This window comes from Levilactobacillus hammesii DSM 16381 (genome assembly GCF_001434395.1).
Taxonomy (GTDB): Bacteria; Bacillota; Bacilli; order Lactobacillales; family Lactobacillaceae; genus Levilactobacillus; species Levilactobacillus hammesii.
Genome location: NZ_AZFS01000061.1, coordinates 162,803 through 220,473 on the forward strand (window position 1 = coordinate 162,803; position 57,671 = coordinate 220,473).

The following is a 57,671-nucleotide window of genomic DNA, read 5'->3' on the forward strand; positions in this document are numbered from 1 at the left end:
TACCTAGGCTTTCTTCTCTTGATGCCGCAATTCCAATTCGATTTCTTCCAGTGACTTGCCCCGCGTTTCGGGAACCAGGTAGTGGACAAAGAACATGGAGAGCACGGCAAATACCGCGAACACGGCGAATGGTCCACCAACATTATTGTTGAAGTACGTCAGCATGACCAAGAAGAATTGGGAAACCAGGAAGTTCCCAATCCAGTTTGCCGCTGACCCAATAGAAGACCCAATCCCCCGCACACTCAGTGGGAAGATTTCACCAATCGTGACCCAGGCAATTGGCCCCCAGGAAATGGCGAACCCGAAGATGTAGATGGCAATTAAGATCATCGTTGGAATGGCCGTGGTATGAATATCCATGGTAAAGTTCATGACCGCTAGGATTCCCAGCGAAACCGCCATGACGACCGACCCAAACATCAAGAAGGTCTTCCGGTTGAATTTATCCATAATGAAGGTTGCCAGAACCGTGACCAAGAAGTTCACGACCCCAATCCCCACGGAGATCCAGATGGCACTGCCTTCTGCGAAACCAAAGCCCTTAATAAAGACTTGAGGTAAGAAGTAAATCACGGAGTTAATCCCGACCAATTGCTGCAGCAACATGATTCCCACCGCAACAATCACCGCGGGCCGCGCAACCGTAAAGAGTTCCTTCAGGCCACCCTTAGGCTGTTGTGCGATGACCTTGATATCGGCTAATTCCTTTTCCGGACTATCATTCGTATTCTTCCGCAACATTTTCAAAACACTCAGTGCTTGGTCATTATGACCCTGTTCGGCCAAAAACCGTGGTGATTCTGGGAGTAACAGGCCCCCGATTAGCAGTAAGGCCGCTGGAATCAAGGCTGACCCCAGCATCCACCGCCAGTCACGAATACCCAACAGGTTGTGATGCAAGAAGCCCAGGTTAGAGACGTAGGCCAACAGAATCCCCAAGGTAATCATCAGTTGGAACAAGGTCCCCAACGACCCCCGCCGTTCCGCGGGTGCCAGTTCGGCCAAGTAGGCTGGCGTCAACGCTGACGCCGACCCAACGGCCAAGCCCAAGATGATCCGAGCAACCACCATGGACCAGAAACCGACCGCCACCATGGATAGTGAGGACCCGAGTAGGAATAGGATGGCCGCCAAGATCAGCAGGCGTTTCCGCCCATACTTGTCAGCCAATGGCCCCACACCCAAGGCCCCGACCGATGAACCGATCAAGACGGATGAGGTGATGAACCCTGTCTGGGCGATATCCAGACTAAAGTTACTTTCAATCAGAGGCGATGCCCCAGAAATAATACCCGTATCGAATCCAAATAGTAGTCCCCCAAGTGCACCAAACGTAAAAATAAAGAAAGTGCTTAAGTGTCGATTCATTTTGTCTTCACCCTCCGACGTAAATATAAGAACGTCTATATAAATAATTTTGTAACCGCTTCCTTAATCAGTGTACGCGTCCGTTTGCTGATACGCAATTGTCTAGACCAAAAAAGTTGCAAAAAATAGTATTTTTCGCGTTTCCATAATTAAAAGGCAGCGACAAATCCCGTTGTTGTTGGGTTTGTCGCTGCTTCGGTGTATTCATTTGATTTGAAAATTTTCAAATTAAAATTTTTCCACTCTATGAGCCTGTAAAAAAGTTAATCAACGCCACATCAATACGATCTAAGCCACCGTCATCTTGCCATCCATAATGGCATAGGTACGGTCCGCATAATCCCGCAGTCGCAAGTCATGGGTCACGACCACGATGGCCTTGTTGTGGGCCTTGGCCAGGTCATGGAGCAACTGTCCCACGACCTTGACTCGTTCACTGTCTAACGCCGCCGTCGGTTCATCGGCTAGAATGATATCGGGATTCTGATAAAGCGCCCGCGCGATGGCGACCCGCTGCGATTGCCCACCGGACAATTCCGCTGGATATTGGTTGACCAGCTGACGGATGCCCAGCTGCGCTAACAGGTGATCCAACGCGGCTGTATCGAGATTTCCCTGTGGCTTCACGCGATCGACCAGTTTAAATTGATCCTCGACCGTGAGATAGGGCACCAGGTTGTAGGCCTGCAGGATAAAGCCAATATGATTGAGGCGCAATGCATCCCGCGCCTTACCGGATAGCTGATTGAGTCCGTTTCCCTGAACGATCACATCGCCCGCACTCGGCGTCTGAATTCCCCCCGCAATCGTCAGAAAGGTACTCTTGCCAGACCCGGACGGCCCAATCACCAGGCTAACCTCTCCTGCCGCAGCGGTGAAATTAACATCCGTCAGGACCGTCACTTCATTACTAGCGTGCCCAAACGTCTTGGTCACGTGTTTCACTTCAAGAACTGCCATACGCTAACCTCCTATGACGCTGACCGGATCAACGTTCAAAATGACTTTGACTGGAATCAAGGCCCCCACGAGACCCGTTAACAAAATACCGCCGGTCACGCCGGCCAGTAATGGGATGTTGAAGCCCATGGGTACCCCTGCCGGTAAGGCTAAGACGGTTGCTAACGTCAAGGCGGCCCCCAGAACCAAACCGCCCACGACCAATAGCATCGCCTGGCTGAGCGTGGTCGTGACCAGTACCTTAGCCGGGATCCCTTGCGCCCGTAACACCGCATAATTCGGTAACTTTTGCAGCGTTAAAATGTACAGGAAGACGGCAATCACGACCATAGCAATAATCATTAGGAAGCCAATCATAAAGGTAAAGGTTGTGTTCTGAGCCGAATAACCGGGTAACTTATTAATGAATTGTCCCATCGTCAGGGTGCTCAGCCCCGCGACCTTGGGCTGGAAGCTAGCCCGTTCGGTCACGATCCCGTTGGCCTGAAAGTCACTGGTCACGTGGCTTAGCGTGCGCCAGGTTCCCAACGTCCCGTAAATGACAGGAGCCACACTAAGCTTGGCGTTATGCGTAAAACCAACGATTTTATACGTCGTGTCCGTCGAATTTAACGTGACCCGATCCCCTAGGTGGTAGCCATTAGTCTTGAAGCTGTCATCGACCATAATCTGCCGATTGGTGACCGGTTTGTGGCCACTGGTGACCTTGACCCGCCGGTAAATAAATTGTTGCTGGCTGATACCCAGAAACTGCGCGGATAATTTGGCTTGGCCCTTCGCTTTGGCGACGACCCCCGCTTGGCCGAGATAAGCCTCGTGCTGGGTTAGCTTGGCCTTGTCTGTGGTCTTTTTCGTCAACAACGACTGAGAAAGGCTGTCGTTGGCATCCGAATTCAACACGATCTTGCTGGCCTGCCAGGATGAAATGGCCTGGGTATTTTGCTGGGCGAGCCCGTATGCCAGACCGCTGAGGACAAATACCAGGTAGCTGACCAGGACGATCATCCCCACAATCAAACCGTAACGCAGCTTCTCGTGACGGATCTCCTTTAGCGCTAGAAACATGGTCACGCCTCCTTCGGTTGTAACAGGGTCAGTGCCGTCCATAACCGCTCACGGGCCACAGCTTCACTGGCGGGCTGCAATAAAATTTCCTTGATAGCCGCGTGGCTCAACACCATCGCCGCCCAAGCAATGGCGGGTAACTGCGCAGACACCGGTGTCACTGGCAGCAGGCTTTCATTCTCGGCGTAGTGCCGGCGGATAAAGGCGTAGTATTGGCTATCATTGACCTGGTCGACAAAGTCCACGACGCCTCGGTAAATCCGTTTGGCGTCAAACACCTGCCGCTCATCCCCACCGGCATCCCGGTGAATCTGACTCAACGCCACCTGATAAAGGTACTGATAGGCATCCGTCAAATCCGCAAAGTACTTGTAAAAGGCGCCCCGGGCAATCCCGGCACTGGTCACGATCCGGGCCACTTGAGCCTCGGCCAGGCCGTGATCGGAGAATTCTGTCAATAAGGCCGCCGTGATGCGGTCTTTTTTAGCTGTTGGTAAATGATCAAACGTCGTTGAAGGCAAGGGAAAAACTCCTCTCTCTAATCGAAAGTGACATCGTGTCACTTTCGGTACTATAGCACGATGGTGACACCGTGTCAACTTCATTGGTACCTCCCTCACCTTCATTCGACCAACCCTACCTAACCGCAGTCTAATCAAAAGGCACCCTACCCGATTCTTTCAGGTAAGGTGCCTAGACCTTCATCTTTCGTGTTGCCAGGGGTTAGTCTTCAACCGCCAGCTTTTCCGGCTCGCCAATCACCCAATGTCCCAGCAAGGCGACGACCAGGAAGGCCGCGGCGACACCGCAGACACCGAGCCAACCGGCGTGGGTCCACGCCCAGGTGGCGGCCAACGTGCCGATCGATCCCCCTAAGAAGTAGCTGAACATAAAGACCGAGTTGTTGCGGCTACTTAATTGGCGATTCAAGGATTGGACAATTGCCTGATTGGAAACCTGACTGAACTGCGTCCCCAAGTCCAGCAGAATGATCCCCAGAATCAGACCGATCATCCAGTGCCCCACGACCCAGAAAATCACGAAGGCGATCCCGGAAAGGGCCATCGATAGCGTAATCGTAAGCCGGGGCGAACGCCGGTCAACCAAGTTACCAATCATGGGTGCGGCCAGTACCCCCGCGATTCCCAAGAGCCCCAGCAAGCCGGCTACGTTACTGCCTAAATGGTAGGTCGCGGCCAAATAAAAGGCCAGGGTCGACCAAAGCACGTTAGACATGCCGAAGAGGCAGAAACCGTTGATGGCTGCCCCGCGCAGTGCCCGTTGACTCGTAAACAATTTGGGCAGCATGCCAATCACCGACCAATAGCGCAGGTTCTGGTGTCCCCGCGCATCCCGGGGCAACTGGACGTGCACGATGGCTAAGAAGATCAGGTCGATCCCCGCCGCCAGCAGATAAATGTACTGCCACGGCATGATGCTCCCCAGCAGGCCACTAAACGACCGGGAGAGTAGGATCCCCGTTAACAAACCACTGAGCACAATTCCCAGTACCCGACCACGTTGCAACGCCGGCGCCAGATATCCCGCATAGGGAATAATGATCTGTGGCGCGACCGACGTGATTCCAACGAGCGCCGTGGCGACCGCAAAGACACCGGCATTGGGTGCCCAAAAGGCCAACAATAAGGAAAAAATCGATAGGGTCATCATGAATTGAATCAAATGATAGCGATCAAAAATATCGCCCAACGGCACGATGAGGAGCAGGCCAAACGCGTATCCCAACTGCGTGACCATGGCCAGTGTCCCCACTGCTGCCTTGGAAATGTCAAAATCGGTCGCAATCAAGTTCTCAATGGGCTGAATAAAGTTCAGGTTGGCCACGATCACCCCGGTGACCACCGCCATGAGTAGGATTGTCCGTCTCGACAGTGTTACTTCTTGTGTCTTCACTTTAAAAACCTCCTCACAGTAGTTTAAGCTACTTTCATGAAAAAGGAAAATAAACCTGACAAATTGCGAAAGCACCACACAATTTTCATGAATTTGAGTAACCCCACTCCCCCACTCTTTATTAATTTCACATATAAAAACAACCTTCCAGGCCAAAAAAATAGCGTCAATCCACTCCCGTTTTCAGGATGAACTGACGCTTGTAAACTATTTCTTGGTTACATATTTATTTAGGATCCAGGCCGTGTGGCCACTAGCATCTTTAATTTGATAGTACGTGTAGGTCTTATGTTTGATTTTAACCTTTTCGGACTTGACCAAGCGCCACTTCTTCGCGGTCTTAGGCGTCTTTCCCTTGGCATGCTTGAGCTTGGCATCCTTGAACCATGGTTTGTGTGCTTTCACCCGGTAAACCCGCTTGGTATGCAACTTCTTGGTTTTGAGAATCTTGACCTGTTTGGCCTTCTTCTTGGGCTTGGTTACCTGGTCGCCGTCCCCGTTTGTCACCACTTCCGGCTTAGTCTCGGGTTGTGGCTTAGGTGTTTCTGGTTGACTGGGGAGGGTCGGCGTGGGGTTCGGTTGGGCGGGCTCGCTGGGTGCTGGGTAGGGCGTTTGTTTCCCATCCGTTGAGACTAAGTACTTGGCCCGTAGCTTGGCTTGGACCGTGGGCGAGATCGCCAGTGCCGTATCGATGTAGTTCTGGAGTGAGCCATAGTTCTTTTCAATGTCCCGGTAGTATTGGCTGATCCACTCGATCTTAACGGTTCTGCCCGTGTATTGCGACAGCATGAAGTCATTGACAATGGTCTGCTTGTCCATACCCAGAATTGCCATGATCAGAACCGTCGCGATCCCCGTGCGATCCTTACCGGAGGAACAGTGGTACAGGGTGGAGCCGCCGTTATTTACGGCCAGCATGTTTAAAAACTGCCGGTAACCCGTAATCGCAGGGTAGCCGAAGGTCAACCGCTGATTGTAGAAATCACCGTCACCCCCACCATCCGTGTAAGCGTGCGGCCCTAGAATTGAAATATAGGTTTCCTTGGCGCCCGGAATCGCAACGTCCGGTGCGGACTTCACCTGCCCTGGTGTTCGTAAGTCGACGACTGATTTCACGCGGTACTTATCCGTGAATGTCTTAACGTCATCTGAGTCCAGCTTGTTTAAATTATCCGACCGTAGGAGTTGATAGTGACGAATCTGCCACTTACCATCGGCAGTCTGGTACCCACCGAGATCACGTGTATTCTTGGTGTTGTGCAAAACGACCAGCGTTTTAGCTAGGTCCTCTTTTTTGGACCCATCTACCAGAAGTGTCGTGGCTTTCCCCGTATCAGCCGACTTCACCTGCCCGGCGACTGGTGGCTGTGCTGTCGTAGCGGCTATTCCAGGCGTAACTCCCACACCCGCCAAGGCTATCGCGGCGCCGAATAAGCTCAATGATTTAATCATTAGATGCTTCAATTCATAACCCTCCTACTCTCTCAAGTGCCAACATCATTTACAGGGATTAGGATAGCAGCGCCACGTTTATTTTATGCAAATATTCTGTATAAAATTTGTAAATAGAAATTTATATCAAAAACTAATTACGATTTTCTCAGTTTCGGAATCCTTAAAAGCCATCGTGCCTCTGCCTTTCAGACGCATCACAGGATCAGCGCATCCGGACTAGATCCACGTAGATCGCCGCGAGGCCAGCAGATACAAATATTCCTTTACTAAAAAGCTGATTGCGAAAAATCATCAGATTTCCCGCAATCAGCTTTCATTTTACAGAGCTACTCTTAGTCTGTTTTCAGTATTTATTTTTACTTTTCATTTCTCAAACACCATAATTACGATAGCACCAACTAATGTCCCACCTAGAATCCAAGCAATAGTCATTAAATTAAAACTAAATACTGACGGCCACATAATCGGTAATAGGAAGAATCCGATAAGAAAAACCAAGTAAAAAACAAAATACCGTTTTAATCTACTCTTTATTATTGCCACCCCCACTTCGTCATGCCGTGAACACTGAAGTTGTAAGCTACCCAAATTTCACCTTTATCACGCTACCGGCTAATACGCCAACAGCAACCGTAACTGCTAAGACAGTTCCGATAGTCCCCTTCTAATTATGTTACCAGTAAATAAGACTATGTTATATCAATAATTAAAAATATTTTTCCTGCCAGATTTCCTTAAAACATTTCTCGACTTAGTTTATCAAGATCTGACAGTGAATTCTCTGTCCTTATTTCTTTCATTGCGGTCGTAATTCAATGGAATTTTCAACTATTTTCAAAATAATCCTTACGAAATGAAAATAAACATGGTATGCTAACAGCTCGTGGGAAATACAAACGAGGAGTTACACCATGCCTAGAAACTTTAAAGAAGAACTTTTATTCACCGCCGTCATGGCCGGACTGATGGTCCTGGTCATGGCCGGCTACAACATCGCCTTAGCTGACGGCTTCTCCCATCACTTCATCCGTGAAGTCTTGACGGGCTATCCGTTAGCCCTTCTGGTCGCCGCCATCTGCGACCTGGGGATCATTGGCCCCAGCGTCAAAGGCATCTTTTTCAAATTCATTTTGAATGACTACATGAAGAAAAAACAAATCCGGATCGCCCTGACCATCTCTTGCATGATGGTTGTGGGCATGGTTACCCTGATGTCCCTGTTCGGGATGATCGTGACCCAGAACTTTGGCGGGAACTTCTTCCTGACCTACCTGCACACCTGGATCTTCAACCTATTCATGGCCTTACCATTGCAACTCATCGTGGTCGGCCCCATCGCTCGGGCTATCCTGGGTGCCGTCCAAAAGAAGACGACCCCTGCTACCGAGAACTTGGAACCAGAATCACTTAACGATTAACCTAACTAAACGTCGCCGCTACCATTCAGTAGTCGCGGCGTTTTTTATTTTTCCATAGTCCCACGCCTGTGGAAAACCAATCGGCCTGTCCCGGAATCATTCTCGGGACAGGCCGATTTTGGCGTTGCCTACTTATTTTCTCGCGCCTGCTGGATCATCTGCCGCACCCAGCGCTGCGAGTAGTCATATTTCCGGGTGAGGGCCGGCATATTATGCCCGTTGTATTCCGTCACAATCCGCGCGGCCACCTTGTGCCGATTGTAGAGCCGCATGGGAAACGAGATCTGTTGTCCCCGATACAATTCAAAAATCTTCAACATCAGCTCCTCACCAACCACCTCATACAACTGCGCGTATGAATCCTGCAGCAAATCTGCCTGTACCTTCATCAAAAACCGTCTCCTTTTTGCTAACGTTTCCCCTTTATTAGGGTAGCAAACGTGCCTTACCGGGGAAAATGGGCTTGGCCGGTAACTTCCCCGGCAATCTGCTGGGCACTATGCAGAGAATTTTGCCAAAATCCGGCGAATGGTGCGGCTAGAATAGTTGTGTTGTCGGGCCAATTGACTCACGCTAGTACCGGCTACCCATTCCCGTTGGATGGTTAGCGCCTCGCGCTGCGGGTCCCACAGACGTTTGGGAAAGTTCACCTGCGAACCGCCATAGTACGCGCACAAAGTCTTCGTGACTTCAGGCCCCACCACCTGTGCGAGCTCACGGTATAGTCCCTGCCAATTCTCAATTTCATCCAAGTTCATCGCCTCACTTGCTTACGAATTGACCCCAGTCTACAATGACAAGTAGACAGAATTCGTCTACTTACTAAAAAGGAGTCCTTCCCGTGAATGCCGCCTATCGCCAACTCACCATCTTTCAAGCCCTCATGACGGGGCACCTGGTCAAAAAAACCGAGCTCGCCAACCAATTCCACGTCAGTCCCCGCGTGATTCAGCGCGACTTCAGTCAGATTCGTCAATTCATCACGGAACAACATCTCCTCTATCAACTGAGCTATCGCCGGCAACTTGGTGGCTATCAACTCATCACCACCCAGGATTCCGTCTCCAAACAAACGATCCTGATTCTCATCAAGATTGCCCTAGCCAGCCGCGCACTGACGCGACCGGAAATGACGCAAACCATCAACGGTCTACTGGCGCTCATCTCACCTGAGGATCAGGCCGAAATTCAACCCATCATCAAAAATGAACGGTTCTACTATCAACCCGTTCATCACGGACGGTCCTTACGCCAGATGGTCTGGCAACTTAGCCGTTATATCACGCAAAAACAAAGCATCACGATTACCTACACGCGTCAGCGCGGGGAATTTGTGACCCGCACGATTCTCCCGGAAGCCATTATCTTTTCCGAATACTACTTCTACGTGATTGCCTACAATCCCCGCTACCACCAGAATCTCTTCTACCGTGTCGACCGTATTCGCGACCTCAAGACAACGCAGCAGGTCATCACGCGTACGCGGGCCGAACGCGTTGAAGAGGGTGCCATGCGTCAGTTCCTACAGTACATGCAGCCGGGAAAGAAGATTACCCTGCAATTCAAATTTTGGGGAATTCCCGAGGCGGCCCTTGATCGGTTCCCAACGGCTAAAATCACCACCCGCTATCCCGATGAGCAGGCCGTGCTGATAACCACATCCACCTTCGATACCGGCGCCAAGATGTGGCTGCTGAGCCAGGGCGCCAACGTTCAGGTCGTGGCGCCCCATGACTTTGCCACTGAGATTCAACAGGAACTTACCCGGATGTTGGCGCGCTATCAATCGTGACGGTTCCTTGTCAGTCAATCCACACCCCCAAACGACCGCTAACCCCACCACCACGCGAAAAAAGCTTGTCCCGAAACATCTCGGAACAAGCTTTTTGATACCCTGACACACAGCGTCCGCATCCTCTAAAAGGACCCAATGACCACGTTAAAATCCAATGGCTGACGCCTACGCCATTCATCATCAACCCAATGACGCGAAGGTGCGGGTCGCTACTTCTCGGTAATTTGCAACCGAGGCCACTTCAGCTGCCACTGCTTTTCGGCCATGCGTTGCCGGAACAGATCCAGGTGCGCGTCGTCCTGCTGGTAAAATGGCACCGGCCGACAGCGAAAGTTCACCAAATCATCAACGCCATGTGGCGCGATCAGTTTTAGCTCATTCGCCTCCAGATAGGCCCCCACACAGGTTGGCACCTCGATGAACCGACCGATCGCATCGCTAACGGAAGTAAGCGCGGGGTCATCCTTAAAGTTATAGTGGGCCATGTAAACCTCATTTTTAACCTGCCATTGATACTGCGGCGCAATGGCGGTGAGCCGTGCATAGATTTCCAAATCATCACTGGCCGGTCGAGGGGGATCGAAGAAAACAACGTCAACGTCGCTACCCAAACGAACAGGCTGCCCGCTCAGAACTTGCCAAACCGTGTTACGAATGCTCCCAGCGGCCAATGCCCCTTGCGGCAAATGTTGGTCACGGATCAGTTTTAGGATCGTCATGAGTTCCGGTGTGTCACGAATAATCTGAAGGACCTGAGATTCCGCAGTCATCATGGGTGAAACCTCCTCAATTGTTGCTTGACTTCACACCATTATACCCGAAAAACCGACACCGGTTAGGCCTAATCGTTATCTGCTGATTTTCCCGTTTTCTCGGCTTCCTCACGGTGTTTTTGAATAATCTGCCGAATCCACCGTTGTGAGTAATCATACTCCTTGGTTAACTGTGCCAAGTTATGGCCGTCATATTCATTAACGATCTGTTCAGCCACCTTATCGCGGTTATAGAGGCGCATCGGAAATGAGATCTGCCTTCCGCGATACATCTCATAAACTTTTTCCGTTAAGTCCTCTCCCAATAACTCATAGAGTTGGGCATACGACTCTTGCAATAAATCTACACGCATTGTCATGGCTAGTTCCTCCTCATTTAATGGTTTTTGCCATTAATAGCGTAGCAAACGTGTAAGGCGAGTAAAAATGTGAACTACCTTCAAAGTATAAGGCGGATTACGTTGTATTATGCGTTTAATTTTGATCTAGATTGGGGCGCTTTTTAAAATAATTTTAGACCAGTCTACCCTAATTCACGCTTTAAGCGTATGATTAAACAGGTTAACAAATGGTTGGAAGATATGGGCTCAGGCGCGTCGTTCTACTTAGTCAGTAAGTGATTTTCTTACTGGCTTAGTAGAAAACCAAGCTTGTAGACTCGCGACTTTCGAGGCTTCAAGTTGTGTTCGCACCGTTCCAGTCCCATATCTGCCGGCCGGTAAGGCGAAGGGACCACCAGGTTGCCTAGTAGTCCCACTGCTGTTGCTAGAATAGACATGGCCGGTACTTTGGCATTTTCAACCTTTAGTACGTTAACTAGAATACATAAGGAGTCGATCAGGAATGAAACACAACTGGAAATTGGGATTTGTTGCCGGTATCATGCTACTGTTACCACTAGCACTGGCCACCACAACGTTCACCACGGTCAATGCCGCTAGCAAGACCACAACGTCTAAGACGGCCAAGAAGGCTAAGGCCAAGCCAAAAGCTAAGAAGCACTATTTAATTGTGATGGGTCACGGGGCCGGCGATCCTGGCGCCCGGGGCAATGGTACGACGGAAGCGACCTTCTTGCGGAAACACATGCTGCCTCAGCTGCGGAAATACGCCAAGGAAGTCAAGGGCAGTACCATTACCTTCTACAACCCTAAGAAGAACTTGGTCAGTGATACCCTTTACCATCACAAGGGCTCTTACAAGCTCAACAAAAAGACGACGGTGATCATGTTCCATCTTGATGCCCCTGCTGGTCACGGTGGTCACGTCATTATTCACAAGAAGCACCCCACGAAACGTGACCGGCGTCTCGCTAAGGTTATCAAAAAATATGTTGGTTTAAACAAGGCCTACAACGGTTACAGTTACCGGACCAATCTGCGGAACTGCAACGTCCTTCGCCGTCGTGGAATCGACTACAGCCTGGTCGAATCCGGCTTCATCACTAACAAGAACGACGTCAAGCACCTGAAGAAGAACATGGCCAAGATTGCCAAGGCCGACATCGAAGCCATCACTAACGAAAACATTAAGTAACATCATATCCGACAATCAATAACACCTAAATTAGATTTAACCCCAATAAGACCCGCGCGCAAATGCGTTCGGGTCTTATTTGTCGTCCGCTTAATTTGGTTATTCAACAAATGTTCACCCTCGCAGGATCTTTCTTTGCCGATCTCTCCCTAAGCTGGTATGGTAACTTTAGGCGGGTGGATTGTCTCGACAGTCAGCCCGTCACTATCGACGACCGGAGGCAAAATTTATGACAAAAACTGTAATTGTCCTGGGAGCCGGTTCCGGCTTTGGTCTCGCCATCGCGCGGGCCTTTAGCCAGGCCGGCGCCCACCCCGTTTTAGTTGCGCGCAATCCGCAACGCTTGCAGACCCTAACGGAACAACTTCACATGGAAGGCTTAGCGGCCGACTGGATTGCCGCGGACGCGACCGATCCGGAACAGACGGCTAGTATGTTTCAGCAAGTCACCCGCCAATTTGGACGTCCCCAAACACTCATCTACAATGTCGCCAACACCACGCTAGACGGCCCCCTCACGACACCGACACCTCAGATTCAGCAACGCCTGAATACGAACGTAATTGGTGCCATCACCACCAGTCGTCAATTTCTCGATTTAGCACCCACTGACCTTCCCCGCAACATTCTCTTTACCGGAGGCGGGGCCGCCCATCACCCCGACAAAACAACCACTACACTGTCACTGACCAAGGCCGCCCTCCGCAGCTATACACTATCCCTGGCCGATGCCTTTCACGGAACCAACACGTACGTCGGTCTCATCACAATTCAAGGAATCGCCGGCACCAGTGAGGCCATGCGCCCGGCCAATGTTGCGCAGGTCTATGTGAAGGCGGTCAATACGCGCAGCACCGCAGAAATCTTCTATCCTGGCACAACCGCAAACTCCCCCTCAGAATTCGATCAGCTGCGTAAACTCTCGGCTAATCCGGATCAGCTCCATGATTTTCTCGCCAGTCATCCCAGCGCTGCCACCTTTATTCAGAATCATCCTGAGTTTTTAGACGCCAGCGACCCCTCCCATTAACCCGCCAGTTAAGAAAGTTTGTTGCAAATCTTTAGAAAATCGCGCAGCGTTAGTCGCCCTTGGCGTCTCGCGATTTTGATAGGGTGATAAATGGTGATTTTCTTGTGAATTGGTTTGCAATCTGACAAAAAACGGACTATAACAATGTTGAGTAATCAAATAACTACGCGTGTTTAGTTTTGATTATGTTTTGCTCACTCTGTAACAATCTGTGACGTTTTTTCGTTTACTACCCAGATATGTTCGATGTTATCGTAGTGGTTCATGAAGATAATTGGGAAAGGAAGTATTTCGCATTATGACACAGAACTCCGTCGCATTAAAACATTATCAAATGTACATTAACGGTGAATTTAGGGACTCTACCTCAGGCAACCTGATCACCGTCATCAACCCAGCTACCGGTGAACCCATCTCCACCGTTCCAAGTGCAACCCTCGATGAAACCCGGGAAGCCATTGATGCCGCCTATGAAGCTCAGAAATCCTGGAAGAAAGTTCCAGCCGCAACTCGGGGCCAATATCTCCACGATGTTGCCACTGAAATTCGCAAGGATTCTGCGCATTTGATTTCAATGTTGCAAGAAGAACAAGGTAAGATTAAATCATTGGCAACAACCGAAATTCTCTTCTCTGCGGACTATTTCGACTACATGGCCAGTGCTTCACGGACTTACGAAGGTGAAATTTTACAATCCGACAACGCTAACGAAAGCATTATGATCGACAAACAACCCATTGGTGTCGCTGCCGGAATCTTACCTTGGAACTTCCCATTCTTCCTGATTGCACGGAAGATGGGGCCAGCTTTGGTTACCGGGAACACGATCGTTATGAAGCCAAGTACCGATACCCCTAACTTAGGCTTGGAATTCGCCAATATTTGTGAAAAAGTAGGCATTCCTAAGGGTGTTGTTAACATTATTACCGGTCCTGGTGCCGTCATTGGGGACGAACTTTCCAAGAACAAGAAGATCGGCATTATCAGTTTGACCGGTTCCGTCAACTCCGGGAAGCGGGTCATGGCAGCGGCTGCAACCCACATGGCCAAGGTTTCTCTGGAACTTGGTGGGAAAGCACCAGCCATTGTCTGCAAGGATGCCGACATTGATTTGGCCGTTCAATCCATCATTGACTCTCGTGTCGACAACAACGGGCAACTTTGCAACAACTGTGAACGGGTTTACGTCCAAGAAGACATTGCCGATGAATTCACGAAGAAATTGGCCACGAAGATGGGCGAAGTTACCGTTGGCGATCCTATGAAGCACGAAGACATTGGCATGGGGCCACTGATTAACCAAGCTGCTTTGGACAAGGTATCTGGCATGGTTGACCGTGCTGTCAAGGCCGGCGGCAAGCTGGAAACTGGTGGCCACGTGGTTAAGATTGCCAAGGGCTTCTTCTTCGAACCAACCGTTATCAGCAACGTCAAGCAAGACTCCGAAATTGTCCAAGATGAAATCTTTGGCCCAGTTCTCCCTGTCTTAACCTTTAAGACGTTGGATGACGCCATTGATATGGCCAACGACAGTGACTTTGGATTGACCTCATCCATCTTTACTGAAAACCTTGATAATGCTATGCGGGCTTCTAAGGAACTCGAAGATGGTGAAACCTACATCAACCGGTTCAACTTTGAAGCCATGAATGGCTCTCACTCCGGCTGGAAGGAATCCGGTATCGGTGGTGATGATGGGAAGCACGGGATTGAAGAATTCCTGAACACCCACGTTATCTACCTGCAAGGCCATCCTGAAAAGGCAAATGGCTAAGTCATAGTCGCGAAAAAAGATAATTCATTTAAGAATTATCTTTTTTCCTGTGAATGTGAATTTAAAAACGGAAAATTCTATCGTGAATAAATCTAATTCTGGATTCTTGAAAGCTGGTCACGACAGGGGTTCCGTTGACATAGGTGGCTGATAATCTTTCTGTAAGCGTTTACATTGGCCGCTATGTGTGTGATAATTAACATGTGTAATGACATAAAATTTAAAACCGAGGTGCCAATTATTATGAAGATTAAAGCTGCAGTTGTTGATAAGCAAAGTGCTGATTTTGAAATTCGTGATGACGTTGAACTGGCCGAAATGGGTCCCGACGATCTTCAGGTCCACATGGTAGCGAGTGGGATCTGTCACTCTGACGAAGCGCTCCGTACCGGGGTTGCCGTCATTGACTACCCTATCGTGTTAGGTCACGAAGGCTCTGGGATTGTCGAAAAAGTTGGGCCAGAAGTTACCCAATTCAAGCCCGGTGATCACGTCGTTCTGAGTTTCTACGGCTGTGGGAACTGCAAGAGCTGTTTAAAGGGGATTCCAACCCAATGTGAAAACTACGCAGCTAACAACCTGTCCGGGGTTCGTCCTGACGGGACGGCGCACTTCACCGAAAATGGCCACAAGGTTGCCGACATGTTTGACCAAAGCTCCTTCACTTCCACCACGGTGGTTCGTGAACGGAACGCCGTTAAAGTCGACAAGGACTTGGATTTGCGGGGCTTAGGTCCTCTGGGCTGTGGCTACGTCACGGGTTCTGGGACTGTGCTCAACACCTTGAAGCCAAAACCTGGTGACACCATCGCCGTCTTTGGGACCGGTGCCGTTGGGTTGGCTGCCATGATGGCCGGCCGGATTTCCGGATGCACTAAGGTTATTGCGATCGACATCGTCGACTCTCGTTTGAAGTTGGCTAAGGAACTCGGTGCCACGGATACCATTAACAGTAAGAACGTTGACGACGTGGTCAAGGCTGTCCAAGACTTAACTGGCGGCTATGGGGTTAACTACGCGGTTGATACGACCGGGGTTGCCAGCGTTATCTCCAGTTCCATCAATGCCTTGGCACAAGGTGGGACTTCAGCTGCTATCGCCGTCACCAACCACCACATCGACTTGGATACCTGGAATGACCTCTGTGTCAACGACAAGAGTGTTATCGGGGTCAACATGGGTGATTCCATTCCTCAAGTTGATATTCCACGGTTGATTGAATTTAGTAAATTAGGGATGTTCGACTATCAAAAGACTGAAAAGTTCTACAAGTTCAGTCAAATCAACGAAGCCAATGCTGATTCCGTTTCTGGGAAGACCATCAAGCCAGTCTTGGTCATTGATGAAGACTACGTTCCTGGGAAATAAAGCGTGACTCGTGTCTAACTAAAACCGGAAGATCTGTGCTGAGACGCAGGTCTTCCGGTTTTTGCGTTGTCTCTTGTGTATGTTACTTAAAAATGACCGCGCTCCGGATTTCAGGGATTCCGCCTGCCTTTCACCCGGTATGCCTAATGTTCACACCGGTCGCTAGCACAACCCCATTCATCGGCTCAGCTGTATGTCCCCACATTGAAATCCACCCTCATCCATCGTAAACTAGACCTATATCTAAAGGAGGATCTTCGCCATGGTCACGCGACAAACTATTTTTGATTATATTGAAGATAATTACGGCGTCAAACCCGAATATACCTTCAAGAGTTACCCTAAGTACGCCGCCCTCAAGAACTTACAGGGCAAGTGGTTCGGACTCGTCATGAATGTTCCTCGTGAAAAGCTCGGGCTATCCGGTACCGCCGAAGTCGATGTGCTCGACGTTAAAATCGACCCCGAACTGGGCAGTATTTTACGCGAGCAACCCGCCTACCTTGCGGGCTATCACATGAACAAGGACCACTGGCTGACGATTCTGCTCGACCAAGTCGATGACCAAACCGCTTTGCAGCTATTAGATGGCAGTTACCAATTAGTTACTAAAAAAGGCAGTCGTCTAAGCTAATTATTAATAATTAATTCAAGGCTGCGATTCTATCACTGCCAATTAAGCTTCACGAAACTGGCAAAAAAATTTTAAGCACTGGGTTGACACTCACTCTTTCGCGGGGTACACTAGCCTCAATTCAATAAATCGTCCGAAACAAACCATTGAAGTGGAGATCAAGATTATCGTGCACGTCAAGAGAGCCGTCGTTGCTGAGAGTACGGCCGAACGCAGATAGTTAAATGGACCACCGAGGGCTTCCCCGAAACATTTGGATTACGGGAAGACGTGCGACATACGTCAGTTGTCAGGGAAATGTTAGTTTCCTGTGGAGAGGGATGGGGTCCGTCTATTTGACGACGACCCATCTAATTAAGGTGGCACCGCGGTTAAAACCGTCCTTAACACATTGGCTGTTGAGGACGGTTTTTTGCATACATTTAAGTTAACCGAGGAGGAACACCACATGATCAAACGATGGCAAAGCTCACTGTTATTTCTAACCCAGACACTTACAAAATTTGGAGGAATACATCATGAGTTTATTAGATCACAAGAAAGCTTTACTATTATGCGCCGGAATCGTTGTTATCGGCGGCGGCATCTTCGCCGTTACCGCCCACTCGAAATCCACTAAGACCGCTGCGGCCCAACACCTGAACCTGTACCAGACCGCCACCATTTCCAGCCTGGACGTTTCCAAGATCACCGACAACATCTCCGGTAACGCCCTAAGCCAAGTTGGTGAAGGCCTCTACCGCCTGGACGCCAACAGTCAGGCGAAGAACGCCCTGGCCACCAAGACGACCGTTTCTGATGGCGGTCATCAATACACCATCAACCTGCGTCACGATGGCAAATGGAGCAATGGTGAGCCGGTAACTGCTCAGGACTTCGTTTACTCCTGGGAACGGACGCTGAACCCGAAGTCCAAGTCCGAGTTCACCTACAAGTTCGCCAACATTAAGAATGCCACTGCCATTGCCGCCGGTAAGAAGTCACCATCGACTCTCGGCGTCAAGGCCGTTGGCAAGTACCAGCTCAAGGTGACGTTAAGCCAACCCGCTTCTTACTTCAAGAAGATGATGGCCGACACCACTTACTACCCCCTGAATGAAAAAGCCGTGAACAAATACGGTAGCAAATACGGGTCATCTGCCAAGACGACCGTCTACAACGGGCCATTTACCCTGACCAACTGGAGTGGAACCAGCGATAACTGGACGTTAAAGAAGAACGCCAACTACGCTGAAAAGAAGAACGTCAAGCTCCAATCCATCAGCTACAAGGTTATCAAGGACAGCACGACGGCTTACAACCTGTATCAATCTAAGAAGCTCGACCAGGTTACCCTGAGCGGCGAACAAACCACCCAGAACAAGAACAACCCCGACCTCAAATCATTGGCCGCCGGTCGAATCGGCTTCATCCAATACAACGAACACAACAAGGTCGCTGCCAACCAAGACCTGCGTACGGCCATTTCACTGGCCATCAACCGCCAGCAGTTAGCAAGTAAGGTTCTGAAGAACGGGTCACTCCCCGCCAAGACCTTCGGCGTCAAAGACATGATGAAGAACCCTAAGACGGGGGCCGACTTCACCGCCGATGCCTACACCAAGGGCACCGTGGATACTGATCCCGCCCAAGCTAAGACGCTGTATCAACGTACCTTGAAGCAACTCGGCCAAAAGTCCGTCACGTTAACCATCACCTGTGGCAATGACGATGCCAGCCAAAATATCGCTGAATTTGTTCAAAGCGCCATCACCAGCAAGCTTGGCGCTAAAGTTGAGGTCCGTGCAATGCCTTTCCCATCCATGCTCAGCAACGTTTCCAAGGGGAACTTCCAGCTGAACCTGACGAGCTGGGGCATGGACTTCGCCGACCCAATTCAATCCCTACAAATCCTGCAATCTACCAGCAACTCTAACATGGGTCACTACAACAGCAAGACTTACGATGCCGCTTTAAAGGCTGCTGAGGGAACGGACGCCTTAAACAAGACGGCCCGTTACCAAGATCTGGTTAAGGCCGCACAAACGGCCCTCAAGGATCAAGCCGTTACGCCATTGTATGAAGGCCGCACGAGCACCCTGGTTAATCCCAAGGTCAAAGGGGTTGTCTACAACAAGTTTAACGGGAGTGCGGATTACCAGAATGCCTATGTTGCCAACTAACTTCTAAATTCACGAGGGTGGGCCGTTGCAGTGACGTTTAAAAACGGTATAATTAAATTAGCAACTTAATTACGCGTTTTCATAACTCGGGTTGACCGCTGAAAGCTTTGATGACGGTACCGCCTTAGGGTTAAAACGTCATAGAAAGGTCTCAGAAGTTATGGACAGTCAATCAGACAAAACACCATTACGGCATGACCATTACCCGACCACTGCGGCTGAGTACGAGGCAGAACTGACCGAAACGGAAGCCGAATTTGAAGAACAACTGGAAGAAGTCGAAGATAAGGTTCACGGTCAGGTTCAGCGTTACCTGTTATTCGGGGCGCTAACCGTCGTTGTTAACATCGCCCTCTTCTATTTCCTAGCACACACGTTGGGCATTGAATATCAACTGGCCAACTTCATTGATTGGTTGCTGGTCGTTCAAGGGTCCTTCTGGTTAGACCGGACGTTTGTGTTCAAGCACAAGTCCAAGACGCCTTTCCGGGAAATGGGAACCTTCTACAGCACACGGGTAGCAACCTACCTGATTGAATTCGTCATGTTGTGGCTTGGAATTTCTGTTATGGGCGCCAACGGGACTATCACCAAGATTATTGGTCACGCGGTCGCCGTCACGGTTAACTACTTCCTGTCGATGAAGGTTGTTTTCAAACACAAACCAGCTAAGGAAGAAACGAAGTAAGTTAAAAATTAAGCGGTCATCTCGTTGAGACGGCCGCTTTTTCATTTCAAATGAAGGTTGGAACTGCTCATGTCACTCTCACTGCTTCTCACCAGCATCGGTATCTTCTTCGTCACGGACACCGATGACCTGGTGGTGCTCCTCCTCTTGTGGTTGGCGGCACACGGCCAGCGGCAACGACGCACGATTATCCTCGGCCAATACTTGGGAATCATCACCTTAATCCTCGCCTCCTGGCTGATCAGCCGGGGCATGTTGCACTTCAACGTGGCTCACTGGACGCACTGGCTGGGATTGGTGCCCTTTATTCTGGGGATCACCGGCCTCATCAATTGGTGGCCGGCCCGACATAGTCAAACCCCACCGCCACGGCTGGCCCAAACCGTCAGTCTGCCGCTCGTCTGGTCGCTGACCATTGGCAACGGTGGCGATAATCTCAGTATTTATATTCCCTTTTTCACCCGGCTGACGGTTTCCGAATTCGGTGGCGTCTTCCTGGTCTTTCTGGTCATGGTGGGCCTGTGGCTCGGTATCAGTCACCGCCTAGCTCGTTCCACTACTGCCACCAAGTTTTTCGCGCGATTCGGCGCCTGGTTATCGCCCGTCCTCTTCATCCTGGTCGGACTGCTGATTCTCTTTTAAATGTTTCACATGAAACAAAACGGTTCGTCACATCCCCAGTAAGTGGGTGTGACGAACCGTTATTTTTATCAGCTAAAGATTGAAAGATGACATCCCCACCATGTCCCGGTATTGGTAGGCATTTGTGTCATTAAATTCGACTAAATTTGACGCACTCCGGCTCTGATTGTGTTTTACCACGAAAATAGCTGTAAGTGACGACTGCCTGACCTTTCGAGGTTCAACTAATCACGACCGTTACAGTCATTAACCACAGTCAACTGAGAATACCGCGTAAGCCGTGAGGTCGGCAGATATGGGCTCAGGCGCACCGTCCCAGACCATATCTGCCGACCGGTAAGGCGAAGGGACCACTAGGTTGCCCAATTTTAGGTCGACTGTTTTTACCAGAATAATTGTCCGGCCTGCCAAAGGAGATATCCCCCGTAGACCATGACCACGATTCCGGAAAGAATGTTGACCCACAGCATCAGCTTTTGTGGCAGGCGTTCCTTCAATAGGCCCAGGATCAGTGTGATCCCGGCGAACCAGATGGCCGTGGCGGTAATGACCCCCGTAATGAAGGGGAAAACTTCCCCATCGGCCAACGTGCTCCGCAACGCCCCAAACATCAGGCTGGTATCAATGATCGCCTGTGGGTTAGCCCAGGTCACGACCCAGGCATTGACCAGTGATTTTCCCATGGGCATGGTCTGACTGGAACTCGCCAGCCGAAAGCTACTGGCCGACCGCAGAATACCAAATCCAATCCACAGAACCAAGATTCCCCCCAGCAACATGATCACGAGCTTGACCGTCTCGTGGGCGCCAATCAGCGCCCCCATTCCGAAGAAGGCCGCCAACGTCAGCGCCGTATCGGCAAACCAGACCATCACCGCCACGATACCAGCCCGTGGCAGGCGTTGATTAATCGCATTGTTAAAAACAAATAAATTTTGCATCCCGATTGACGAGACCAGCGCGATGCTTAGTAACAGCCCGCGGAAAAACATCGACATAAGACTCTATCCTCTCATTTTGCACTATTTAACGATGATACACCACCTGAATAAAAAAAGCAGCCCCGGATGAGCTGCCGCTGCCACTAATTTTCGAAAATTGCGGGTTTAAAACCTTAAAATTGCGCGGTTCAAAGGAAGTCATGACCCACGAATCCCGTCTTATCCGCCGCTGTAATTGGCCGGATAACTTGGCAAGGATTTCCCGCGGCAATCACATTGGCGGGAATGCTGTGGGTCACTACACTATTGGCGCCAATGATGGTTCCGTCCCCAATCGTGACGCCGGGCATCACGGCCACATTAGCCGCTAACCAGCAGCGGTTGCCAATCGTAATGGGTTTGGCAATACAGCCACCCGTCTGCCGTTCGATCGGATCAAACAGGTGATTACTGGTATACAGCCCCACTCGCGGCCCAAATAGTACGCCATCACCGATCGTAATCCGACCGCCATCAAGCATCACCACGTCATAATTCGCGTAGAAGTCACGGCCAACGTGGATATTGGCCCCAAACTCACAACGGAAATTGGGATTAACCACGGGATTTGCGCCAGTACTGCCCACGAGAGCCGTAAACAGCCGCGCCCGTTCGGCTGGGTCATCGCTTGCATTCAATGCATTGGTCTTAGCGGTCGCGCGGTCCCGTGCCGCAATCAACAGCGGATCGAGGTCATCGTACGGTTGTTGCGTGGCCATATAAGCAAATTTTTCGGATAAGTTCATGAGTCACCCTCCTTTAAAGATCATCATACAAGTTCTGAAAAGCAGTATCAACTCGTCGCAGCACCGGGTATAATGGAGCCAAGACAAACTATGGGAGGCACCACATGAGTCGTAACCATATCATCTATCAAGCTAACATCACTGACAAGGGCGAACCGCAGATTACCTTTACCCCGGATACGCCAAACTACGCAGACGTTGACACCTTCCGCGACCTCTTGATGTTGACATTACAGGCAACACAAGACGTCTTGCATCTGTCGGATGCCGATTTTGAAGCCATGGTAAACGATGCATTGGCAGAAGCCCAGGCGCGACGCCAAGAACATCTGCTTAAACCAACGGACACCGTCAAACTGATCACGAAGGACCTCGACTCTAATCAACGTGAAGAGTTTCTCGTGGCGGTACGTGATCTTCAAGACATCACCAATGACGATGATGTTCTGACGATTACAACCCGTGATTTTTCATTTTCCTTCATTGATAATGACACCTACAAACAAATCAAGAAAAACATTCCCGCCGATGCCGTCGATCAGATTCCAACGGCATTAGGTATCGATCACATTCTCTACGCCTATCGCGCCAATCAAGAAGGCGTTGGCCAACTGATTCAGTACGCTCAGGCCAATGACTGCTACACCGATATTACGAGCGAAGACGACGAGGACGTTCCCGACACGCCAGAAGAATTTGAAAAATTTATGGAACAGGAATTTGGCGATCTCCGAGCAACCGATGACGGTTCAGACAATATTATTCCTTTCCCTAAACGCTAATTGCACTGCCAGTGGCCTTAATGGTCGCTGGCAGTTTTTTTGGCCAAATATCGTCATTCCGCCAATGTCCCTCGCAGGACCGCCAAGACCTGTTTCTGCGCTGGCGTCAAGACGTGGGAGGCGCGGTAAGCGATGCTGGAAATGAATTCGGGTTGTTCGTCATCCAACAGTTCCAGTCGAACCACGTCGCGACGCTGCTGATCGACCAATCCCGTAAGATAGGTCACGCCCACGTTTTCCGCCACCAAGTTCATGATGATGTGGGTATCGCGGGCTCTGAACACCACGTCCGGTCGAAAGTGATTTCGCCGGGCCAGCTGGTTAAACGCCGCATCGTGGATAAAACTATTGTTGAAGAGCACGAATCTTTCCCGCCGTAATTCACTGAAGTAAATCCGTTTGCGCGCTGCGAGGGGGTGCTGCCGTGACACAAAAATATTGAAGGGCTTGCGGTCAAATTCCTCGGCCACGATGGATTTGTACGACAGGGGTTCGGTCGACCCCAGTAAGGCCAGATCCACCTGGCCGTCCCGCAAGGCGTTGCGCAGCCAGACCGATCCCCCCTCTAACGTCTCGATGTTTTCCAGCATCCCCCGTTCCTGCAAATGCGCCGCCACCCGGGGGAAATAGTGATTCTCAATGATGGGCGGCAATCCCAGTACGGTCCGCTGCTGAGTTAGCCGCGTGATTTCTTGGTGAGCGAGATCAAGCCTCTTTAAAATGGCCGTCGCATGAATCGCCAGTTGTTGGCCACTGGCCGTCACGGCGAGGTCCCGATGCACCCGGTCACGTAAAAATAGCTTCGTCCCAAACTCGGTCTCCAGGCGTTTAATAGCGGTGGTGATGGTTGGCTGGGTGACGCCAAACTCGGCGGCCACCTGCGAAAAGTTTTTCAATTTAATTAAGCGATCAAAATAAGCCAAATCTTTGGTGTTCATTTCGGAATCCCCTTTTAACAGACTTAATAGGCCTATTATAAATTATTTTTATAATGACTGCCAGATTTGACTATAGTTTTCCTGACCGACTATAGTATGGCTTGTAAAGTTGATAACGAATTGGAGGAACTTAATTTATGAAATCTACAGCTTCCATCTTAAATAACCCATTTTTAAACAAAGGCACCGCGTTCACTCAGGCTGAACGCCAAGCACTCGGCCTAGTCGGCACGCTACCTAGCCACGTCCAAACGTTGGACGAACAGGCCACCCAGGCTTACGCCCAATTCCAAAGCAAGCCCAACAACCTGGAAAAGCGGCTCTTCTTGATGACCTTATTCAATGAAAACCGGACGCTTTTCTTCCGTTTAATGGACGATCACGTGGTGGAATTCATGCCAATCGTCTACGACCCCACGGTTGCCGACTCTATTGAAGAATACAGTCACCTCTTCACGGATCCTCAAAATGCCGCCTTCATCTCCGTTGATGACCCCGACAACATCGAGGCTTCCCTGAAGAACGCCGCTGACGGCCGCGATATTCGGCTGGTGGTTGTCACCGACGCCGAAGGTATTCTCGGCATGGGCGACTGGGGCGTTAACGGTGTGGACATCGCCGTGGGTAAGCTGATGGTTTACACCGCCGCAGCCGGAATCGATCCCGCCCAAGTCCTTCCCGTCAGCATCGATGCCGGGACTAACAACGAAAAATTATTGGCCGATCCCCTATACCTTGGGAATCACCACAAGCGGGTCTACGGTGACCAGTACTATGACGTCATCGACCGCTTCGTTACCGCAGAACAGAAGCTATTTCCAGAATCACTCCTGCACTGGGAAGACTTCGGGCGCTCCAACGCTCAGGTCATCCTCGACAAGTACAAGGACAAAATTGCCACATTTAACGATGATATTCAGGGGACTGGGATGGTCGTTCTGGCCGGGATTCTCGGCGCCCTGAACATCTCCAAGGAAGACATCAAGGACCAAAAGTTCGTGACGTTCGGTGCTGGAACTGCCGGCATGGGAATCGCCAACCAGATTCTCGACGAATTGAAGCGCGCCGGCCTCTCCGAAGACGAAGCACGCAAGCACTTCTACGCGGTCGATAAGCAAGGTCTGTTATTCAATGACACCCCTGATTTGACCGCCGCACAGAAGCCCTTTACGCGTGACCGGGCCGAATTTGACAACGCCGACGACTTAACGAGCCTGGCAGCGGTTGTTAAGACCGTTCACCCAACCGTTCTGATCGGAACCTCTACGCAACCGGGAACCTTCACCGAAGCCATCGTCAAGGACATGGCTGCCCACACGGAACGGCCAATCATCTTCCCTCTGTCCAACCCAACCAAGCTGGCCGAAGCAACTGCGGCTGACCTGATCAAATGGACGGACGGTAAGGCACTGATTGCCACCGGGATTCCTGCCAGCGACGTGGCTTACAAGGGCACGACCTACCACATTGGCCAAGGCAACAACGCCTTGATGTACCCTGGTTTAGGCTTCGGTCTGATCGCCGCTAAGGCCAAGGTCCTGAACGGCGAAACGCTCTCCGCCGCTTGCCATGCCCTGGGTGGTATCGTGGACACCACGCAACCCGGCGCTGCCGTCTTGCCACCCGTTTCTCAATTGACCGAGTTCTCACAAAAATTGGCTGAAATCGTGGCCCAAAGCGTGCTCGATCAGAAGCTCAACAAGGAACCCGTTGCCGACGCTAAGCAAGCCGTAGCCGACATGAAGTGGGTTCCCGAATACCAAAACATCGACTAGTTTTCGAAAAAATTTACAGTGATTATTGCGCCAGCAGGAGTTGGCTCAGCTTACCTCCTGCTGGCGCAATGCGTTAATAAGCCTTGTGCATGATTAAATTGTGTCACCACCATTAATGTGAAAACCAATAAATACCTTACAGCACTAAGCATAAGTAGCTGATTGAAAATTATTTGAAAGAAGGTCGTCACTCGTGGCTGTTTTATGGAATTCAATTCAAAGTGTCCTCGTCGTCGTTTTAATCATGATCCTCGGTTTTGTCCTCCGGCGACAAGGCTGGTTCGACGATAAATTCGGCGGAACCATTTCCAAATTCATTAAGAACATTGCCCTGCCAGCCTCCATCTTCGTCTCCGTGTTGAGTCGTTTAACCCGTGGCCAGCTGGTCTCCTTCTCGGGGTATCTGGTCTACGCCTTTCTCGCGGTCATCATTGGCTACGTGATTGCGTTTGGCCTGGTTCGACTGATGCACGTGCGTCCTGGTCGTAAGGGGATCTTCATCAACGCCGTCGTCAACGCCAACACCATCTTCATTGGGCTTCCCTTGAACATTGCCCTGTTTGGCGATAAGAGCATGACCTACTTTCTGGTCTACTATATCGTCAACACCGTTTCCACGTGGGCCTTTGGGGTCTTCCTGATCTCAAATGATGATCCCACTAAGCCGAAGGAAAAGCATCACAACCACATCGACTGGAAAAAGGTCATCCCCATGCCACTCGTGGGGTTCCTGGTGGCACTGGTCTTCCTGCTGCTCAACATCCCCGTCCTCAAGATCAGCTTCGTTAATTCCACGCTGACTTACGTGGGGAACCTGGTCACGCCGCTGTCCCTGATCTACATTGGGATCGTGCTGGCGGACGCCGGCTTAAAGAGTATTCACTTCGACCGTGATACGGTTGTCGCCCTGCTGGGTCGGTTCGTCCTGTCCCCCATTTTGATGGTGGGCGTGCTCTTAGCTGCCGGTCACCTCGGCGCCAGCTTCCCAACTCTGGCTTCGCAAACGTTGATTGTGCAATCCGCAACGCCAATGTTAGCGGTCCTGCCGATCCTGGCCAATGAGGCCCACGGTGACGTGGAATACGCCACCAACGTGGTCACGACCAGTACGGTCCTGTTCATTATCGTGGTGCCAGTGCTGATGTCGTTGATTCAATTTATCTAGTATCACGCAAGATTTCCCCTTTCCTTTTTCTCTAATATCCGGTATACTAGCGTCAATTAAACTTCCGAAAGCGGGAATTCCCCGTCATGTTACTAGTTAGAACACTTCTACTAGGCTGGAATAGCCTAAGGAGTGTTCTATTTTTATGCAAAAAAACATCAAGATTACCCTAATTCTCATCACCGCCATGAACCTGCGACTAGCAGTCACGGCTGTTACCCCACTATTTTCGGCCATTCAGCGTACCTTACGCGTTGACAGTACACTGACCGCGTTACTGGTCACACTTCCCCTGCTGTGCTTCGCCGGTGGTGCCATCGTGGCTCCACGTCTGATTAACCGATTCGGCATCCGTCCTCTAATCTTCTTCACCAACGGCGTCCTTCTATTAGCCAACCTCCTTCGTCCCCTCACCACCGGTACCTTGCTGATGGGAACCTTACTGATTGGGCTCGCCGTTGCCCTGCTAAACGTTCTGGTACCGACCATGGTAGCCCAAGTCACAACAACGGGGGCCGCTGCCCGCCTGACCAGCTACTACGCGGTAACGATGAATGTCGTGGCGGCTATCGGTACGGCGGGGGCCATTCCTCTGGCGCATCTGTGGGGCTGGCAGGCCGTCTTGATGGGATTTGCTCTGCCAGCCGCCGCGACACTGATTGTGGCAATCCGATTACCACGGCATAGTTTCCAGCAAGCAGTGACCACTTCTGCAACTCAGCTTAGTCTAGGGGAAACACTGCGCCATGATCCACACGCCTGGAAACTAACCCTCTTCATGGGTCTCCAGTCCCTGATCTTCTATAGCTTAACCACTTGGCTGCCCACGATCTTTCAAACTCTTGGTGCTTCGGCAGCCCTGGCTGGCACGCTACTCGCCGTCTTTCAAGTGGTGGGAATTCCAGCCGCGCTGGTCCTAAACGCTATCACCAACCTGCGTCGCCTATTAGTTCTGCTAGTCATAGGCTATCTAGGGGGTATGGCCGCGCTCCTGTGGTCCGGTATCGGCTGGTGGCTGGCGGCCGGCTTGCTAGGCTTCACCTGCTCCCTGATTTTTTCCTTGGCACTGACCCTTATCGCGACCAGTAGCCAGCACGTCGGCGTCATTGCCAATCGTTCGGCCATCGCCCAGTCGCTGGGCTATCTGCTGGCAGCCATTGGGCCGGTAGTCTTTGGCCGAATCCACGACAGCCTTGGGAGCTGGCACCCTGTTTTGCTGATCCTTCTAGGACTCATGCTAGCCACCATTATCAGTGGATTATGGGTGGCACAGCTCCCAGAAAAATAAGGTTAAAAATAGCGGCCACCCATCAAGGTGCGCCGCCATTTTTTGGCCTAATATTGTTTCACATGAAACATTTTAAACGATGCTTTCATCATGCTCACTTCCGATTGATTCCCAGACTATCACGTGACCCCAAAGTCTCATCGTGCGCCAGCCGCATCACCAGATCGGCGATACTCTTCCGCGAAACATCATGACCGCCAAAGGGCTCGCCCTTCTTGGTCACCTGATAGTCCGTGTCATTGCCATTATCGAACCAACCGGGCCGGATGACCGTATAGTTTAAATCAGAGGCTTCCACGATATCGGCAGCGTCTCGGTAGCCTTGCAGCATCGGATTACCGGCCAAGTTGCCGCCCGCACCCACGCTAGCTGGAATTTCATTGTAGATTCCCATTGAGGCAATGAATAAGAGACGCTTGACGCCGGCCACGTCCATGGCCGTTACCAGGCTCTGGGCCATGCCCGCCAATTGACCGCTCAAGGCCGCAAAGACCACGTTCTGTCCCTGCAAAGCCGTCGCCAATGCAGCAGCATCGGTGACACTACCGGCAACGGCACGCTCCCGCTGAGAGAGTTGGCCCAATCGGCCCGTGTTTCGGGCCATTAAAAGGAGAAATAAGAAAAAAGTTCTCGGCGGAAGTAGTTTCCTGTTGGCTCACGTTTCAACGAGATCGGTTCGGCGTCAAAAAAGGCCTGGGCTGTTGTCCCAGGCCCTTGTGCAATATCACCTAGCCAAACGTAAACCCGCTACCATGGCCGCCATAATTTGTAAATTTACCGTTATGTTCATTAATGCCCCAAACGATGTATACCCGATTACCGACCCGCTTCAGCTTCTCCTTCATAAAGGAGATATCATCTTTCCCATTGATATAGTAAGCGTAATGAATATTCGCCGGATCCTTATGATGTTTCAACTTCTGCAGCTTAGCCGTGTATTTCTTATTAAGCTTATTAATTTTAGTGGTCAGCGTCTTGGCCTGTCGCGTCGTATAAACCCGACCTTTTTCACGCGCCACCGTCTTCTTCAACTGCTTGAGTACCTTAATCTTGTGTTGAAGAACCGCTTTCCAGGCCTTTGACAACCCCTTGGCATTCAAGGTAACAGACTTCAAAGTCTGCTTGTCTTTCTTGACCGCCGTGGCTCTTTCCGTTTGCGTCAGCTGTTTGTCGATCGACTTAGCCAAAGCCGGTGTTGCGGATAATCCCAAACCCAAAGCCATCATAAAAGTGACTAAACATAATCCAATAACACGGTGCCAGTTTCCGGACTCTACGCGTTGCATAAAAACTCCTCCTTGCGCTGATCGCCAACGTTAACCTTGCGTCAATTCATCTAAAATATTATCCATCTTTTATCAGAATTATAATAACCAGTCAAACACTTTGATCCTGCTTAAATCTTGTTGTAACGCTGTTTTAATCGATACCATCTTATTGACTATCAAAACTATACCATCCCCCGGAACCCGTGACAAGCATCCAAACCGCGCCCAGACTGTTACGACGCATTTTCCTTCATTGGTCTAATTTCCCCTAGGTTTATCAATCAAGCGTGCCCCTTGCCTAAATTCAATTGGTTCGAATTTACCTATGATTATCTTTGTGGTCACGTTCACCCGCGTACGCGTATTAACCCCAAAATAGGGTGACCAACGCCTGACGTTAGCCACCCCACCTTGAGTCTCATCTTAAACTAAAAAAGCCGAGCGATTCTGAAGATAACTCATTTCGTCAAAAATACTGCTGCCAATAGAGCTGTTCCATCAAAAAGAACGGCTGGGGAATCCGCGGACAGTGCTGACTCAGCACATGACCACCAATCACCGCCAGCAATAACATTAACACTAAGAATACCGATTTCATGTCGTCTACCACCCATTCCAGCAAAAACTGAGTTAGAAATTTTCGACGAATTTCTAACTCAGTCACTGATGATTTCTGTTGCTGATTATAGCATCTCAAACTGGTTTTCTCGCGACAGTTGCTTTCCTAGTCACACCCGTTAATTTTGGACACTCGCCGCAATCTCAAAATGAAAGTCGTGGTCCACGTCCCCCGCAATGTGATACTGCGGTTCAACGTCTGCACCCCAACTGTCGATACCACCGACACCCCGCACGGCGCCATAGATCGTGAGCACCGTGCGCCGCGGCGTTGGCAATTCTTCTTGGTGCGTGGCATTTTCCAATTCACTGGGCGTGTACGGCAGGCAACTGAAGGCCAGCGGTGCATCCTGCCGTTTGACCGTTAACTGGAAAGGCTCATGATCGGGGTCGGCGTTGTTTAACGTCCGTTCCCGCGTCACGGTCACCCAGTCCGTCGCCATGTGCATCCCGCACTCCTGCGGAACCAGGTATGGTGTCACGGGCAACCCAGCGACGTGATACGTTCCCGGTTGACCACCCGCCATGCGGTCCGGATAGGTCTCCCCCGAGAGCCCCTGATAGTCGAAGCCACTGGCCGGCGTGGGCATGATGAAGCGTAATCCCAGTGCCGGGAGCTCCGGCAAACCAGCTACCCCGTGGTAATGGACGGCCACGGTTAGTCCGCCATCCGCGTTCACATCATAGGTGACATCAACCGTTGTCGCGGGAACGGTCGGCGTCGTGTAGGTAAAGGTGATCCCCACCGTCGTTGCCGTCTCATGATCGGTATACCGGTTGTTTTCCGGGGCGATTGGCAGCGGAATCGACTGACCATCCACCCGCACAGCAACCGCCGTGCAGTGTGTAAACAGGTCGGCACCCAACCACATGGCAGACTGCCGGGAGAACCCATTTCCCCGGTCATTATCCGTGGTGGCCCGCCAGAAGGCTGGCACCGGCGTCCGGTAGAGCCACTCCTTACCATAGCGCACCAGGGATTCTAGGCCACCCCGGTCGTAGGCAAAAATATAGCGGAAGTGAGGGCCACTCACCCCCAACGTCACATCACCAAAGATTAGATTTAATTTAGTTGTGTTGGCCATAGTAATAGCGCACCTCCTGTAAAGCTGGCTTAGGTGTCCGGTCTGCAAAGAGCAGCCCATCTCCAGAAAATTCATAATCGGCGTGGCGGTCATCAAAGTCCCCACCGTAATGCAGGACGGACTTTCCGGTAACTGGATCCTTAACCCAGAGTGCCTGGTCAATGAAGTCCCAGATAAAGCCACCCTGATACATCGGGTAACGGTCAATCAACTGTGCGTAGCTGGCCATGCCACCCAGGGAATTCCCCATATCATGCATATACTCACAGTCCAAGAACGGTTTGGCCGGACGCTCCTGTAAATATTTTTCGATCTCACGGGGCGGATTGTACATCCGGCTTTCCACATCAGAAATCCGATCGGCGTAGGCCCGGTTCTGAAAGACCCCTTCATAGTGGGTTAACCGGGTTGGGTCAGCTTGGTGGTAGTAGGCATCCATAGCGGCCAGGTCTTCACCCGCGTAAGATTCATTTCCCAACGACCAGAATAAAATGGCCGGGTGATTTTTAAACATCTCATAGTTACTCTTGGCGCGATCGAGCACCGCCAGCTGCCACTGCGGTAAGCTCCCGGGAACGTTATAGGACGGCTCCACGACCCCCATCTTCTGCCAGGTGCCGTGGGTTTCCAGGTTATTCTCCGCCATCATGTAGATGCCGTTGCGGTCACACAGGTCATACCAGACCGGCTGATCCGGGTAGTGACAGGTCCGCACGGCGTTGATGTTATTCTCGCGAAAAGTCTGTAGGTCACTGGTCATGTCGGCCATCGTGACCGCCCGACCGCGATGCGCATCCCACTCATGACGGTTAACGCCATTTATAATCAGGCGTTCGCCATTGAGGGTCATCACTTTATCCTTGAGTTCAAAGCGACGGAAGCCCACCGGATAAGGCACGACTTCGACCACAGCACCGGTTGCATCGGTCAACGTCACCAACAGCCGGTAGAGATAAGGATCGTGATGGTTCCAGAGGTGAACATGTGGTAGAGTCGTATCCAACTTCACCGTCTCAGCTAACGCGTGTTCCGCGGTCCACACGGGTTGACCCGTCGCATCCTGTAAGGTCAGCTGAACCGCACCAACTAGCTGTTCGGCCGCTGACAACTGTAGCGCCAAGGTCAGTTGGCCCGTCGTCAATGCCGGATCTACCCCGGCCCGAATCGTCAGATCCTCCAAGTGAAGCGCTGGCTTAGCGACCAACCGGACACTCCGGAAGATCCCCGAGAAACGAAACATGTCCTGGTCCTCGAGAAAGGCCGCCGTACTGTGTTTAAAGACTTCCACCGCCAGCAGATTCTCCCCAGGTTGCAGGTAACGGGTCAGATCGAACTCAGAGCGACTAAAGCTGTCCTCGGCATAACCGACGAACTGGCCGTTCAGCCACAGGAACATGGCCTGCTCAACGCCATCAAATTCGATGCTAACCCGCCGATGTTGCAAACCCGGTTGCAGGGTGAAGCGTTTGACGTAAGCGCCCACGGTGTTCTCGGGATCGGTACTGAACATCCCGCGTTCCGGCTGATCGGCACCTTGACTGTAAGCGGGGCGGCGATAGTGCTTCCCCTCCCAGGGATAGGCCGTGTTGATATACTGAATCTGACCATATCCGGCCAGCTCGATGTGCCCTGGCACAGTCAATTGGTCAAAGTCCGAGCGATCATAATCTGGTTGATAGAAGCCCACTGGCCGGTGCTGGGGATCGCGGGCAAATTGAAAGCCCCAGGGACCATCCAAGCTCTGAACGAACTGACTTTGCTGCTGGTCAGCCTCGGCTTCAGTCGCATAAGCCCGATGGTCACTGTGTGCGGGCGCCTGATTGATGCGAAATGTTTGCGGATCATCAAGCCACGTCAAATCTGCTTTCATCTGATTACATCCTTTCTAAAACGGTTACAATACGTTCATTATACAACGTTAATCGCCTAGAATGACGAATCGATGAGGCCTTTATTTGGAAAATGCCAGTCCGTCTACGACGCGTACGCTCCAAAATTTCCCGGGTTATTTTTCTGAACTTAAAAAACGATAACGTCCCAGATGCTTTTACAATGCACGCTTCCCCCAAATAACGCTTTGCTGAATTTCAAAAAAGGCCAGCATCTATACTGACCTTTCAGACTATCCCTGTGTTCGTAAGCCATCGCCAAAACCAATCAAGACATCCGCCATCTGTGGCAACAGCAACAAGGCCAAAATCACGATTGCCAAACCAATCACCACTCGTGTCAACGGCGCGCTCCGCTGCCGTTGCTGGCGATAAATGAGTCCCATCAGTACCAGAACGCCCACGAGAACCGGCGTCTGCACCCAATCCGTCATAGTCGCCACCGACACGCCCAGGCTCAACATCCCAATAGCTAGTGGAATGGCGATCCCCAGTCCACAAACAGCGATAAGACCCAGTGGCGCGGTTACCGGCCGCTTCAAAGTTTTCACTAACCGGTCATCTCCCCGGATCAACTCATCAATCGTGACGTTGAAAGTATCACTAAGCAACAGCACATTGGCGAAACTTGGGAGCGTGGTTCCCTGTTCCCAAGTCGAAATGGACTGACGGGAAATCTTTAGTCGCTCCGCTAGCACCTGTTGCGACCATCCCCGTGACTCACGTTGGATTTTAATCTGTTCACCAATTGTCAACACAATCCCCTCCTCTGAAACTAAATTCAGTCTACACAACTTGGCCGATAAATACCCGCATGGTTTGCTTGCTCTGGAAAATTCCGAAATATATAACCCGGGTTAACCGCCGAAATTCGCGGCACAAAAGAACATTTGTTCGTTTATTTTTCTGAAAGTTTCCGGTATACTGAACGTATCTCAATTTTCGTAGGAGGCTAGGTCACCGCATGCACAAGTTCTTTAAATTCAGTGTCGGGCTGTTAGCCTTTTTGGCAGCATTAGTTGTCGGCACCCGGCCAATCAGTGCCCAAACCGAAAAGCCCAGTGCACTGGTTAAGGTCGGTAACTTTACGGCCAGCACTGACTTTCTCAATCTCAGTCAATACTTTGAATTAACCCGGACCATTAAGGTGAAGGTCAATTTCGTGCCAACACACAAGGTTGGTCACGCCATCAGCCGCGACCTCACCCTGCCAGTCGGCACGGTGGTGGCCGGTAATCTCACGAGCACCAAATCGGGCGACTTTCTGGTCCCCACCCTGCAACTCTATTTGGCCCGCCTAAGCTATCCGCTGATTCAACAGAGTGCACCGGTCGGTTACACCATCGACCCGGGTGCCGGTGCCTACGATCCACAGGCGACGTTGAAGGCCACGGATAAGCTTACCGCCTTCAAGCGCATCTCGGCCCCAAAATTCATGCCAGCCTACAGCCACGGCGATTTGTATCTAGGTGGGGCCAAGGCCGCCCTGAGTGCCGAGGAGACGACCACGGCCAGCATTCGCGTCACACCGGATGGCTACGTGGAATACATGACCTACGATGACAAGGCTAACGCGGGATTGGGCTTCATGCAAAAGCCCACCGGAATGGCTAAGATCACCAAAACTAGCTTTCACGATCCTTACCGGGTGCTGTATTTCAGCCACAGTCTGACGGGACTTAAGACCAAACGCGTGAGTCACAGTGGCCCCTATCAGTACAGTCTCACCCTTAAAAACTTACATGATCCCCAACACAACGCCGGTAACGAGGACAACGGAATTGCCGGTACCTTTGATAGTCTGTACCGAATCAGTGGTCGGACATACTTTACGTTCATTGGCTATGATGGGGTTAGCGGTTAACTAAAAAAACGGATGACGTGATTGCGCCATCCGTTTTTTAAACCGCAAATTTCTGTGCAAAGACCGATTCAGTAGATCGTCATTTACCTACTGGCAGACTTATAGGCAATCTTCTTTCAGCCAAGCCGCGATTAACCGCTCATACACCGCAATCAGCTGCTCTTGCTCAACAAAGACACCAAACAAGTGAATAGAATCTAATTCTTGCTGAAAGATCGGTGTTTGTACCGTTAGCTGCCGTGTTCGTTTGACGTTGACCTTTCCCATCATCGTTAACCATCTCGCAACATTCGCCGGTGATTGAATCGCTGTGAATGTCGCTACCGGTGTCCGCCGAAGCTTGCGAAAAAGGTTGTCCGCCATCTGAATACCGCGGCTATCCAGATCGCCGATGTAAGTAAACGCCATGCCACGGGCTTCCAGGCGTTGGATAAGCCTTACATACGCCGTATTAAAATCATTTCCCGACTGATTAATCAGTGGCCAATCCGGATGCAACTTTGCTAACCAAATGAAGACACCATTGTTCTCCACAATCACCGCCCGTTGAGTCGCTAACGGATAGTCTCCCAATGCCGAGATTTGCCATGGATTCAGCGTCAACGGTTGTGGTAAGTCCGTTCGAAAAACATTCGTGCAGGTAAAAGCCATACCGATCATTTTTGCCGACAATTCATTCACCGGCTGACCGTTAAAACAGTTTTCCAACACCCATTGATAATAGTCGTACACTGCCGGATTTTCATGCGCATCATTCAGGCTGTGTGCCGTCAACCCCAGATCAACCGCCTGTTGCCCCCGTGGTGGCAGCAATTCTCCCTTCGCAATTTTAGCAAAAAGGGCATCTAGTTTGGCCGCCTCTGCCGGCGCCTTCCGTGACATCGCTTCCTCATAGGCCTTACGATACGGACTCATGGACGGCCTCCCAAGTCAACGCTTTATGGACCTGATTCAAATGGAATCGCTGGTCATTATCAGCTTTGGGGGCAATCACCTCGTAGGCGATGTTATCCACACCATCGGCTAAAATTTTATTCTGGGCGCCACCGGGCATCGTTGCAATAAAGTTGAAACCAAAACGGGCAATCGTCTTCGCAAACGATTTGGCCGTTTCCGGATCCAACTTATCCGCAAACTCATCGAACATGACGAGGTAAGGGGCATCGGTCAAACTGGCCTGTCGCAGAACCATCTTAGGAACCAACAACAACGGCAGCACCATCGCTTGCGCCTTTTCAGCCCCCGATCCACCGGACTGAACAAATTTATCATCAACCTCTTCATAATGATTCTCATCGCTCTGCCGGCGTTTGATCAAGACCTTGAAATCCGACCACTGCCGCGTATCCAACATTTCCTGCGCCTTGTGCATGAAGGCTTCATCATCGTCAGCGACCGACAAGTCATTGGCCAGCTTCCGCAAACGATCCGAAATTTCGGCTTCCAGATTTGGCCGTTGCGTCAATTGTGGATTTCGTGCCTCCGCAATCACCTGAGCCGTCACATTGGCCGGCGTTAAGGCAACCTTCAACTTAATACTCTGCTCGCGGCTGACACCTTCACTCAGCATCTGATTGTAACTATCGATTAAGTTATATTGTGTCATAATGGTACTGATAGCCGATGCCAAGTAATACTGCTGAGCCGCATCATTTCCGGATTGAAGCACCGACAACGCTTGTTCCACGTGAGACTCATCCGATTTCATCAAAATAATCGCATCATTGATGCCAAAAGCGACCACATTCAATTCATTTTTTATCACAGACCGTTGCTGACGCATCGCACTGGCTTCCGCCGTATGTCCCCGTTCCTCGAATACGGTGTCCAACGCATTACGATCGATGCCATCCTGATTATTATGGTGAATTAATTTACTAATCTGACTGGATAAATCTTCAAAATGACTGTTCCGAACCTCACTGGCATGCCCCTGAACAAACGCTAAAACGTCTTCTGCCGTCGCTAAGTTGACCTGCTCGGGCCGGTATGGCGATAGCGTCTGTAAGGCCGCTTCAATGCGCTGACGTAATTCGGCTAGCGCCTGTTGCTGTTGTGTCATGTCAGCGGTCAACGTCTTGATTTCCCCCTGAGCGGTCGCTTGTTGACCACTAAAGTCTTGTTGTTGGTCGCGTAAACGATGTTGTTCCATCTCCACCTGCTTGATCTTGTCGTTAATCGTCAAATCGACTACCAAGGCATCTCGCCGCTGTGTCACGGTGGCGATCTCTGCCGTAACCAGGTCTTCATCGAAGCCCGATTCCATCGACCCTTGGACATCCTGAATTCGGCCAATCAAGTCGGACTGCTTCTCAGCTAATCGCTGGCTTTTCTGCTCGCTAACCGTCAATTTTGCCAAGATATCGGCCAGCGCCTGTTGCTTGTCAGAAAGCTCCGCCAGCTTCGTAGGCGTTGCTAAGTTTGCTTTCAAATCAGAATGTGCCTTCAGTAATTCTTGTTGATGGTCCACCAACCGCTGGAACTCGGCATTCATTTTAGCCGCTCCGGCTTCATGAACCTCCTGGTTATCCTGATGCAAGTCCTTCCGCACGCGAGACTGCAAGGCACCACTAGCATGTTGATCGATTCGACTGTCTAATTCGCCCTGCATGTCCGTCACAATTTGAACATCTTGGCTCACGTGCTGCTTCGCCCGTTCGTCGTCTTGATAGCGTTGGCACAACCGCTGTTGCTCACGTACGTAGCTTGCCAATCGTTTAGCCAATACGGCAGGATCAACTTCACTTACGACTTGCATGAGCTCGGTTAAGCCAGTGGCCCGCGTTGCCAAATCCGTTAACAGTGGTCGTAACTGAGACTCATGCAGATTCTTTTGCTGGGTCGTCAGTTCCGCCAGTTGTTCCGCAATCGCTGTCGCCTGATCCTCTAGCTCCGCCAATCGCTGCTTTTGCTGGCGATATTGCTTTAACCGCCGTTCCAAATCAACCAGCCGCTGTTCGTACTGTTTGCGTTGTTCCGCAATCGTCGCCTGATTGGCTTTTTCTTGCCGCAACTTTTTCAGAGTCAGCGTGGATTGTTCTAAGTTAGTCTGCAAAAGCGCCAACTTCTTCTCAAATTTAACGATCCGTTGCTTGGCCTGCACACACTTCTCTTGCTTCATCTCATAGTCATGCTGTGTTTGGCTATACGCCTGCAACATGCGTTCATCGATCCGATTTAAGTTTCGCCAAAAAATCTCTTTTTTCATTTTTTGTAAACGATCCTGAGCTCGCCGAATTCGCTGCAAACTGCCGTTGGTCCGATTAACCTCACGTTGTGCCGAAGCCACGTCATTGATGATTTGCGCATCAATTCCCTCCTGCGCATTCTTTAAGGCCTCACGAATCGGCGTGAAGCGGGCATTACCAGCCGTTAAAATTGGTGACGCCAATAACCGGTAAACAGCAGCCAATTTGGTCAGCTCCGTACCGCTACTGAAACCGTAAACTTTGGTCGCCACGTAGGTGTGATACTCCTCGACCGTTTTAAAGACATGAAACTGCTTGCCTAGATCTTCGTTAGCCGCGACAAAGTCTGCATATTCTAGGCTTGCGCCCGCCTCATCAGTCGTGACCACATCAACTGGCGTCGTCACATCAGTGGTTAACACCACGAACCACCACGTTGGCTGGCGTTTCTCACTCACATTACGGTGTGCCCCGATCCCTAGGATGGCTTGTCGCTGAGCGGATTGCAGCCGCAGATAACTGTAGCCGGTGCGCACCTTCATTGCACCTGGCCCCCACCCCAACAACATGCTGTTAAATGTCCGCATATCGCGAGAACTGTTCCGTGGCCCCGTCGTACGGTCAACCCGATCCGTTCCCCTCGCCGGATTAAATGACGGCGTGGCGATTGAACCATCGATAAGCATTGGGAAGAAGCAGTTCGCTAAGGTCGTCTTCCCAGCGGCGTTTTCACCGATGAGGGTCAGGTTCCCATTAACCGCCGCTGGCATGTCTAACGTCTGGTACTTGTTGAAATTTCTTAGGTGAAAACTCACCGGTGATAAATGTTCTTGTAACTGCATATTAAGCGTCCCCTTCGTCTGCCGTGTGCATCGCGAATCGGTGTACCAACGGCGTCGCCATCACATAACCATCCTGAACGCGCGCCAACGCATTATCGCGGAGGGCTTCCTTGACCAAACTAATATTGATAGGATACCCCGGTAAAACCTGTTCTGAGACCTGGTGAATCCGCGTTGATAATTGCTCTTCTGGAATACCAACGCCTAGTGAACGCGCGACGCCAACGGCAATGACAAACGGCTTAGCGGTACTAGGCGTCCGCCGCTCATCCAGTAGCAAGGCATAGTCATCGCCACACTCCAATACGAACCGATTTGTCTGGCGCCACTGATCGGCAATAATGATCTTATTGGCAATTAAGTCCGGCCATAGTCGCGACGAAGCGGATAAGAAGCGTTGATTGAGTAACGCCCGATTGACCCGCTGCGTGGCCGTTAACTCTGGTAACTGATGGGCCACTTGCAACTGATCCACCAAACACTGCGCAATAAAATTAAAATCTGGACTGACATCCCAATACTCCTCAACCTCCTGGGCCTGATCGTCTTGTTCCGTTTCAGGCTCGTCTTCAGTAAAAAGACCCAGTTGCTGCACAAACAGGTCAATAATCTGCCGACGAATTTCTTTTTCGTCCAGGTTGACGACCTCACTGTGCACCTGTCGAACCACCGTTCTGACATCCACCACCCGGTCCAACTGCGTGTTCTGGAGTTCTGGTAAATTAATAATCGCCGAAAATTGCAAGAACAAGTTAGCCACACAAAACAGCCCCAGGATATTCCGATATCAAGATGGTGCCTAGGCCAAGCGCTGAGCCGAGCCGGCGGCGATGGCGAAGCGTTCGGCCGGTGTGTCGTAGTCTAGTAGACGACGAGGTGAACCGTTTAGCTTGGCTTGGATAGTGGCGATCCTAGCGGGGCTCACCGTATCCAGTGACAAACCTTTAGGTAAATCACGTCGTATCATGCGATTGTGGACTTCATTCGTGCCCCGTTCACATGATGTGTACGGATGGGCAAAATAGACAGGTGCCGTGTCGGCCATGACGGCCGCTAGGGTCGAGAATTCTGGACCGTTATCGGCGGTAATTGAACGAATCAGGTGACCATATTGACGTTTGATATCTTGCATGGCATAAGCGACCGAATCCGCATCACGGCCGTCAATTAATCGCAAAATGGCAGTTCGGGTTTGACGTTCGATCAAGTTCAACACGACGCTCTCATGCCCATTACGCTTACCAACGATCGTATCAATTTCGAAGTGACCGAATTCCGAGCGATCATTGGCCGCCTGCGACCGTTCTTCGATCCCGGGGCCGAGCCGCTTTTTGTTTTTAGGAATGTAATGGTGAGCGATGCGGCGCTGGGTCTTCTCCGTTAAATCGATATTGCGAATCTCTAAAAGTTGGGCATCAATATAGTGGTAAAGGGTCGACGTCGAGACCATCTCTTCCGCAAGAAATTTACAGTCGTGTTTGGCCCGACCAACCGCCTCATCCGGTGACCAGTCATCGGCCTTAAAGTGCTCTACAAAGTAGTTTAAGAAGGCTTGGCATTGGTCAAATTTGGAGGAACGGTGGCACCTTAAGCGATTCATCAGATAACGCGTGTGAGCGGCGTCTGGTAGGTATTTTGAAAAGGGCCGAAGCTTCCCGTTGACGCGCTTAACCTGACGCGTCTGGCCCCGTCTAAGCTCGTTATTGATTGTTTGTGGACAAACACCGATCGACTTAGCGATAGCGCGGTTAGAGGCACCAGCAGCGTGTAAAGCGGCAATGATTCCACGTTCAATTTCGGTCAAATGGTGACCCTTGCGACGAGATATGGTAAGCTGTTCTTGCATCAAGACGAAAACCTCTTTCATTGTTTGTGTAGGAACTTCAATGATACCGGATTTTTTCGTCTTGGTGTTTTTATTTTGTGTTAAAAGCAGTGGCTAACTTGATTTTAAAACTCGCCCGGTTATTTTGATCGGTAAAGTCGCTATTGCTATAGCTGGCCTCACTCTTTTTGTTGGCTAACGACTCATTCGTCGCCTTCAATTTGGCAAACTCAGCGTCGAAATCGATGTAGGTCTGGCCATTTTTGTCTTGGTAGACTTCATTGGCGACCAAGTGATCGATGTAAACGCCATTGACCGTTGGCCGGTTAGGGTTGCTGATATCCACGTTGAGGCCTTCACCGAAGATGACCTTGTTGTCACGCGTTGCCCCCGAAGAAACAAAGGAGCTGTTCGCCAATTTGGTGAAGTTCTGTATGTAAGAAATATCTTTATCGAGAAGTTCTTCGACGATGTTGGTCCCAAAGTTAACGTTCCCCGTCAGATTTTGTACGGCCAAGTTCCCATTGGTGTGGGCGTTCAGCTCCGCTTCACGCGCAAAGATATGGAAGACGGAGGAAACCCCTAGCAGGTTATCGAGGTCAGGAAAATCATCGTAAACACTCCCACCATCCTGAACGGTGGCTTCCGCTAGCGGCTGAACCGCCGTGGTTACCTTGGGCAGTTTGCGCTGTGCATTGGCTAAAGCACTGGCAATTTTGGCTTTGGTGTTCTGGACTGACTTGTGCGCTAAACTTTCCCTGAGTAAAGCTGCACGAGAATTGACGTGACTCAGCTTCTTAGTCTTCTTGTTAGTAGGCGCCTTCACCTTTTTTTGAAGCGTTTTCTTGCTCAACTGATTACCTGATGATTCATTACTGGTGACCGTATCCTTGTTAACTGACGTCACAGCCGTGGCCTTGGAATCTTTCGTCACTTGACCGCCGTTACCAACATTTTGCGGCGCCTGGTTACTATTGCTGTCGACGCTACTCGTGATTTTACTATTGGATTGGCTATCACTGCTACTGTTGGCACTGCTCGTACTATCGTTGCCAACATCGCCACTGCTGCTAACACTCTTCCCCGAAACTAATGAAGACGTCGCTGAGCTACTGTTACTGCTCTCAGCCGCCGCACTGGCAGTTACCGTGGTGCCACCCCCAATGGCAAGCACAATCGCACAGGCGAAGACCCACTTGCGACCATCTTTATACATCTTGAAATGTGTCCGCTTCATTTCCATCTTATTGTTTCCCTACCTTTCATCCAAAGTACACCTCCATTTTCGTCCTCTCACGTCAAACATTCAACGTCATTTTGAAATTATTTTTTAGTTTAACAAATTAACCTGTATGCCATTTATCCAAATAACCTTTCTGTCTAATTGTAAATCGCCCCCCTAATCGCCCGTGAGTTGCGGAGCGAAAAATAATTGAGACTGAAACTCAACTTTTTTCGTTAGTATTAGTAAGGAGGGACGAAAAAAACGGCACCGACCGTTGGCTGTCAGTGCCGCTTACTTAAGACGATGCTCACAATTATTGATGCCGTTTAAAGATAAATCCAGTCAACGCACCACCAATGAGTAGTGCCAGTCCGGCCCATGGTGAAACGGTCTCCCCATCCGTCTGTGGTAAAGTTGTGGCCGTTTGCTTTGCCGCGTGCCGCGTGGTGTTCTGCTTCGTTGTTGTCGTTGTGGCTGCTAAGCTGATAGGACTGGTTTTAGCTGGTGCCGTCTTGTCAGCCTTCGCTGTCACAGTTTTTGCTGTTACCGTCTTCTCTGGCACAGCCTGATCTGCGGCTCCGCTGGTCACCGGCTCGCCCTCATCATCAACAACGGGGGCTGTCGGCGCAATCTCATCACCATCGCCACCTGACGTTACGGCTTGATAGGTAAAGGTCACCGTTTGCCCGTCAGCGGTGTACGTACCCGTTGCCACACCATTGCCGACCAATTTATAGCCAGCCAGGGTTGGGGCCGTGATCGTAAAGCGGTCGCCCACGTGACCCGATTGCTGACTCTGGCTGATGACTTTCCCGTCCTGATCGACGTTAACCACGTTTACCAGCCCAGTCGTGACGCCCGGGTCAGGCGTTCCAGGATTACCGGGATCAACCGGCACTTCGTTTTCAATCTTAAAGGTAATATAGGCACTATACCCCCACAGCGCGCCGTAGCTCTGGTTAATCACGTGGATGGTGTAAGTGCCATCCGGAACATCCTGTTTAGCCGTAAAGTTCAACGCGACCTGATGACCCGAAACCCGCTGAACGCTGAACCAATCCGTAGCGTCCTCGGCCGTTGCCGCCCAAGCTGCAATATCTGAGGTTGGTAAGTTGGGATCAAGGTCCCCGTAAGCAATCGTCACGCCATTGGTCAATGCCGCCGTCCAGGTACCTTCGTTGTCATCAATTTGTCCGGTGTTCATGTCCTGGAAGCCCGTAACGACGCCGGTAACGGGATCAAAGGTCCGCTGATCCGCACTGAGTTTGTATGTGTGCCCAATTAAGCGTTGGTAAACCCCATAGTTTACGGTCGGCTGACCATCCTGGTCCAGCACCTGAATGACCCCATTACTCAGATGGTTAAACATATAGGTGAGCTCTCCACGATAGCCACTCAGATCAGGCAAGGACCCCGTTAGCTGGTTGTAAGAAACGTCCAGTGTGGTCATTGCTGGCCAGGTGCCAACATTGGGAAAGCCCCCACTTAGCTGATTGTGGCTGACGTCTACGGACCAGAGATTTGGTAACATGCTCAGATCCGGAATCTGCCCCGTCAATTGATTATTCGGCAGATAAATCATGGTTAACTTCGTGTACTTACTGAGATCCGGAATACTCCCGGTCAGATAGCTATTGCCAAATTTCAGGAAACTCAGATTTAAGTTCTGACTCAGGTAGGTATTCATAATCCTGGTCAGGTCATGATTGGCCCCGTCGTCAGCTAAATATAAACTGATATGACTCAGCTGCGGGACGACCGTAAAGTCAATCAACGCCGACACGGGGATCGACATGCGCGTGAAATTTAGACTGTGCAAATTCTTAAAATAGGCCAATCCCGTAAAGTCAGTAACTATCGGCGCACCAATCGTATCATCAAGAGACGTCAGCTTATCAACATATTGGTAAAGATTACTTTCCGTAACGACATACATTGGCGCACCATTATAGCTTGACGCTTCACGATTAAGTTGTTTTATAATCGCATCCCGTAGCGCCGCATCCGGAATCCACACGCTAGCATCAACCCCATCGATGGGTGAAGGTGCAGCGGGAGCGGCCAGCGCAACGGCTGGCGCTTGCATTCTTTCAGCAGTCACATCATTGGCATCCACACCGGACCCATCGTTCGTATCCTCTGGTGGCATCTGGCCATCTGGCTGATTGCCTTCTGACTGTTCCACCCCATCAGCTGCTGGCTCGTTCACTTTCTGATTTGCCTCAGGATCGACATCGGGTGTGTCGGGTGTGTCGGGTGTGTCGGGTGCATCCGTTGTCTTGGTCTCTTCTGGTTGGGTGTCTTCTGGATCAACCGGATCCGCAGTCACCGGCTTATCCGGGGTAGACGTCTTTTCTGTCTGCTCTGGATTGTCCGCTAAATCTTCCTTTGCTGCTGGCTCAACCGTCACCGGTGTCTTCAGTGTCACCTGCTGGGCCGGTTCAGTTACTTGCTCGGTCTTCGCTGCGGTGGCATCCGGGCTACTAGTACTATCGGCCCGGGCCGTTTCGGTGGCCCCCATCAAACCCACGCCTAAGGTTACGGCCGTAATACTGGCAACAACCCAGTGTTTCCCTGCCTTATAGCTCTTATAGTGAACCTTAGCCTCACTAGTCATTTTATTCATGAGATTTTCCTCCTCAACCTTTACGCGGCAGTCCATTAAGTAATTGGTAGCTCTTTAGGTTACACATTATGAGATGTGGATAAATCATTATGATTATATTGTAACCGATTTCACAGCCGCTTAATAGGTCGCTTCCTGACCAGTTTTCGTTTTAATTAGTTGATTTGGAGAACTAATAGCCCCGCTTTCCTCAACGAAATCTCTGTACCTATACCGTCAAGAGGCTTTCCGCAAGGGCATAATGTTTTATCGGAGACAAGTTTAATGCCAATAACCATTGTTAGGTAATCGTATTATCATCCTCTTATCGGACAATTATCAAAAAATGTTACTTTTCTGACCTAACATTAGGATAACCACTCACACTATCCCTGACAAAAGGAACGTGGGCCCAACTATTGGCCGCAAAAAAAGGCGCTGAGAGTTTTGTCCCAGGCCCTTCAAAACACGCTATTCATCAGCAAACCGCCACACTTTCACGGACGTTTTTCCTTAATCCCCAGTAACCCCAACAGCGTCAGCAGTATTCCCAGTCCCCAGAATGAGGATGACTGCCGTCCTTCACGTGGTGACCACATAGCGGCTTTCATACCGCTCACCATCGTAGAATCACCGACCACGCCCTTGATTGATTTTTGCGGTGTAACCGTTGTCATTTCTGTCGTTGTCTCATCTAGCAGCATCTCACTCTCGACGGCCAAGCGTTGCGCTGAATCAAACTGCACGGCGGTAACTTCCGTACGGCGAGAGGCCCGCGCATTCACACTGCCGATCGTCAAAATCAAGGCACCACCCGCAGTCGCCAACAACATTCCCAATAGAACTTTTTGAGCCATCACATGCCCAATCCCCGTCACGTCTCGTTTAACCATCCAAATTCTCCCCCGAATCAAAATCATTTAAAGTTGGGTGCATGTGTCTCCTGATTACTGGACATCGCACCAACGCAATCAGTATAGCGACTCCAATCGTTCTGGCGGCAGAATCGTTAAAAATTAACGCCAATCATCCCCACCGTGACTTTTCATAAACCAACGTCTTATCTTCTCAATTAGACTCTTCTACAGGCAGTCAAAAAGCGGCGATTCGCAGGGAATCGTCGCTTCAGCTAAGTATGAATTTTCTAATTTATCCCCATACGCTGCTAACCGGCGCTATCTGACATTTTCGCAGCCCTTTACTTAATCCAAGCCTGCAATCCCGCTGCCAACAAGCCACCCAGCAAAGGTCCAAACATGGGCACCCACGCGTAGCTCCATTCGGCGGAACCACCGTTAGGGACGGGAAGGATCGTGTACGCCAGCCGTGGGCTCCAATCCCGCGCTGGATTAATCGCAAATCCAGTGGTACTCCCCAAACACATCCCAATCGTCATAATGAGAATCCCCACCATGAAGGGTTTTAACCCCTGCGTAAAGTCTCCCATATTCAACAGGATAAAGATGAAAGCCCACGTCGCAACGACTTCAGAAACGAAATTAAAGAACGGATTCTTGATCGCTGGTCGCGTGGCAAAAATCCCCACGCTGTTGCCAGCAGCCTCATCGGGTGTCGCTTTAAAGTGCGGATAAAACTGGAAAATGGCAATGGCTGCCCCCACGAAGGCGCCTAAGAATTGGCCCGCCAAGTAGGGCATGACCTGCGCCCAGGGAAAGAAACCAAAGGCGGCAAAGCCAATCGTCACGGCTGGATTCAGATGACCATCTGAGCCTAACATCCCGGCAACATAGACCCCCATGGTCACAGCCATCCCCCAAGCGATGCTGACAAACGCCCAGTTACTCCCAGTCGCATACGTCTTTTTCAAGTTGATTCCGGCCCCGGTCCCGGTTCCCAAGAGGATCAAAATCAGGGTTCCGAAGAACTCGCCAATAAAACCATTCATAAAGTGACACCCACCTTGTTATATTTTTCGGTGCAATTTTAAAACTATTCATAGTCTACCATACCTACCAGCTAAAGAAACGCTTGATTTTACGCCATCTTCGTCACCATTATTATCGTTATATTTTCATCCAACCCTTGTAATATTACAGCAGTTAGTCAAAGCGTAATCGCAATAATATTCTCACGTAACTCTCCTGTAAAACTAATGGGCTATCTTAGGAGATGGACTTAAGCGCTAACAAATTTTTACATAACAAGGATGGCTATTAATCATGACGATGAAGAAAATTGGACTAGCGGTAGCATTTGCCGCCGCAATCGTTCCCGCAATTAATCTAGGCACCACCACGGCTCACGCCAACAGCACCAACACTATTGTCAGCACCAGCAACATGACGGACACGTCTTACGTTCGTAAGAGCGCCACGGGCTGGACCTACAACTTGGGTGGTACCGCCACGAACATGACCTTTGGGAAAAAGACCCACTACCTCAAAAATTACCCCAATACAACCTGGCACGCGACTAAAAAACGCTACATCATCAAAAAGAACGGCGTCAAGTACCTTTACTACTACGTCACTAACGGCCGCAAAACGGCCTCTGGTTGGATCTGGCACGGTTACTTGCAAGCCAAGAACTACGCCCACACCACGACGACCAACAACGTCACGACCGGTAACGGCTCCTACGCCGCTGTTTTGAAGGAAGCCAAGGCCCAATTGGGTAAGCCTTATGTTTACGGTGGTAACGGGGCTAGCTCATTCGACTGTTCTGGTTTTACCAAGTACGTGTTCAGTAAGGCCATCGGGCAAACGCTGCCACGGACCGCGCAGGAACAATACAACACTTACACCCACGTCAGTGCCAAGAATGCTAAGGCCGGTGACCTGATCTTCTTCGGTACCAGCGCAAGCAACATCACCCACTGTGGGATCTACCTGGGCAACAACCAGATGATTGACGCACAATTACGTGGCGTGGTCACCGAGGCCACCAACGTCTCCTGGTGGCACACGGTCGGCTACTCCCGTCCCGCAACATTAAGCTAAGTAAAAGTACGGCACAAGTCGCGATGATTATCGCGGCTTTTTCTATGAGATGACTTTGAAAAACGGAGGTCACGACGCAAAAAAAAGGTTGCTGCTCACAATGAGCCGCAACCTTTTACATCTTCATTACTATGCTGGTGAAACATCCAGGTTCTTGTTGCCACCGTTCAGGATCTTGAAGAAACTAGCCAGTTCCTTCTTCCGGTAAGCAGCGGGCACGAACTCGCGGATGGTCTCCAAATCAAAGCCAGTCGCTAACTTGTTACGATCAACCACGATCGGGTTCTTTAAGATTCCGGGGTTCTTTTGTAACAGGTCAACCAGCTCATTCATCCCCATATCTTGGACTGAATCTGGTAAAGCCTTGTAAGCCTTAGAACGGGTAGAGATCAAATCGTCAGTCCCGTCTTCAGTCAGGGATAACATGTATAAAATTTCGTCACGTGTTAATGGTTGTTTTTTGATGTCACGAGCAGTAAAGATGGCGTCGTGGTTAGCAAGCCACTTCATAGCCTTCGTTACCGCAGTAGTCTTAGCATGAAAGTACATTTTAATCATAGAATCGCCCTCCAATTGTCTTCTCTTCGATGAGGTACTTGATTTAGCACTCTTTTGTTGGAGTGCTAATTTATATTTCTTATTGTACACCACAATGAGAAATGATGAAACCCATTACGCTCAGCTCAGTCCACCTTTTAAGACTTTCGCAAGATTCTCGCCAACGGGTGATTTAACAACAATCCCAGTCTGCCGGGCTTAAACCAAGCTTAACAGTTGAATCTACCTTTCTAGGACCGAAATATGAAATTTTTATGAATTTGTTAGGGCTTACATTTTTAGCACGCTCATGAAAGCCTAACCCCACCTAAAGGCCAGATTTCTTAAAGGTTGGAAACAGTTTACCATTTTTCATGGCTGGTTGTCTTTGATTTAAATCAATCCTAAAAAAAACATCAGCTGACCAAATTGATCAGCTGATGCTTTCTAATGATAGAAATTCACTAAACGCTTATGAATCCAAATCGAATGCCAGGGCCCGTGTCCACAGACCATTACTCATTTGATAATAGGTCGACACGTTACCATTGGAATCCGTCCGCTTAACGCGGTGTGTGATGGTCATTCGCCGAGCGGAAATGTCAGCCGTGGTCCCCTTTTGCTTCGCCAATAATGGATCGTTGTATGGCTGCGTGTAAACAGGGTAGACCTTCATCAAGGTCAGCGTCCGATCATAAGATTCGCTCTTGAACGTATCAAACTTCAAAGCGCCTTGTCGAATCCAATACTTCTTAGCGGTCGTACTCTTGCTAAACCGAATACGATACCACTTACCCGTATCAGCCGTTGCTCGCATATCGACATAGACCCGTTTGTTTTTGATACTCTTCCAATCGAACTTCAAGACGTTCCAGTTCTTATGACCGCGAATGTGGTTGTAGACCGCATACGTCTTGTACTTCGCCGCTAGCTGAGCGTGTTGCGTTGCCAAACCAGAGTAGTACTTTTCAGACTTGTTCGTCTGCTTGCGCTTCTTCAGCTTCTGCGACGTTGCGTTGCTTACCGACGTCGATGTAATTGGCTGATGTGCTGTCACGGGTGCTTTTTGTGGCTTAGCCTTTTTAATCGTGTTATTCGCAATATCAATCGTGTCACCAGTCAGTGCAAAGTTACTCTTCACAAAGGAAGCGCCCTTCTTTTGTGTCGTCACCTTGTTGCCGGTAATGGAAACGTCCGTCATTGGATTGTCCGCATCGGAACTATCCAAGAAGACGTACTGCTTCGTTGGATTAACATTGGTAAACGTATTGTCTTCAATATTTAAGTTGGTCATGTTGTAGTTGGACTCTGCATTGTAAAGATAGATGTAGTTCCCAGAACCTAACACGTGTTGATTAATAAACTTGTTTCCCGTAATCCACAGGTTAGAGATTCCCTTGAAATGAATCGTGGCCACGCCATCATCCATCAAAGGCTTAGGATCAACGACCGTATTATTCGTAAAGTAGACATTGTGGATAATGCCAGCCTTACCATGCCCATAAACCGCATGTTCCCCAATTGGGTTCGGTGCATAGGATTGTACCTGACCTGACTTCTTGGAAACAGGCAAGAATTGGTTATTTGTCACTTTAACATTGTAAGTTGGGAGGTTATCGTACTGGTCACCAGGGTTTTTGTAAGACATCGCCTTGGCATTGGAGTAGTCAACTTGTATCGCTTCCTTAAAGTCCTGTGACCCATTGAACCCCGTGAAGACGGAGTTGGATACCGTAATATCATGACTCCCATCCAAATCAATGTAATGGCCAGTTGGTGATTCGGCGTTATCGAAGACACACTTATCAAATGTGACATTCGTCGCATGGTGGACACTTTGGGTGAAGACACTCTGTCCCAATGAGGTATTATCCCCTTGGAACGTGGCGCCTTCCCACTTAACGTTGCTGATCCCACCATCGTAGCCAGCTTCAGGACTCGGATAGACGAAGTTTACCCGGTTGCCAGAAGTGATCCGGAAGACGGCACCCTTGTCGAACTTAAACGTAATATTTGAATGCAACTTAATGTTGCCGGCATCAAACACGTAGGTTCCCTTAGGCACGTGAACCGTGAGATCATCGCTGTCCCACTTGTCCAACATGTCCTGCAGTGCCTCATTGTTAACGGTCTTAGCATCTCCGGCCATGCCCTGGTGCTTGGCATTAATCGTCGTTGCCGCTTGGGCCACGATGGTATTAGCCGGCTGTGGCGTGCCTGGCAAACCGTTCAGTCCCAGGACAGTCGCCCCCATTGCGACCGTCGCCAACAAACCGAGTTTTACCCTCAAATTCAAAAAATCCCCTCCAGTTTAAAATTCTTCCAACAGTTCCATTATAAGCTAAGACACTAAAGCGTTGGGTCATCTTAACCTAATTGTCACACGAATGAAAGATTCTAGTCGCAAAGGGGAATTTCTTTTCAATTGTAAATTAAGTTTAAATCCTTACATTAATTTGGCAATGTCGTTGTGCAAACCGTCCAGGCGTTCAACCACTTGGCCGCGAACAGACGTGTAAACTTTGACACCATCTGGCGTTAACTTCAGGTTGTGTTGCCGACGATCAACTGTTGAAGCGATACTTTCAATTAAACCAGCCCGTAATAGCCGTGAGATTTGGCCAGAGATCATCGACTTAGAAACGCCGATTTGACCGGCAAACTTAGTGGGCGTGAATTCCTCGCGCTGAGTCGTGATAGCATGTAACAAGTTGAATTGTTCCAGAGAAATCGTGATCTCCTCCGTTTTAATCGTTGTTACTGGCCGCATAATCTTTTGGAGTTGGGAAAACCATTCCAAGGATTGGTTCAAATCGTTAGTTTGCGTCATTTTTTGCTTTCTTCCTTTCCAGTTGAACTATAAAGGTAAGCGCAACAAAAACATGTTACTATTCTTACCCGCTAACCATTCATTATAGCCCTCATTTTCAGCCTTTATGTTACCGATTCATTAATAGTTTATAGCATTACGAATGAAAAAACTAGTGATACGCAATCATTTTGTCATATTTCTTCCAGATTAGAACATTGAATTCAGAAACAGAAGCCCGTATGATTAAAGTTAATAAAAAATAAACGATTAAGGAGCTTGGTATGACACAAATTAAAATGATTGCCACCGACGTCGATGGCACGTTCTTAAATCAGGATCGTCGCTACAATCAAGCACGTTTTGCGCAACAATTACAACAGCTTCAAGAAGCGGGGATCCGGTTCGTCGTGGCTAGTGGCAACCACTTGGGCCACCTTCACCGCGTCTTCGCGCCAACCCCAGCCGTTCAAACCTTTGTAGCCGAAAATGGTGGGTTGGTTGTGGACCACGGCGAGACCCTCTTCGAAGATATTATTCCGACACCGACTGTCCATCAAATTGTGGCGGACATTTTGGCAGATCCGGCTTTGCGGCCCCAAGTTCTCCGCCTCTCCGGTGCTCATGGCACCTACATCAATCGCCGTGATCATCCCAGTGATGAAGCCGCACAACGTTACTTTTTCAACAACATTGTCCTCGTGGACGATCTGACTCAGGTCGAAGACACCATTTACAAGATCAATGGCGAATGGGCCAACGAGACCATCCAGCAACTCGCCGCCCAACTGAACCAACGATTTCCCGACCAAATCAACGCGATGGCGAGTGGTTTTGGCAGTATTGACATTGTCGCCGCCCACATGAACAAAGCCATTGGGATCACCCGACTCGCGCAGTCTTGGGGTATCGCACCGGAAGAGATCGCCGCTTTCGGTGACAACGACAACGATCGTGACATGCTGGCCCACGTGGGTTTAGGGGTGGCCATGAAGAACGGCACAGAAACCGTGAAGGCGGTCGCGAACCTCATTACCCCTACGGATAACAATCACGACGGCGTACTCGACGTCATCGATCATATTTTAGCAGGTGAAGTTTAAAGCTAGCTAAATTTTCAGCCGTTAACCGAGTTTGGGTTGGCGGCTTTTTGATTATCACCCCAGATAGTTTTACCGATGAACCGCCACATTCTCGGCGAGGCGTGCAATTGACCATGACTCGTCCGTGGCACGTGTATTTCCCGATACACCACTGAGCTAGCCGCGAGAACTGGCCGCAGCGCGCGAACCTGTTGCACCGGAACAGAACCATCCGTCTGACGGCCTGTTAGCGTGCCATAGACGTTAATGACCGTTTCCCGACCATTCGCCCGCAAATGATGTCCCGCGGCTCTCAGTCGCTGATAAGCCACATCAGCGGGGCCACCTGTGACACTCTCGTCCACTGGTGCACCCAGCAAGAGTAAACGTCGCAATTGGGGTAAATCTGTGGCCTGGCCATGAAGCAACCAGCTGTGAATCGCCGCACTGCCACCCCAAGAGTGGGCAACCGCGTTGTAGGCGGTCACCCCGTAGCGTTGCTTGAGGACACGCAAAATTTGGGTGATCCACCCAATCTGGGGCTGATAATCCCGCGTTAGGCTGTGGTCAAACAGCACCTGAATTAACGGATTCGTTGCCAGGCCATCCCAATGCCCCACAAAATGGGGATTTCCACGCCAGTCAACGCGCACCGTCAAAACCTTATGACCGTACCCCTGCTGAGCCAGCCACCGCAATAACCGATTATAGGTCCAGGCGTGGCCACCCCATCCCGGAATAAAGAGGGTTGGTGTCCGGTCATAACGGACATCCGACCGCCGTACGGTTAAGGGTTGCGGTGCAACCGCCAAGCGACTGACCCACCGGTAACTTAACCAACTTCCGATGACGACCGTGGGCAGCCAATGCCATTTAAGAGTCAATACAATCCCCCCTAAACTAATCTATTATGCCAGTTCCTTTGATTGTGTACAAGTGAAAATTTGTTCAGTCCACATTTGTTATGATGACTTCAAACATTTCAAAATTTATCCGCACAAAGAATGATAGCACTAAAACATCGCCATTCCGGGATTCTATCCTGCCTAAAAAACTTTTGTCCCCCGTTTATTGATTTTCGTCCCAACTATATTTGACAATTGTACGGATAAAAATATAGAATAGAGCCAGAAATGAAAACGCTTTAATCTATAGAAATCGAGGACTTGCTCATGAAAACTGCTACGACGAAATGGGATACTTATCAGAATCAGGCTGTCACCGAATATACGATTGAAAACAAGAACGGTGTAAAGCTCGGCATTCTTAGCTGGGGCGCAACCCTACATACCTTGTCCGTACCAAGTGACAAGGGTGACAAGAACTTGGTGTTATCTTACCATACAATGGCGGATTACCTGTCCAATCCGTTCTACGTCTGCATGGGAATTGGCCGGATCGGTGGCCGTCTTGGCGGCGGTACCTTTGAGATGGGCGGCAAGACTTACACCGTCGACACCAACGAAGGTAAGGACACCACCTTACACGGTGGCCCTCACGGCTTTAACACGGTCAACTGGGACGGCGAAATCGACGACTCCGATGCTAATGAAGCCAAGATCATTCTGAGCCACACCTTCAAATCCAGTGATGACTCCTTCCCTGGCGATATGACCGCTAAGATGATCTATTCACTGGACAACAACGACCGGGTTAACTTGAAGTTCGAAGCCAACTCTACGGCATTGACTCTCTTCAACCCAACGTTACACGTCTACTTCAACTTAAGCGATGACCAACTCATCTCTGGTCAAACCTTGCAAATCAACGCTAAGGAACACTTGGAAGTCACCAGCGAAAAGATCCCAACCGGGAACTTCATTCAAAACGCGGGCACCCCATTCGACTTTGCCAAGGGACAAAACTTGGGCGAAGCCATCCGCGGCATGCAAGGGACTACTGAAAAAGGCTTTGACGACTTGTTCCACGTTGAACCAGCCGCAGACAACAAGATTGCTGAACTCAGCGATCCGCAATCTAACCGGTCCGTGACGATCAAGTCCAGCCGGAATGGTCTGGTCGTCTTCACCGCCAACTCCTTCACGTCTGACATGAAGTTAGCGACTGGCGCCGGCCAACCTTACATGGGGGTTGCCTTGGAAGCTCAAACCTTATCCGACACGCCACACCATCCAAACTTTGGGGACGTCTCCGTTCCTGCTGGCAAGACGCAAACTTACGAAATTGCCTACGAAGTTAAATACTAGATCGGTAGAAGGCGTGTAAAAATAGCCAGCCATTTAAAAGATGACAACTATTCTTTGAGACACGTTTAAACCATACAGATTCAGTCATGTAAAAGGGGGCGAGATGTGATCTCAGCCCCCTTTTACGTTCTCACAGGGCCTCAATAACGGATGCGAAGTCAAATCGTTGACAGCCTTCAGCGAGAAATGGTATGCTTGTAAAACGTAATCATTACTATATAGATAAAAGGAGAATCACTTATTCATGGCTAAAAAGTCAAAAATTGCTAAAGCAAAACGGATTGAAGCCACGGTCGCCAAGTATGCCGACCGGCGCGCTGAACTAAAGAAAGCTGGCGATTACGCCGCTCTCGCCCTGTTACCACGAGACGCTTCCCCTGTACGGATTCACCACAGAGACCACCTCGATGGCCGGCCACATGCCTACATGCGAAAATTCGGCATGTCCCGTCTTAACTTCCGCCAATTGGCTCATGAAGGTAAGATTCCGGGGGTTCGGAAGGCTAGCTGGTAGAGCGTGGAACAAGCCGCTTAGATTCTGAGCATTAACGTCATTAAGTGCCCGCTCGGTGGAACCGAGCCGGTGCTTAATGGGGTTAAGCGCAGGAATCTGGCTTGTGTAACGCGTTTCAGAAGCTGCATGTTTCCGAAGTGTCATCGCGAGAACCAATCTAACGCTTTGAGAATTCAGAACCATTAAAAATGCTATGCCGAGCAGGAGTCACTTATTTTTCTAAGCGGAGGAATCTGCCTTGCGTAACGCGTTTCAGAGGCTGCAAGTTTTCGAAGCATCACAGCGAAGAACCGTCCGATGATTCGAGAAAGTCCATTAAACAGTGACCGAACCCGAGCCGGTGCTTAATGGGGTTAAGCGCAGGAATCTTCCCTGTGCAACGCGTTTTGATCCCCACCAGCATCCCTAACTGTAAATTAATTTCAACCCACATCAAACTCTGTCCGCGGCTCGGTTTGACGTGGGTTTTTCTATAGCCTAAACTGAGAACATCATTATACACAACGAAGGAGTTTTTAGCATGACAGAAGTCTTAACCGTCATTCGTGAATTTGACGTATTTGGTAATAGTGGTCAGACCCCCTATGGCATTGACACCCCTAAGATCAACGCCCAGTTTGTGGGAATTAGCCCCGCAATGGCCTTTGATACCAACAACCAACCCAAGTTAGCCCGGCAAAACGAACGGCAACTGCGAACCATCGAGGACAACTTACGCCATGACTTCCACGATAAGATGGCGGCTCTAACCGGCAATGATTTGGGCCAAAATCTCCAAGCGATCCAGGACCTGGTCACCACTTTCAAAGCGCGGCTTGAACAGGACTTGCTGGTTAAGGATCAGCTTGAATTGGAGAACCTAACCCTGAGTGGCGAGTGGCTCACCTATTGGCAAGACGATGCGCCCCTCGCCAAAGCCAAGGCGCAACAACAGGAGAATTTACCGCAAGACTTTTAAACGCAAAAACACCCTTTCCGCGGCACTCACAGGTACCGTGGAAAGGGTGTTTTTAATTGAATCGTTTTTAAATCACATGAGGGTTTGTCTCAAAGTTGCCAGGTACCATTCTCGAGACGCTAGCGACCGGGCAGAGTCACCAGTAGTTAATCTCGATAAGACACGCAGACTACTTCACGTCCACTGGCTTGCCAGCAACGTCGATCGTCAATGGATCACCACTCATCAGCTTAAAGTGGGTCCCATCACCATCAACCGTTACTTCAATCAGGCTGCCACGGAAGACTTGACGGAAGGAATAACTCGTCCAGGTCTTTGGCAGGAATGGCGCGTAGTGTAACTGACCATCACGCACCCGCATGCCTGCAAACCCTTGAACGACGGCAATCCAGCCACCGGTCATGGCCGTGATGTGCAAACCATCCGTCGTGTCATTGTTGTAGTTATCCAAGTCTAACCGGGCCGTCCGTGAGTAAAGTTCAACGGCCTTTTCTTCGTAACCCAGATCGGCAGCCAAGACCGCATGAATGGCTGGTGACAAGCTGGATTCGTGAACCGTCAATGGTTCATAGAAGTCAAAGTTAGCTTTCTTCTGTTCTGGTGTAAAGTCATCGATGAAGTCCCAGATTCCTTGCAGGACATCCCCTTGCTTGATGTAAGGCGACCGCAAGATCTTATCCCAAGACCAGTGTTGGTTGATTGGCCGTTGGTCGGCTGGGATGGCACTGACGGGTTCAATGTCCTTATCCAAGAAGCCATCGTGCTGAACGAAGATGTTCAAGTCCTTGTCGTAAGGCAAGTACATCCGGTCCACAATATCCTGCCACTTAGCCTTTTCGGCATCGGTGACACCCAGCTTATTTGCCGTATCAGCATCGACCTTACCTAAAACTTCCAGTGTGTACTTCAACGTCCACTGTGCCAGGAGGTTGGTATCCCAGTTGTTATCAACGTTGTTTTCATACTCATCGGCACCGGTAACCCCGTGAATCATGTACTGATTATTCCGCTTGCTGAAGTGCACCCGGTCGGCCCAGAAACGTGAAATTTCGGAAAGGACCTTGGCCCCTTCGTGCAAGACGTAAGAGGTGTCGCCCGTGTAACGGGTGTAGTTGTAAATGGCAAAGGCAATATCACCATTCCGGTGAATTTCTTCAAAGGTGATTTCCCATTCGTTATGGCATTCGATCCCGTCGAACGTCACCATTGGGAACAAGGCACCTTTCAGCCCTTGTTCCTGCGCATTCACGTAGGCACCATCCAGTTGCTTGTAACGGTACATCAAGAGGTTGCGGGTGACTTCAGGGTTCGTGATCCCCAAGTAAACGGGCACCGCAAAGGCTTCGGTATCCCAGTAAGTGGCACCACCGTACTTTTCACCGGTGAAGCCCTTAGGTCCAATATTCAGACGGGCATCCTCCCCATAATACGTGGAGAAGAGTTGGAACAGGTTGAAACGAATCCCTTGTTGTGACTCGTCATCGCCAGCGATTTGGACGTCGGATTTTTCCCAACGGTCCGCCCAGATCTTGGTGTGAGCGGCCAGTAAGTCGGCATAACTTTCTTGAGCGACCTTATCACTTAGCTCGTGCATGGCTTGGGTTAATTTTTCTTGCGTATCGTAGTCTCTGGAGGTGACCACGATCACGCGCTTCTCTAATTCTGCTGAGGCTTCGGGAGCCAGACTACCCGTGTAGGCAGTCATGACGGCCTTGTCGTTCGGTTGGGTAACGGCAACATTGTTTAGGTCCGTGACCATCCGCATTTCCATGCCAGATGTGAACTGTGGCGTGCCAAATGGGTTCGGCGTCGTCTTGGCAATGATGCTCCCCCGATTGGTCTGTTGGTCCGTGGCGAGGACATCCCAGAACCGTTCGTCATAGTTGGCCTCTTCGTTCATGACATCAGCATCGATGCCTGGTTTCAGGGTCACGTC

The 57,671-nt window shown here is 50.2% G+C and carries 50 protein-coding genes, 3 pseudogenes and 1 other annotated feature (1 of these 54 cut by a window edge); of the genes and pseudogenes, 20 read left to right on the top strand and 33 right to left on the bottom strand.

Annotation, left to right across the window (positions count from 1 at the left end; translation table 11 throughout):
• Window positions 1-3 precede the first annotated feature (3 nt).
• The 6 genes from FD28_RS09530 to FD28_RS09555 all read right to left on the bottom strand — a co-directional run bounded on the left by FD28_RS09530 (window position 4) and on the right by FD28_RS09555 (window position 6,774).
• Window positions 4-1,371 (bottom strand): sugar porter family MFS transporter, encoded by a 1,368-nt coding sequence (locus FD28_RS09530; RefSeq protein WP_057734814.1) that lies wholly within the window; start codon window positions 1,369-1,371, stop codon window positions 4-6.
• Window positions 1,372-1,659: 288 nt separating this feature from the next.
• Window positions 1,660-2,331: an ABC transporter ATP-binding protein gene (locus FD28_RS09535; protein ID WP_057734815.1), complete on the bottom strand. Its 672-nt coding sequence runs from the start codon at window positions 2,329-2,331 to the stop codon at window positions 1,660-1,662.
• 3 nt (window positions 2,332-2,334) lie between these two features.
• Window positions 2,335-3,396 carry an FtsX-like permease family protein gene (locus FD28_RS09540; RefSeq protein ID WP_057734816.1) on the bottom strand — a complete coding sequence of 354 codons (1,062 nt, stop codon included), beginning with the start codon at window positions 3,394-3,396 and terminating at the stop codon, window positions 2,335-2,337.
• A 2-nt stretch (window positions 3,397-3,398) separates the two neighbouring features.
• The gene (locus FD28_RS09545; RefSeq protein ID WP_057734817.1) at window positions 3,399-3,917 is read right to left on the bottom strand and encodes a TetR/AcrR family transcriptional regulator; all 519 of its coding nucleotides are present in this window, start codon (window positions 3,915-3,917) and stop codon (window positions 3,399-3,401) included.
• A 202-nt stretch (window positions 3,918-4,119) separates the two neighbouring features.
• Window positions 4,120-5,265, bottom strand: a complete 1,146-nt coding sequence (locus FD28_RS09550) for an MFS transporter (RefSeq protein ID WP_057734949.1) — start codon at window positions 5,263-5,265, stop codon at window positions 4,120-4,122.
• A gap of 252 nt (window positions 5,266-5,517) precedes the next feature.
• Window positions 5,518-6,774, bottom strand: a complete 1,257-nt coding sequence (locus FD28_RS09555; protein ID WP_057734818.1) for a tyrosine-protein phosphatase — start codon at window positions 6,772-6,774, stop codon at window positions 5,518-5,520.
• Window positions 6,775-7,676: 902 nt separating this feature from the next.
• Between FD28_RS09555 and FD28_RS09560 the strand changes: the two genes are divergently transcribed.
• Complete coding sequence (locus tag FD28_RS09560; protein ID WP_057734819.1) at window positions 7,677-8,183, top strand: DUF2798 domain-containing protein; 507 nt, start codon at window positions 7,677-7,679, stop codon at window positions 8,181-8,183.
• A 128-nt stretch (window positions 8,184-8,311) separates the two neighbouring features.
• Here the strand turns inward: FD28_RS09560 and FD28_RS09565 are convergent, their stop codons facing one another.
• Window positions 8,312-8,572 (bottom strand): Mor transcription activator family protein, encoded by a 261-nt coding sequence (locus FD28_RS09565; protein WP_057734820.1) that lies wholly within the window; start codon window positions 8,570-8,572, stop codon window positions 8,312-8,314.
• A gap of 108 nt (window positions 8,573-8,680) precedes the next feature.
• Entirely contained in the window at window positions 8,681-8,935 is a 255-nt protein-coding gene (locus tag FD28_RS09570) for a Mor transcription activator family protein (protein WP_162255553.1), read from the bottom strand.
• An 89-nt stretch (window positions 8,936-9,024) separates the two neighbouring features.
• Between FD28_RS09570 and FD28_RS09575 the strand changes: the two genes are divergently transcribed.
• The gene (locus FD28_RS09575; protein WP_057734822.1) at window positions 9,025-9,975 is read left to right on the top strand and encodes a helix-turn-helix transcriptional regulator; all 951 of its coding nucleotides are present in this window, start codon (window positions 9,025-9,027) and stop codon (window positions 9,973-9,975) included.
• Window positions 9,976-10,187: 212 nt separating this feature from the next.
• Here the strand turns inward: FD28_RS09575 and FD28_RS09580 are convergent, their stop codons facing one another.
• Window positions 10,188-10,748, bottom strand: coding sequence for a nucleotidyltransferase family protein (locus FD28_RS09580; RefSeq protein WP_057734950.1), 561 nt, complete (start codon window positions 10,746-10,748; stop codon window positions 10,188-10,190).
• Window positions 10,749-10,819: 71 nt separating this feature from the next.
• Complete coding sequence (locus FD28_RS09585) at window positions 10,820-11,110, bottom strand: Mor transcription activator family protein (RefSeq protein ID WP_057734823.1); 291 nt, start codon at window positions 11,108-11,110, stop codon at window positions 10,820-10,822.
• 484 nt (window positions 11,111-11,594) lie between these two features.
• Between FD28_RS09585 and FD28_RS09590 the strand changes: the two genes are divergently transcribed.
• The 8 genes from FD28_RS09590 to FD28_RS09625 all read left to right on the top strand — a co-directional run bounded on the left by FD28_RS09590 (window position 11,595) and on the right by FD28_RS09625 (window position 20,585).
• A complete protein-coding gene (locus tag FD28_RS09590; RefSeq protein ID WP_057734824.1) occupies window positions 11,595-12,287 on the top strand; it encodes an N-acetylmuramoyl-L-alanine amidase in 693 nt (230 codons plus the stop codon).
• A gap of 229 nt (window positions 12,288-12,516) precedes the next feature.
• Window positions 12,517-13,317, top strand: a complete 801-nt coding sequence (locus FD28_RS09595; RefSeq protein WP_057734825.1) for an SDR family NAD(P)-dependent oxidoreductase — start codon at window positions 12,517-12,519, stop codon at window positions 13,315-13,317.
• Between the two features lie 298 nt (window positions 13,318-13,615).
• Complete coding sequence (gene aldA, locus FD28_RS09600) at window positions 13,616-15,091, top strand: aldehyde dehydrogenase (RefSeq protein ID WP_057734826.1); 1,476 nt, start codon at window positions 13,616-13,618, stop codon at window positions 15,089-15,091.
• A 243-nt stretch (window positions 15,092-15,334) separates the two neighbouring features.
• Window positions 15,335-16,459, top strand: coding sequence for an NAD(P)-dependent alcohol dehydrogenase (locus tag FD28_RS09605; protein WP_057734827.1), 1,125 nt, complete (start codon window positions 15,335-15,337; stop codon window positions 16,457-16,459).
• A gap of 262 nt (window positions 16,460-16,721) precedes the next feature.
• Entirely contained in the window at window positions 16,722-17,093 is a 372-nt protein-coding gene (locus FD28_RS09610) for an MmcQ/YjbR family DNA-binding protein (protein ID WP_057734828.1), read from the top strand.
• A gap of 137 nt (window positions 17,094-17,230) precedes the next feature.
• Window positions 17,231-17,481: a binding site (T-box leader), on the top strand.
• Window positions 17,482-17,611: 130 nt separating this feature from the next.
• Window positions 17,612-19,255 (top strand): peptide ABC transporter substrate-binding protein, encoded by a 1,644-nt coding sequence (locus FD28_RS09615; protein ID WP_057734829.1) that lies wholly within the window; start codon window positions 17,612-17,614, stop codon window positions 19,253-19,255.
• 160 nt (window positions 19,256-19,415) lie between these two features.
• Entirely contained in the window at window positions 19,416-19,943 is a 528-nt protein-coding gene (locus FD28_RS09620) for a GtrA family protein (protein ID WP_057734830.1), read from the top strand.
• A gap of 69 nt (window positions 19,944-20,012) precedes the next feature.
• On the top strand, window positions 20,013-20,585 hold the full coding sequence (locus FD28_RS09625; protein ID WP_057734831.1) for a cadmium resistance transporter: 573 nt from the start codon (window positions 20,013-20,015) through the stop codon (window positions 20,583-20,585).
• Window positions 20,586-20,968: 383 nt separating this feature from the next.
• Here FD28_RS09625 and FD28_RS09630 read toward each other — a convergent pair whose 3' ends face one another.
• Together FD28_RS09630 and FD28_RS09635 are read right to left on the bottom strand one after the other, a co-directional pair.
• On the bottom strand, window positions 20,969-21,583 hold the full coding sequence (locus tag FD28_RS09630) for a LysE/ArgO family amino acid transporter (protein ID WP_057734832.1): 615 nt from the start codon (window positions 21,581-21,583) through the stop codon (window positions 20,969-20,971).
• 131 nt (window positions 21,584-21,714) lie between these two features.
• Window positions 21,715-22,311, bottom strand: coding sequence for a sugar O-acetyltransferase (locus tag FD28_RS09635; protein ID WP_057734833.1), 597 nt, complete (start codon window positions 22,309-22,311; stop codon window positions 21,715-21,717).
• Between the two features lie 104 nt (window positions 22,312-22,415).
• Between FD28_RS09635 and FD28_RS09640 the strand changes: the two genes are divergently transcribed.
• Window positions 22,416-23,093: a hypothetical protein gene (locus tag FD28_RS09640; RefSeq protein ID WP_057734834.1), complete on the top strand. Its 678-nt coding sequence runs from the start codon at window positions 22,416-22,418 to the stop codon at window positions 23,091-23,093.
• Between the two features lie 53 nt (window positions 23,094-23,146).
• Here FD28_RS09640 and FD28_RS09645 read toward each other — a convergent pair whose 3' ends face one another.
• Window positions 23,147-24,031: a LysR family transcriptional regulator gene (locus FD28_RS09645; RefSeq protein WP_057734835.1), complete on the bottom strand. Its 885-nt coding sequence runs from the start codon at window positions 24,029-24,031 to the stop codon at window positions 23,147-23,149.
• 137 nt (window positions 24,032-24,168) lie between these two features.
• Here FD28_RS09645 and FD28_RS09650 point away from each other — a divergent pair, with 137 nt between their 5' ends.
• The 3 genes from FD28_RS09650 (at window position 24,169) to FD28_RS09660 (ending at window position 28,259) form a co-directional block, all read left to right on the top strand.
• Entirely contained in the window at window positions 24,169-25,806 is a 1,638-nt protein-coding gene (locus FD28_RS09650; protein ID WP_057734836.1) for a malolactic enzyme, read from the top strand.
• Between the two features lie 193 nt (window positions 25,807-25,999).
• Window positions 26,000-26,971: an AEC family transporter gene (locus FD28_RS09655; RefSeq protein WP_057734837.1), complete on the top strand. Its 972-nt coding sequence runs from the start codon at window positions 26,000-26,002 to the stop codon at window positions 26,969-26,971.
• 145 nt (window positions 26,972-27,116) lie between these two features.
• A complete protein-coding gene (locus FD28_RS09660; RefSeq protein WP_057734838.1) occupies window positions 27,117-28,259 on the top strand; it encodes an MFS transporter in 1,143 nt (380 codons plus the stop codon).
• A gap of 94 nt (window positions 28,260-28,353) precedes the next feature.
• On the opposite strand, the pseudogene FD28_RS09665 reads toward FD28_RS09660, so the two are convergent.
• The 6 genes and pseudogenes from FD28_RS09665 to FD28_RS09685 form a co-directional block, all read right to left on the bottom strand.
• Window positions 28,354-28,872: pseudogene (locus tag FD28_RS09665) on the bottom strand (NAD(P)H-binding protein); the annotation flags it as partial.
• A 115-nt stretch (window positions 28,873-28,987) separates the two neighbouring features.
• Window positions 28,988-29,545 carry a hypothetical protein gene (locus tag FD28_RS09670; RefSeq protein ID WP_057734839.1) on the bottom strand — a complete coding sequence of 186 codons (558 nt, stop codon included), beginning with the start codon at window positions 29,543-29,545 and terminating at the stop codon, window positions 28,988-28,990.
• 448 nt (window positions 29,546-29,993) lie between these two features.
• Complete coding sequence (locus tag FD28_RS13535) at window positions 29,994-30,125, bottom strand: hypothetical protein (RefSeq protein ID WP_268888936.1); 132 nt, start codon at window positions 30,123-30,125, stop codon at window positions 29,994-29,996.
• A gap of 139 nt (window positions 30,126-30,264) precedes the next feature.
• Window positions 30,265-31,230: a beta-galactosidase small subunit gene (locus FD28_RS09675; protein ID WP_057734840.1), complete on the bottom strand. Its 966-nt coding sequence runs from the start codon at window positions 31,228-31,230 to the stop codon at window positions 30,265-30,267.
• A complete protein-coding gene (locus tag FD28_RS09680; RefSeq protein ID WP_057734841.1) occupies window positions 31,214-33,100 on the bottom strand; it encodes a glycoside hydrolase family 2 TIM barrel-domain containing protein in 1,887 nt (628 codons plus the stop codon). Before FD28_RS09680 ends, FD28_RS09675 begins: the two co-directional genes overlap by 17 nt.
• A gap of 252 nt (window positions 33,101-33,352) precedes the next feature.
• Window positions 33,353-33,874: a helix-turn-helix domain-containing protein gene (locus FD28_RS09685; RefSeq protein WP_057734842.1), complete on the bottom strand. Its 522-nt coding sequence runs from the start codon at window positions 33,872-33,874 to the stop codon at window positions 33,353-33,355.
• Between the two features lie 209 nt (window positions 33,875-34,083).
• Between FD28_RS09685 and FD28_RS09690 the strand changes: the two genes are divergently transcribed.
• Entirely contained in the window at window positions 34,084-34,983 is a 900-nt protein-coding gene (locus tag FD28_RS09690) for a hypothetical protein (RefSeq protein WP_057734843.1), read from the top strand.
• Between the two features lie 99 nt (window positions 34,984-35,082).
• On the opposite strand, the gene FD28_RS09695 is transcribed toward FD28_RS09690, so the two are convergent.
• The 9 genes and pseudogenes from FD28_RS09695 to FD28_RS09730 all read right to left on the bottom strand — a co-directional run bounded on the left by FD28_RS09695 (window position 35,083) and on the right by FD28_RS09730 (window position 46,574).
• Entirely contained in the window at window positions 35,083-35,898 is an 816-nt protein-coding gene (locus tag FD28_RS09695; RefSeq protein WP_057734844.1) for a DUF2399 domain-containing protein, read from the bottom strand.
• The gene (locus FD28_RS13475) at window positions 35,882-39,013 is read right to left on the bottom strand and encodes an SbcC/MukB-like Walker B domain-containing protein (RefSeq protein ID WP_057734845.1); all 3,132 of its coding nucleotides are present in this window, start codon (window positions 39,011-39,013) and stop codon (window positions 35,882-35,884) included. The genes FD28_RS09695 and FD28_RS13475 overlap by 17 nt, the downstream gene beginning before the upstream one ends.
• A gap of 1 nt (window position 39,014) precedes the next feature.
• Window positions 39,015-39,773, bottom strand: coding sequence for a hypothetical protein (locus tag FD28_RS09705; RefSeq protein WP_191982171.1), 759 nt, complete (start codon window positions 39,771-39,773; stop codon window positions 39,015-39,017).
• 39 nt (window positions 39,774-39,812) lie between these two features.
• Window positions 39,813-40,880 carry an IS30 family transposase gene (locus FD28_RS09710; RefSeq protein ID WP_235806832.1) on the bottom strand — a complete coding sequence of 356 codons (1,068 nt, stop codon included), beginning with the start codon at window positions 40,878-40,880 and terminating at the stop codon, window positions 39,813-39,815.
• 94 nt (window positions 40,881-40,974) lie between these two features.
• Window positions 40,975-41,487 (bottom strand): annotated as a pseudogene (locus FD28_RS13570) (collagen-binding domain-containing protein); the annotation flags it as partial.
• 483 nt (window positions 41,488-41,970) lie between these two features.
• Window positions 41,971-42,081, bottom strand: a pseudogene (locus FD28_RS13575) (KxYKxGKxW signal peptide domain-containing protein); the annotation flags it as partial.
• A 295-nt stretch (window positions 42,082-42,376) separates the two neighbouring features.
• A complete protein-coding gene (locus FD28_RS09720) occupies window positions 42,377-44,689 on the bottom strand; it encodes a MucBP domain-containing protein (protein WP_057734847.1) in 2,313 nt (770 codons plus the stop codon).
• A 476-nt stretch (window positions 44,690-45,165) separates the two neighbouring features.
• Window positions 45,166-45,561 carry a hypothetical protein gene (locus FD28_RS09725; RefSeq protein ID WP_057734848.1) on the bottom strand — a complete coding sequence of 132 codons (396 nt, stop codon included), beginning with the start codon at window positions 45,559-45,561 and terminating at the stop codon, window positions 45,166-45,168.
• A 305-nt stretch (window positions 45,562-45,866) separates the two neighbouring features.
• Window positions 45,867-46,574, bottom strand: coding sequence for an MIP/aquaporin family protein (locus FD28_RS09730; RefSeq protein WP_057734849.1), 708 nt, complete (start codon window positions 46,572-46,574; stop codon window positions 45,867-45,869).
• Between the two features lie 274 nt (window positions 46,575-46,848).
• Between FD28_RS09730 and FD28_RS09735 the strand changes: the two genes are divergently transcribed.
• Window positions 46,849-47,628 carry a C40 family peptidase gene (locus FD28_RS09735; protein WP_191982172.1) on the top strand — a complete coding sequence of 260 codons (780 nt, stop codon included), beginning with the start codon at window positions 46,849-46,851 and terminating at the stop codon, window positions 47,626-47,628.
• Window positions 47,629-47,757: 129 nt separating this feature from the next.
• Here the strand turns inward: FD28_RS09735 and FD28_RS09740 are convergent, their stop codons facing one another.
• The 3 genes from FD28_RS09740 to FD28_RS09750 form a co-directional block, all read right to left on the bottom strand.
• A complete protein-coding gene (locus FD28_RS09740) occupies window positions 47,758-48,186 on the bottom strand; it encodes a Spx/MgsR family RNA polymerase-binding regulatory protein (RefSeq protein ID WP_057734851.1) in 429 nt (142 codons plus the stop codon).
• A gap of 451 nt (window positions 48,187-48,637) precedes the next feature.
• On the bottom strand, window positions 48,638-50,461 hold the full coding sequence (locus FD28_RS09745; protein ID WP_057734852.1) for a glycoside hydrolase family protein: 1,824 nt from the start codon (window positions 50,459-50,461) through the stop codon (window positions 48,638-48,640).
• A gap of 150 nt (window positions 50,462-50,611) precedes the next feature.
• On the bottom strand, window positions 50,612-50,995 hold the full coding sequence (locus FD28_RS09750) for a MarR family winged helix-turn-helix transcriptional regulator (RefSeq protein WP_057734853.1): 384 nt from the start codon (window positions 50,993-50,995) through the stop codon (window positions 50,612-50,614).
• A 263-nt stretch (window positions 50,996-51,258) separates the two neighbouring features.
• Here FD28_RS09750 and FD28_RS09755 point away from each other — a divergent pair, with 263 nt between their 5' ends.
• Complete coding sequence (locus FD28_RS09755) at window positions 51,259-52,077, top strand: Cof-type HAD-IIB family hydrolase (protein ID WP_057734854.1); 819 nt, start codon at window positions 51,259-51,261, stop codon at window positions 52,075-52,077.
• A gap of 14 nt (window positions 52,078-52,091) precedes the next feature.
• Here the strand turns inward: FD28_RS09755 and FD28_RS09760 are convergent, their stop codons facing one another.
• Window positions 52,092-52,940, bottom strand: a complete 849-nt coding sequence (locus FD28_RS09760; RefSeq protein ID WP_057734855.1) for an alpha/beta hydrolase — start codon at window positions 52,938-52,940, stop codon at window positions 52,092-52,094.
• A gap of 288 nt (window positions 52,941-53,228) precedes the next feature.
• On the opposite strand from FD28_RS09760, the gene FD28_RS09765 reads away from it, so the two are divergent.
• From FD28_RS09765 to FD28_RS09775, 3 genes are all read left to right on the top strand, one after another.
• Window positions 53,229-54,263, top strand: a complete 1,035-nt coding sequence (locus tag FD28_RS09765) for an aldose epimerase family protein (RefSeq protein WP_057734856.1) — start codon at window positions 53,229-53,231, stop codon at window positions 54,261-54,263.
• 244 nt (window positions 54,264-54,507) lie between these two features.
• Window positions 54,508-54,777 carry a 30S ribosomal protein S14 gene (gene rpsN, locus FD28_RS09770; RefSeq protein WP_057734857.1) on the top strand — a complete coding sequence of 90 codons (270 nt, stop codon included), beginning with the start codon at window positions 54,508-54,510 and terminating at the stop codon, window positions 54,775-54,777.
• Between the two features lie 520 nt (window positions 54,778-55,297).
• A complete protein-coding gene (locus FD28_RS09775) occupies window positions 55,298-55,735 on the top strand; it encodes a hypothetical protein (RefSeq protein ID WP_057734858.1) in 438 nt (145 codons plus the stop codon).
• Window positions 55,736-55,904: 169 nt separating this feature from the next.
• Here FD28_RS09775 and FD28_RS09780 read toward each other — a convergent pair whose 3' ends face one another.
• A protein-coding gene (locus tag FD28_RS09780; RefSeq protein WP_057734859.1) for a glycoside hydrolase family 65 protein crosses the window boundary here: on the bottom strand, window positions 55,905-57,671 show its 3' portion. 489 nt of this gene lie beyond the right edge of the window; the window shows 1,767 of its 2,256 coding nt (coding positions 490-2,256); its start codon lies off the right edge, out of view — the gene reads right to left on this strand; it ends in the stop codon at window positions 55,905-55,907.

Excerpts from the sequence above, each read along its gene's own strand:
- FD28_RS09530 (WP_057734814.1), bottom strand. The coding sequence starts at position 1,371 with ATGAATCGACACTTAAGCACTTTCTTTATTTTTACGTTTGGTGCACTT.
- FD28_RS09535 (WP_057734815.1), bottom strand. The coding sequence starts at position 2,331 with ATGGCAGTTCTTGAAGTGAAACACGTGACCAAGACGTTTGGGCACGCT.
- FD28_RS09540 (WP_057734816.1), bottom strand. The coding sequence starts at position 3,396 with ATGTTTCTAGCGCTAAAGGAGATCCGTCACGAGAAGCTGCGTTACGGT.
- FD28_RS09550 (WP_057734949.1), bottom strand. The coding sequence starts at position 5,265 with ATGGCGGTGGTCACCGGGGTGATCGTGGCCAACCTGAACTTTATTCAG.
- FD28_RS09560 (WP_057734819.1), top strand. The coding sequence starts at position 7,677 with ATGCCTAGAAACTTTAAAGAAGAACTTTTATTCACCGCCGTCATGGCC.
- FD28_RS09565 (WP_057734820.1), bottom strand. The coding sequence starts at position 8,572 with ATGAAGGTACAGGCAGATTTGCTGCAGGATTCATACGCGCAGTTGTAT.
- FD28_RS09580 (WP_057734950.1), bottom strand. The coding sequence starts at position 10,748 with ATGACTGCGGAATCTCAGGTCCTTCAGATTATTCGTGACACACCGGAA.
- FD28_RS09585 (WP_057734823.1), bottom strand. The coding sequence starts at position 11,110 with ATGACAATGCGTGTAGATTTATTGCAAGAGTCGTATGCCCAACTCTAT.
- FD28_RS09590 (WP_057734824.1), top strand. The coding sequence starts at position 11,595 with ATGAAACACAACTGGAAATTGGGATTTGTTGCCGGTATCATGCTACTG.
- FD28_RS09595 (WP_057734825.1), top strand. The coding sequence starts at position 12,517 with ATGACAAAAACTGTAATTGTCCTGGGAGCCGGTTCCGGCTTTGGTCTC.
- aldA (WP_057734826.1), top strand. The coding sequence starts at position 13,616 with ATGACACAGAACTCCGTCGCATTAAAACATTATCAAATGTACATTAAC.
- FD28_RS09605 (WP_057734827.1), top strand. The coding sequence starts at position 15,335 with ATGAAGATTAAAGCTGCAGTTGTTGATAAGCAAAGTGCTGATTTTGAA.
- FD28_RS09610 (WP_057734828.1), top strand. The coding sequence starts at position 16,722 with ATGGTCACGCGACAAACTATTTTTGATTATATTGAAGATAATTACGGC.
- FD28_RS09615 (WP_057734829.1), top strand. The coding sequence starts at position 17,612 with ATGAGTTTATTAGATCACAAGAAAGCTTTACTATTATGCGCCGGAATC.
- FD28_RS09620 (WP_057734830.1), top strand. The coding sequence starts at position 19,416 with ATGGACAGTCAATCAGACAAAACACCATTACGGCATGACCATTACCCG.
- FD28_RS09625 (WP_057734831.1), top strand. The coding sequence starts at position 20,013 with ATGTCACTCTCACTGCTTCTCACCAGCATCGGTATCTTCTTCGTCACG.
- FD28_RS09630 (WP_057734832.1), bottom strand. The coding sequence starts at position 21,583 with ATGTCGATGTTTTTCCGCGGGCTGTTACTAAGCATCGCGCTGGTCTCG.
- FD28_RS09635 (WP_057734833.1), bottom strand. The coding sequence starts at position 22,311 with ATGAACTTATCCGAAAAATTTGCTTATATGGCCACGCAACAACCGTAC.
- FD28_RS09640 (WP_057734834.1), top strand. The coding sequence starts at position 22,416 with ATGAGTCGTAACCATATCATCTATCAAGCTAACATCACTGACAAGGGC.
- FD28_RS09645 (WP_057734835.1), bottom strand. The coding sequence starts at position 24,031 with ATGAACACCAAAGATTTGGCTTATTTTGATCGCTTAATTAAATTGAAA.
- FD28_RS09650 (WP_057734836.1), top strand. The coding sequence starts at position 24,169 with ATGAAATCTACAGCTTCCATCTTAAATAACCCATTTTTAAACAAAGGC.
- FD28_RS09660 (WP_057734838.1), top strand. The coding sequence starts at position 27,117 with ATGCAAAAAAACATCAAGATTACCCTAATTCTCATCACCGCCATGAAC.
- FD28_RS09670 (WP_057734839.1), bottom strand. The coding sequence starts at position 29,545 with ATGCAACGCGTAGAGTCCGGAAACTGGCACCGTGTTATTGGATTATGT.
- FD28_RS13535 (WP_268888936.1), bottom strand. The coding sequence starts at position 30,125 with ATGAAATCGGTATTCTTAGTGTTAATGTTATTGCTGGCGGTGATTGGT.
- FD28_RS09675 (WP_057734840.1), bottom strand. The coding sequence starts at position 31,230 with ATGGCCAACACAACTAAATTAAATCTAATCTTTGGTGATGTGACGTTG.
- FD28_RS09680 (WP_057734841.1), bottom strand. The coding sequence starts at position 33,100 with ATGAAAGCAGATTTGACGTGGCTTGATGATCCGCAAACATTTCGCATC.
- FD28_RS09690 (WP_057734843.1), top strand. The coding sequence starts at position 34,084 with ATGCACAAGTTCTTTAAATTCAGTGTCGGGCTGTTAGCCTTTTTGGCA.
- FD28_RS09695 (WP_057734844.1), bottom strand. The coding sequence starts at position 35,898 with ATGAGTCCGTATCGTAAGGCCTATGAGGAAGCGATGTCACGGAAGGCG.
- FD28_RS13475 (WP_057734845.1), bottom strand. The coding sequence starts at position 39,013 with ATGCAGTTACAAGAACATTTATCACCGGTGAGTTTTCACCTAAGAAAT.
- FD28_RS09710 (WP_235806832.1), bottom strand. The coding sequence starts at position 40,880 with ATGAAAGAGGTTTTCGTCTTGATGCAAGAACAGCTTACCATATCTCGT.
- FD28_RS09720 (WP_057734847.1), bottom strand. The coding sequence starts at position 44,689 with ATGAATAAAATGACTAGTGAGGCTAAGGTTCACTATAAGAGCTATAAG.
- FD28_RS09725 (WP_057734848.1), bottom strand. The coding sequence starts at position 45,561 with ATGGTTAAACGAGACGTGACGGGGATTGGGCATGTGATGGCTCAAAAA.
- FD28_RS09730 (WP_057734849.1), bottom strand. The coding sequence starts at position 46,574 with ATGAATGGTTTTATTGGCGAGTTCTTCGGAACCCTGATTTTGATCCTC.
- FD28_RS09735 (WP_191982172.1), top strand. The coding sequence starts at position 46,849 with ATGACGATGAAGAAAATTGGACTAGCGGTAGCATTTGCCGCCGCAATC.
- FD28_RS09740 (WP_057734851.1), bottom strand. The coding sequence starts at position 48,186 with ATGATTAAAATGTACTTTCATGCTAAGACTACTGCGGTAACGAAGGCT.
- FD28_RS09750 (WP_057734853.1), bottom strand. The coding sequence starts at position 50,995 with ATGACGCAAACTAACGATTTGAACCAATCCTTGGAATGGTTTTCCCAA.
- FD28_RS09755 (WP_057734854.1), top strand. The coding sequence starts at position 51,259 with ATGACACAAATTAAAATGATTGCCACCGACGTCGATGGCACGTTCTTA.
- FD28_RS09765 (WP_057734856.1), top strand. The coding sequence starts at position 53,229 with ATGAAAACTGCTACGACGAAATGGGATACTTATCAGAATCAGGCTGTC.
- rpsN (WP_057734857.1), top strand. The coding sequence starts at position 54,508 with ATGGCTAAAAAGTCAAAAATTGCTAAAGCAAAACGGATTGAAGCCACG.
- FD28_RS09775 (WP_057734858.1), top strand. The coding sequence starts at position 55,298 with ATGACAGAAGTCTTAACCGTCATTCGTGAATTTGACGTATTTGGTAAT.